Origin of the sequence: Buttiauxella ferragutiae (genome assembly GCF_022637515.1) — a bacterium.
In the GTDB taxonomy this organism is placed as follows: Bacteria; Pseudomonadota; Gammaproteobacteria; order Enterobacterales; family Enterobacteriaceae; genus Buttiauxella; species Buttiauxella ferragutiae.
The window spans coordinates 4,609,529-4,666,509 of record NZ_CP093332.1 but is presented as its reverse complement, the minus strand read 5'-3'; the positions used below and the strand labels follow the sequence as shown (position 1 = coordinate 4,666,509).

The window sequence follows — 56,981 nt, the reverse complement described above, 5'->3', positions numbered from 1 at the left end:
TGGGTGCGAACGGTATTATTGAAGGGGCAAAACCGGGCACTGTGGTTATCGATATGAGTTCTATCGCGCCACTGGCAAGCCGTGAAATCAGCGAAGCGCTGAAAGCCAAAGGTATCGACATGCTGGATGCACCGGTCAGCGGTGGCGAGCCAAAAGCTATCGAAGGTACGTTGTCTGTGATGGTTGGCGGCGACAAAGCGATTTTCGACAAGTATTACGACCTGCTGAAATCCATGGCCGGTTCCGTGGTGCATACCGGCGATATCGGTGCCGGCAACGTCACCAAACTGGCAAACCAGGTGATTGTAGCGCTGAACATTGCGGCGATGTCTGAAGCGCTGGTACTGGCGACCAAAGCAGGTGTTAACCCGGAGTTAGTCTTCCAGGCGATTCGTGGCGGTCTTGCGGGCAGCACCGTTCTGGAAGCGAAAGCGCCGATGGTGTTGGATCGTAATTTCAAGCCAGGTTTCCGCATCGATCTGCACATTAAAGATCTGGCAAATGCGCTGGATACCTCCCACGGCGTTGGTGCCCAATTGCCACTGACTGCGGCAGTGATGGAGATGATGCAGGCGCTGCGAGCCGATGGGCACGGTAACGATGACCATAGCGCCATCGCGTGTTACTACGAAAAACTGGCAAAAGTAGAAGTCGCCAGGTAATCAATCGTAGGGCGGGCAAGCCATGCGCCCCCGCCAATAATTGGTGGATGAATCCACCCTACAAAACTCGGCCCTTAAGTTTTTGGCATGGATACATTATGAAAATCGTAATCGCACCCGACTCTTATAAAGAAAGCCTCTCAGCTGTTGATGTGGCGAAGGCCATTGAAAAAGGATTCCGTGAGATATTTCCTGATGCAGAATATATATCGGTCCCGGTTGCAGATGGCGGGGAAGGTACGGTCGATGCCATGATCAGTGCGACACAAGGCAAAAAAATCACCACAACAGTGACCGGGCCGTTGGGCGAACCGGTGAGCGCATTTTGGGGAATGTCCGGCGACGGCAAGACGGCGTTTATCGAAATGGCTGAAGCCAGCGGACTTGCGCTAGTACCGCTCAAAAACCGTAACCCATTGATTACTACATCACATGGTACTGGCGAGCTGATTTTACGCGCTCTGGATAACGGTGCGCGCAACATTATTATCGGCATCGGCGGTAGCGCAACCAACGACGGTGGCGCGGGCATGGTGCAGGCGCTGGGCGCGAAACTGTGTGACGCAACGGGCAAAGAGATTAGCCACGGAGGTGGCAGTTTAATGAGCCTGAACACTATTGATATTTCAGGCCTCGACACCCGTTTGGCAGATTGCGTGATTAACGTGGCCTGCGATGTGACGAATCCTTTAATTGGCGATAACGGCGCTTCACGTGTCTTCGGGCCGCAAAAAGGGGCTGACGAAGCGATGATCGTTGAGCTGGATGCCAACCTTGCCCACTTCGCCAATGTGATTAAAAAAGATTTACATATTGATGTGAAAAATGCGCAAGGCGCGGGTGCCGCGGGTGGCATGGGCGCGGCTTTAATGGCGTTTCTTGGCGCAGAATTACGCAGTGGCGTTGAGATTGTGACCGAAGCTCTGCACCTTGAAGAACACATTCATGACTGCTCGCTGGTGGTGACCGGCGAAGGGCGTATGGATAGCCAGAGTATTCGTGGCAAAGTCCCGGTAGGTGTGGCAGCCGTGGCGAAAAAGTACCGTAAACCGGTGATTGGTATTGCAGGTTCACTGACCAGCGATGTGGCGATAGTCCATCAACATGGCATCGATGCAGTGTTCAGTGTGCTCAACAGTATTGTTACGCTGGAAGAAGCGTTGAAAAACGCATTCGACAATATTTATCGTGCGTCGCGCAATATTGCGGCAACGGTGGCGATAGGTATCAATACCACCCGTTAGCAGGGGTGACAGGGGCGGGTAAAACCTCTATACTTCGCGCCGAAGCTGACCAGACAGTCGCCGCTTCGTCGTCGTCCTTCTTCGGAAGGAGACAGGCGGAGGGGAGGAAAGTCCGGGCTCCATAGGGCAGGGTGCCAGGTAACGCCTGGGGGGGTAACCCACGACCAGTGCAACAGAGAGCAAACCGCCGATGGCCCACGCAAGTGGGATCAGGTAAGGGTGAAAGGGTGCGGTAAGAGCGCACCGCGCGTCTGGTAACAGTTCGCGGCACGGTAAACTCCACCCGGAGCAAGGCCAAATAGGGGTTCATAAGGTACGGCCCGTACTGAACCCGGGTAGGCTGCTTGAGCCAGTGAGCGATTGCTGGCCTAGATGAATGACTGTCCACGACAGAACCCGGCTTATCGGTCAGCTTCAACCATTCAGGAACGCCCCGCACAGTGTAAATTGTGCGGGGCGTTTTGCTATGTGTGTTTTACCACCCTCACCCTGGCCCTCTCCCTGAGGGAGAGGGGATGGATCGAGTTTTTCTCCCTCTCCTGAGGGAGAGGGATGGATCGAGTTTTTCTCCCTCTCCTGTGGGAGGGGGATGGATCGAGTTTTTCTCCCTCTCCCTGAGGGAGAGGGGATGGATCGAGTTTTTCTCCCTCTCCTGTGGGAGGGGGATGGATCGAGTTTTTCTCCCTCTCCTGAGGGAGGGGGATGGATCGAGTTTTTCTCCCTCTCCTGTGGGAGAGGGTTGGGGTGAGGGCAAACAATTGCCATAATACGAACCTCGCCATCACCGGATTCCACACCGCCATGATCAAATCCCTGTATATCGACAACTACCGTTCCGTGCGCAAGCTTTCCATTGATCTCGAACGGCTGAATGTGGTTTTTGGTCCTAATGGCTGCGGTAAATCCAACATTTATAAAGCAATCCATCTGATTCACGGGGCGGCGATGGGGCAGTTGTCGCATTGGTTATCGGATGAAGGCGGTATTCAGAAAGTGATGTGGGCGGGCGATCGCGCCAAAGGGTATGCCAGTGCGCCGCGCCGCATGACACTGGCGGTAGATACCGACGATTTTGAGTATGAAGTGCAGGTCGGCTTCCCTGATAAACTGCCGTATCCAACCATGTTTGATCTCGATCCTATTGTTAAAGAAGAACAAATTTGGCTGAGTGGTTTCCGCCGTCGCCCTTCATCTTCCATTATGCACCGGCGTAACCAGGCGGTTTTTCTCAATGATGTGAACGGTGAGAAGGTGACGCATGCCGCCACACTCTACGAAAACGAATCTTTGTTCGGCCAGTTAGGCGAGCCGCATCTTTATCCTGAAGTTTCCAGCGCACGGGAAATACTGCGCAACTGGCGTTTCTACCACGAATTCGATATTACCAAGGGGGCCGGATTGCGTTTGCCGCAGGTCGGTTATCGCTCGCCTGTTCTGGGCGGTGATGGTTTGAATTTGGCCGCGGCTTTCCAGACCATCGTTGAAATAGGTGATAGCGAATTACTGTTTGCGGTGCTGGATGAAGCGTTCCCTGAATGCACATTTTTCTGTGATAACAGGAACGGGCGTTTCCAGATGATGATGCACCGACAGGGGATTAATCGCCCGTTGGAGTCGGCTGAATTTTCTGACGGAACATTACGATTCTTGTGCCTGACCGTCGCGTTGCTTAGCCCCCGACCGCCACGTTTTATTGCCCTCAATGAACCGGAAAACAGCCTGCATCCACAGATGTTGCCCGCACTGGCACGTTTGATCGCACAAGCGAGTCGCTACACGCAGATTTGGTTAACCAGCCACTCGCCAGAACTGGCGACGCTTATCGAGAGGCATACGCCGTTTACGCTGTATCAATTGGCGATTGAGAACGGAGAAACGCGCGTTAACCGGCTTTCCTGATAATTTGCTGTAACCGTATGGCGAAATGGTAGATAAAAAATCTAAACCTTAACCATATGGATACAATAAACAGTGATTAATTCTGAATCGCCGTTGCAGTGTGAGGTGAGTCAAAATCTGGTGGCCATATTGTCACACCGCATTAACCTCACGAGTTGCGCCAGCTCACATTCGCGGTGGGTGGGTAATTTCCTTTAAAGCAAAACACTCAAAACAAATACTTTAAAAACAATTAGTTAGTTTTTTAACGATACCTTTCCAATAACTCTTTTCTACCAAATTAGCAAAATACTGCAGGAAATATGCAGATTTACCTCTAAACGGAGAAAAATTTACTCTTTTGTTTGGCTTCCTCTTGAGGAGTAGCAAATTTTTTCTCCGCTACCCGCGCTATCCTTTTCTCATTCTAAATACACGTCCAGAACACCGATCTCGTTTTTCGAGTATCTGGTCATCACTCTGTATTGAATATTCACGATTAAAACCTACAAATATAAGCGAGCACTTTATGGAAACGGGAAGCATTACTGCGGTTAATATTCCAGCATCCGGTCGAGCAGGAATGACAGAAAGTGAATGGCAGGCAGCGACAAAATTCGATAGTAAAGATGTCGGCTGGGTAATTATGAGTATCGGGATGGCGATTGGTGCCGGAATAGTCTTTTTACCAGTACAAGTCGGATTAATGGGGTTGTGGGTATTTCTGCTCTCCTCAATAGTAGGATATCCGGCAATGTATTTGTTCCAGCGTCTCTTTATTAATACCTTAGCGGAATCACCGGAATGTAAAGATTACCCTAGTGTGATTAGTGGTTATTTAGGTAAAAACTGGGGGATATTATTAGGCGCTCTCTATTTTGTTATGTTGGTTATTTGGTTGTTCGTTTATTCTACTGCCATTACTAATGATAGCGCCTCTTATTTACATACTTTTGGCGTGACCGAAGGGCTGTTATCAGATAATCCTTTTTATGGGTTGGGACTAATTTGTGTTCTGGTCGCCATTTCTTCACGAGGCGAGCAGCTTTTATTTAAAATCTCAAGCTTCATGGTGCTGGCAAAGCTTTTGGTTGTCGCGGCATTGGGTTTCTCAATGATTGGCATGTGGCACTTGCACAACACCGGGATGCTGCCGCCAATGGGGATGCTGATTAAGAATGCGATCATTACCCTGCCATTTACATTGACCTCTATTCTGTTTATTCAAACATTAAGCCCGATGGTGATTTCGTATCGCTCAACAGAAAAATCCCGGGAAGTGGCTCGTTTTAAAGCGTTGCGTGCCATGAATATTGCCTTCGGTATTCTTTTCGTGACGGTGTTCTTTTATGCAGTTTCTTTCACGTTGGCAATGGGGCACGACGAAGCTGTAAAAGCCTATGAGCAAAATATTTCGGCTCTCGCTATCGCTGCCCAATTCATTGATGGCGCTTCGGGCGCGTGGGTCACTGTCGTTAGCGTAATGCTCAATATCTTTGCAGTCATGACGGCATTCTTTGGTGTTTATCTTGGTTTCCGTGAAGCAACACAAGGTATCGTTATTAATATTTTACGTCGCAGAATGCCAGAAGAAAAAATAAACCAAAAATGGGTGCAGCGCGGAATTATGTTGTTCGCCATTTTATTGGCCTGGAGTGCGATCGTCCTTAACGCACCAGTATTAAGTTTTACCTCAATCTGTAGCCCAATATTTGGCATGGTTGGTTGTTTAATTCCTGCATGGCTGGTTTATAAAGTACCGGCACTGCACAAATATAAAGGTGCATCGCTGGTGATTATCATTATTACCGGGTTGCTGTTATGTGTTTCTCCATTCCTGGCGTTCTCCTGATTCGCAGGTGTTTGTATTGTAGTTCTCAGTATTAAGGTTAAAAAAATGACAAATACAGAAATGAACCCTGCGTGGGCAGAGTTAATCCGTGCGGTAAAACAAAATGTGAAGCCAGCAGTAGGGTGTACGGAACCCGTTTCACTGGCGCTGGCAAGTGCACTGGCTGCCTCGCATTTGGCCGGGAGAGTGATTCGAATTGAGGCCAAGGTTTCACCTAATCTGATGAAAAATGGCATGGGTGTTACCGTTCCTGGAACGGGAATGGTGGGTCTACCTATTGCCGCTGCAGTGGGCGCATTGGGGGGCGATCCGCTGGCGGGGTTAGAAGTTCTCAAAGGTGCGCCAGTAGAGGCGATTGCCGCCGGGAAGTTGCTGTTGGCAAGTGGCAAAGTGACGGTGACAATTCAGGAACTTTGTGAGGAAATCCTCTATACCCGCGTTACGGTCTATACCGCAGAAGAGTCAGCGACGGTGGTGATATCTGGCGAACATACCAGGGTAAGCCGTATCGAAAAGGACGGAGCGGTATTGTTCGATGCGCAAGGGGAGGCTAAACCCGTTGACAATGAGCAGGCGTACCATCTGGAGCGATTTAACCTCGAGCAGATTGTTGAGTTTGCCCAGAGCGTTCCGTTTGACGATATAGGTTTTATTCTTGATGCCGCGTTGCTCAACGGTGAACTGTCGCGCGAAGGATTGCGGGCGCAATATGGTTTGCATATTGGTTCGACATTAAGCCGCCATCGCGATCGCGGTTTAATGGCTAAGGATCTGTTAAGTGACATAATGATCCGTACTTCGGCGGCATCTGATGCGCGCATGGGGGGGGCTTGTCTGCCTGCAATGAGCAACTCAGGTTCTGGTAACCAGGGGATTACGGCGACGATGCCGGTTGTGGTGGTAGCCGAGCACCTTGGTTGCGATAGCGAGCGGCTGGCGCGTGCGTTGATACTGTCGCATCTGACCGCTATCTACATTCACCATCAGTTACCTACGTTGTCGGCATTGTGCGCAGCAACGACGGCCGCGATGGGTGCTGCGGCAGGGATAGCCTGGTTAATTGACGGAAGTTATCAGAGTATCTCGATGGCAATCAGCAATATGATTGGTGATGTTAGTGGGATGATTTGCGATGGCGCATCAAATAGCTGTGCGATGAAAGTGTCGACCAGTGCTGCTTCGGCATGGAAAGCGGTACTGATGGCGCTGGATAATACTTCGGTCACGGGGAATGAAGGTATCGTTGCTCATGATGTAGAGCAGTCGATAAGCAATCTGTGTGCACTGGCAAGCCAGGCAATGCAGCACACAGACCGTCAGATTATTACGATTATGGCTAACAAAGTTGCCTGATATCCCTAAGCTTCTTCTTCAGCCATCTCGGTCAGGCGGACGTCCGCTTCGATAACAATGGCTTCCAGCTCGTTCAACATTTCGTCGTAGCTGAGTTCGGGTTCAGCGGTTGCCGTGATAATGGCAACCGCTGCCACAGGTGACGGCGCTGCTTTTTTTGTACTCTTCCGGGTAGCCAGTTTTTTACTCACAAATAACTCCTGTTGGTCAGACTTTGGCACTGGTCAGACCGGTAAATCTATCAGCAATGCACGCAGTGGAGTATCTGCAACCAACGTTATGTTAGCTTCGTCACGGATAAAAGCGCCATCGCCGCAGGTAAGCCCTTCTTTTTGCTCGGCAGATGTAACTGCATGAACTGCACCGTGAATCGACTGCAAATAAGCTCGCGGGCCATGTAACTGGAAACTCAATTGCTGGCCTTTCTCCAGTTCAATTTGATGGACCCACACTTGCTGGCGCAATTGTAGGCTCTCTTTGCTGCCATCCGGCGACGCCAGCAATTGCTGCGGCTGGTCTGTCAGGCTGATTTTTTGCACCAATGGGTTTTCACGCTCCGGGCAGGCATCCAGCCACAACTGCATACGCGTCAGCGAGTTCTCTTTACTGAGGTTATGCTCGCTGTAACTCAGCCCAGGTTGGGTGGAAAGCAGCAACGCTTCACCTGCTTTCGCCTGAACATGGTTACCTTCGCTGTCGCGGTATTCCGCTTCGCCTTCGAGAATCAAATTGAGGATATCGACCTTCGGATAAGTTCGCGGCTGGAATGAAGCGCCAGGTGCCAGGACTTCCTGATTGAGTACGCGCAACGATGCATAGCCCAGCAATTTCGGGTCAAAATAGTGACCGAAAGAAAACGTATAGCGTGCCTGCAGCCATCCGTAGTCCGCTTTTCCGCATTGTTTGGCAGTTCTTGGCGTAATCATAATTTCATGGCCTCTTTTTACACTAGGCCCATGGTAAAACTCTGGACGTCGCATTGTTAGCTAGTTAATCTGCTCGGTATGTTCAAATTTCCTGAATGAGAACGAGATGGCTAAAGAGAGAGCATTGACGCTGGAAGCACTGCGGGTCATGGACGCAATTGACCGGCGCGGGAGTTTCGCCGCGGCTGCTGATGAGCTAGGGCGTGTGCCGTCAGCGCTGAGTTACACCATGCAGAAGCTTGAAGAAGAACTGGATGTGGTGCTGTTTGACCGTTCGGGCCATCGCACAAAATTTACCAATGTCGGGCGCATGTTGCTGGAGCGCGGGCGAGTTTTGCTCGAAGCGGCTGAAAAACTGACGACTGATGCTGAAGCACTAGCTCGTGGCTGGGAAACGCATCTCACCATCGTGACTGAAGCGCTGGTGCCAACGGCGAAGTTGTATCCGTTAGTCGAAAAACTTGCAGGTAAAGCAGACACCCAGTTATCGATCATTACGGAAGTTTTGGCGGGTTCATGGGAGCGTTTAGAGCAGGGGCGAGCGGATATTGTGATTGCGCCGGATATGCATTTCCGTTCTTCATCGGAGATTAACTCGCGCAAGTTGTACAAGGTGATGAGCGTTTATGTCGCCGCACCCGACCACCCGATTCACAATGAACCAGAGCCACTTTCAGAAGTGACACGCGTGAAGTATCGCGGTATTGCGGTGGCTGATACTGCGCGGGAACGCCCGGTGATCACGGTGCAATTACTGGATAAACAGCCGCGTTTGACGGTGAGTAGCATGGAAGATAAACGGCAGGCGTTGTTGGCCGGTTTGGGTGTGGCGACGATGCCTTATCCGCTGGTCGAACAGGATATTGCCGAAGGGCGTTTGCGCGTGGTGAGCCCTGAATACACCAACGAAATTGACATTATTATGGCGTGGCGACGCGATAGCATGGGCGAGGCGAAAGCCTGGTGCTTGCGTGAAATTCCAAAATTATTGAAGTAGTGGCTACGCCCTCACCCCGGCCCTCTCCCTCAGGAGAGGGGGAAAACCGGACAATGCCCTCTCCCTCAGGAGAGGAGGGAAACCGGACAATGCCCTCTCCCTCAGGAGAGGAGGGAAACCGGACAATTCCCTCTCCCTCAGGAGAGGAGGGAAACCGGACAATTCCCTCTCCCTCAGGAGAGGAGGGAAACCGGACAATTCCCTCTCCCTCAGGAGAGGGGGAAAGCGGACAATGCCCTCTCACTCAGGAGAGGGGGGAAAGCGGACAATGCCCTCTCCCTCAGGAGAGGGGGAAAACCGGACAATTCCCTCTCCCTCAGGGAGAGGGCTAGGGTGAGGGGCAAAGCATTATTCACTGACTAATCTGGCATCCATCGCTTTTGGATCTGAACCGTATTTATTCTCACCCGGCGTGCCATTCTGGCAGTTGAACGCCAGAATAATCAGCCAGCCGACAATCGGAATAAATATCAGCAGTAACCACCAGGCTGAACGATCGGTATCGTGCAAACGACGGAACTGTACAGCCCAGTAAGGCAGGAAAATCAGCAGGCCATAAATGGTAGCCAGCAGACCTTCTTCCTTCGCAATTCGCAGTCCTAACATCTTATCCAGAATGGTTAACACGACGGTCAGTACCAGGTTCACCAGAATGAACATCCAGAATTCTTTACGTCGCGCCCGTCCGCTGAAACCAATGTAATTTCTTAGTACTTTGAAATACCAATCCATTTTTTGCCTACCTTGAGTTCTAACGATCTAATTCAAGAATAGTCGCGAATGATTTTTGCGTAAATTATAGCTTGGGTGAATTTAATCAACCGTGGTTAAACCGTTCATCGCGACCATGTGGCTCATTTAAATCCTGCGCAGGGCCAATGGAAATAATGCCCGTTGGGTTAATCGTTTTATGGCTGCGGTAATAGTGATTGCGGATATGCGCGAAATCGACGGTCTCGGCAATGCCCGGCATTTGGTAGATATCCCGCAAGAATCCGTAGATATTCAGGTAATCACTAATGCGGTGTTTGTCGCATTTAAAGTGGGTGACGTACACAGGATCGAAACGTACCAGTGTCGTCCACAGGCGAATATCGGCTTCAGTCAGTTGGTCACCGGTTAAATAGCGGTGCTGGCCAAGGATTTGCTCGACGCGCGCCAGTGATTCAAACACTTTGCTGACCGCTTCATCATAAGCTTCCTGAGAAGTGGCAAAACCTGCTTTATACACGCCGTTATTAATGGTGTCGTAAATCCAGCTATTCAGTTCATCAATCTGGCTGCGTAACTGTGGCGGATAATAATCTCCGGCACGAGCCCCTTTGGCATCAAACGCGGTATTCAGCATGCGAATGATTTCAGCAGATTCGTTACTGACAATCGTCTGGGTTTTCTTATCCCATAAAACCGGAACGGTAACGCGGCCGGTGTAGTTTGGGTCAGCTTGCAGATAGAGTTGATAGAGATATTCGTGCTGGTATAGGCCATCACCGGTCGCATTCGGGAAGTCGTCATCGAACGTCCAGCCATCTTGCAACATCAGCGGGTTAACCACTGAAACCGAGATAAAAGATTCGAGGCCTTTCAAAGCTCGCATGATGAGGGTGCGATGCGCCCACGGACAAGCGAGGGAAACATAGAGATGGTAACGGTCTTTTTCAGCGGCAAAGCCACCTTTACCGTTCGCACCGGGTTCGCCATCAGCCGTCAGCCAATTGCGAAACACTGACTCTGAACGTTTGAAACTGCCACCGGTAGATTTGGTGTCATACCAGACATCGTGCCAGACGCCATCAATTAACTGTCCCATGCTGTTCTCCTGGTGAGCTTTAAAAACAAAAAAGCGAAGGGATTAACCTTCGCTCTTATTGATAATCAGTATAGAACCTTACCAGTTTTTCTTCAGCAGGCGGTCGATGCTGTATGCGCCTGGCCCGAAGATAGCCAGTAACAGATAACCACCGGCAATGGTGAAGTTCTTCATAAACATGATGGAGTTCGGGCCCTGGCTGAAATCAGCGTGGAACAGGAATGCCGTCAGAAGCGTAAATACCGCAGTGATAATCGCCGTGGTACGTGTGAAGAAGCCGAACAGGATGGCCAGACCGCCGCCAAACTCAAGCAGAATGGTCAAAGGCAGCAAGAACCCTGGGACGCCCATCGCTTCCATATATTGTTGAGTACCGGCATAACCGTTAATTTTGCCCCAACCTGCAACGATGAACAGAATTGGCATCAAGATACGAGCTAACAGTACACCAGCATCATCTAATTTTTTCATTTTACTCTCCAGAGAAATTCTATTGGGTGCTATCAGCCCAGGATTTTTTGTCTTTGCAATTTCCGGTGGTTACCGTTAACTGCGGTTGATGTGGAGGATAATAGACGGGGCATTAATGGATTGTTAGCAAGGAATACTGTCGATGTTTTTCAAATTACTTGAGTAAGCCTGCTAATAAAAACGCCGCTTATTTTAAGCGGCGTTAGGGATTACTGCGATTGCTGTTGCACCGTATTGCGAATCAGGCGCCAGGCGCTCCAGGCACCGAAACCGCGTCTGGCCCAGCGCATCAGGAAGCTCGGGTGGCGCACAGTCCAGATAGCCATCACGCTGCTGGCGATTAACGCATAACTGCGCAAGCTCAGTAAGGTGTTCCAGCCGCGATCATAGGCGCCTGTCGCTTCCAGCCAATCGCGCCTGCTGGCACTTAAATCCAGCCGTTGTTGTTGAATCTGGCTGAGTAAAAAGGCCTTGCGCTTATCAAGCTCACGGTTGCTCATGGTTAGTCATCTTCCAGCAAAGCACGGTCGTTTTCGAGTTCACGACGAGTATGGCGCAGCAGTGTGGACTGGCGAGATTTACGCAGCGTCCAGATAGCTCCGATCACCGCAAGCCCCAGCAGGACTGCGGTCGTCGCAATCATGGCATTCAGACGATACTGCGGTTCGACGGCCCAGAAAATCAGCACCACCAGGCTCATTAATCCGAATGCTGCAAATAGCATGGTTAACCCAAGCATTAACAGCAACTGAACCAGATGGGCTTTCTCTTCTTCCAGTTCAACCACGGCAAGACGCAGGCGCGTTTCCACCATCCCAACGATGATGGTGACGATGCGCTGACCAATGCCGAGGACGCTTTTGCCCGGCCCTTGAGTGTGATGGGATTCAGGCATAATTAACGGCGAGTCAGCAGGACACCGAGCACGACGCCAATCGCCGCCCCAATACCCACGCCGGTCCATGGATTTTCACGAACATAATCGTCAGCTTTTGCCGCCGCTTCTCGCGTTTGTTTGGCAATCACGTCGCCGGTATCACCCAGACGGACACGGCTTTCTTTCAGCGCTTTTTCGGCTTTGCCACGCAGTCTTTCAAGTTCGGATTTTGACTTGTCCGTCGATGCACTCAGCACTTCTTCAAGGGTATCAGCCAGGGATTTCAGCTCTGCGCGCAAGTGTTCTGATGTAGTATCTTTTGACATAGTTCTCTCCAGATTTTCTAAGAATGACGGGTTTATTAAAGAGTCTTAGTAATCACGGGCCTGCAGGGCTTTCAGCTCATGTTCTGCTTCAGACAGCTTCTGCTCCCGCTTGGTAATTTTTTCCGCATCGCCTTTTTCGCGAGCTTCTTTGAGGTCAGCTTTTCGTTCGGTAATTTCGGCTTTTTGCTCGTTGATTTTCTTCTGATGGGCCGCGCGTAAACTGCTGTCAGTACAATTGGCGCGGACTTCTTTCAACGCTTTATTAAGCCCATCGACACGACTTTTGTTCTGATGTTTTTCCGCATAGCCAATTTCACGTTGAATATCCTGCTCTTTCTCACTGCACAGCGAGTTGGCATGTGCCGCAGAAGTTAAAGATAACAAGGCAATAGCCAATACGGTACGAGTGTTCATGTTAAACCTTCCATTGTGATGTACGTTTAGCCGTAAGGTTAAACACACAAAGAATCCAGAAATTATTCGAAAATGATGATTTGTAGCGATTTAAGTAAACAAGCATAGTCAGAAACTGAGTATAAACCCAATCCGTGGTAACAATTTAGGATTTCTGGAAAGGGTTAACCGATGCGGATATTTTCGTTGAGCATGCGTGTCAGCCAACTGCTGGCGCTGTCTTCTTCTTCTTGTTGAGCGATGACATAACCATGCGGCAGTGTCCTGTACAACACGACTTTTGCGGCTTCGCTTTGCGCACTTGAATCAAATTTGATCAACAAGGAGTTGTTTTCAGGGGTAATGCTTTTGAAACGGATACCGTTAGCATCAAGATGATGCCAGACAAAAAAGCCGTCAGGCATGCTGATACCTTGTTGATTAGAGCGAATTTCCAGCGTTGATTCGGTGCGCTGCATTCCAGACCATATCAATATGGACGCTGCCGCAACAACACCGATCAATATCGTGGCCCGCAGGCCACGAAAAACGTGTGTTTTCATCGTCATCCCTCTTAACTGCGGTTACCGTATTTCTTACGCCAAAGCACAATCAACGAACCGATCAGGCCGCATACCAGTAACACCACTGGTAACAGCATCAGGCAGGACATCAACGCATCTTCATATTTCAGGAATACTGGTGTTTTGCCAAGCAGATAACCCAGCGAGGTCAAAATCAGAACCCACAATAACCCGCTCATCCAGTTGAAGAACTGGAAGCGCGCATTATTCAGACCGGATAAACCGGCAATAGTTGGCAGCAGGGTGCGAACAAAAGCGATAAAACGGCCAATCAGCAACGCAGACAAACCATGTTTGTGGAATAAGCTATGCGCGCGTTGATGGTAGTGTGCAGGAAGGTGCGAAAGCCAATTCTGCACGATGCGCGTATTCCCAAGCCAGCGCCCTTGAATATAACTGAGCCAACAGCCGAGACTTGCGGCGGTGGTTAATAAAAGCAAGGTTTCAGGAAAACCCATAGCCCCTTTGGCAATCAATACACCGACCAAAACTAACAAGCTATCACCGGGCAGGAAAGCTGCTGGTAACAGACCATTTTCAAGGAATAAAATCATGAATAACACGAAGTAAAGCATGCCAATCATTCCTGGATTGGCTAGCGTTTCAAAATCCTGGTTCCATAAAGCGTTCAACAATTGCGTGAAAAGTTCCATTCAGTGTTCCTGGCACATCGATTAAGACCGCTGATCAAAGTCAGATGGTAGAGCACGGCTTTGTTATGTGTGTTGTGTTGTTGCCGATTGTCATTCACTGCTCTTTGCCGGTTCGTATTACATTTCCCTATGAAAGCGAACAGGTAGTGAAAGCAAAGCTGATTCTTACAGTGAAATTGCATCTAATTGTAACAAAGCTCTGTGCAAGGCGTCACAGTATTTGTGCTTTGTTGAGGGACGATTTTGATTGCTAGTCGAGGGGCTGGCGAGGGTATTTACAAACGCTGACACTATTGTTGGTTTGCTTACCCTCGCGAGAGGAAAATAACTACTTTTGACCGTTTGCTGCGGTATCGAGATGAATTACCGGATTATCCGCAAACAAATAGCGATCAGCATTGAACTCGAAATCATCACTGGTTGCATCAAACAGCATTTGTTTAGTGTTTTCCAGGTGTTGCCACATCGCCACTTTAGCCGCATGTGGGTCTTTACGAATCAGTGCCTTAAGAATTTGGTCGTGATCGTCGCACCAGTTGTCAGCAGTACGCTTATCAATATGCTCGTGAAGTTTTTTCCAGTATGGGTTGTGGATGCGTTGGCTCCACATTTTTTCCACGATGGCTGCAAGGGCTGTATTTTGTGATGCCAGAGCCACCTGAGTGTGGAAATGAAGATCCCACTCTGAATCCTGGAAATTGTGCTCATTACGCGCCATTTCCTGAATTTCCATCAACTTGACGATATCTTGCTTAGTGACCTGTGTCGCCGCAAATTCAGCGATATTGCTCTCAATCAACTGACGAGCTTGCAGCAGCTCAAAGGGACCAAAACTAGCGAATTCAAACTGTTCATCAGGAAGATTGGTGTATTTCGCCTGATTGGCGATGACATGGATGCCGGAGCCTTTGCGTACTTCGACGTATCCTTCCACTTCCAGCATGATTATTGCTTCACGAACCACAGTGCGGCTCACGTTCTTCTCTTCAGCAATAAAGCGCTCCGCCGGGAGTTTTTCCCCAACCAAATAAACACCGTTTTCGATGCGTTGTTTAAGTTCAGCGGCCAGTTGCTGATAAAGACGACGTGGTTCCATAATATCCATCTGTAGCTCCGGGAAAGGTCCTGCGGTTAACCTTATTTGTTATACCACTTTTCAAAGATAGGCTCCATATTCTGGATACACAAAAGCCGCCATTAAGGCGGCTTTAAGTGCAAACTGAGACACCGATTATGCTAACGCTTGTTTCGGTTTTTGCTGGTCATTCAACTCACTGATGGGTTTGTTTTGCAGCACGGTCCAGATAACGATAGCACCGAGGATGTCGAACACCGCCAGAGCTGCAAACAGTGGGCTGAAGCCAAGGGTATCGGCCAACGCACCAACCACCAGAGCAAACATGGTGCTCGCAGTCCATGCCGCCATACCGGTCAGGCCATTCGCGGTTGCCACTTCATTACGACCAAATACGTCAGAAGAGAGCGTAATCAGTGCGCCAGACAGTGACTGGTGAGCAAAGCCGCCAACACACAGCAGGGCGATTGCCACATATGGGCTGGTGAACAGGCCGATGGTGCCTGGAGCAATCATCAGAATCGCGCCCATGGTCACAACCATTTTACGGGAAACAATCAAGTTCACGCCGAATACGCGCTGGAAAATAGGAGGAAGGTAGCCGCCAACGATACAGCCCAGGTCAGCAAACAGCATTGGCATCCAGGCAAACATCGCAATGTGTTTCAGGTCAAAGCCATACACTTTGAACATGAACAATGGGATCCAGGCGTTGAAAGTCCCCCACGCGGGTTCTGCCAGGAAACGTGGCAGTGCGATACCCCAGAACTGGCGGTTCTGCACGATTTTCCAGGCGCTCATTTTCTTGCTGTTGCCGGTCTGGTGATGAGCTTCCTGGCCGCCAATGATGTATTCACGTTCTTCTTCAGAAAGTCGTTTCTGATCGCGTGGGTGTTTGTAGAAAATCAACCAGGCCATTGCCCAGGCAAAGCTCAGCACACCAGAGATGATGAATGCCATCTGCCAGCTGTGCATGACAATCGCCCAAACGACTAATGGTGGAGCAATCATGCCGCCGATAGAAGAACCGACGTTGAAGTAACCTACTGCTATAGAACGCTCTTTAGCCGGGAACCATTCGCTACTGGCTTTCAGGCCCGCAGGGATCATGGCGGCTTCTGCAGCACCCACGGCACCACGAGCAATTGCCAGGCCACCCCAGCTTCCCGCTAGTGCTGTTGCACCACAGAAAATTGCCCATGCGACCGCGAAGAAGGCGTAGCCTACTTTAGTCCCCAGGACATCAAGCACGTAGCCCGCAACGGGCTGCATAATGGTATAGCAAGCTGAGTAGGCGGCTATAATGTAGGAATATTGCTGAGTCGAAATATGCAGCTCTTCCATCAATGTTGGAGCGGCCGCTGCAATAGTATTACGTGTTAGATAACCCAGTATGGTGCCCATAGTTACCAGGGCAATCATGTACCAGCGTAAGCCTTTAATCTTTCCCATTGGAATTTCATCCCGTCTTCATAATCAACCGTGTGTCATGCGGTTGCACGTCCGGCATTGCTGCCAGAACGAGTGTTCGATTAGAGGGGTTCATATCCGGGGGTATCACCCGGTACGACCCGTACCTTGCCTTAAAATAAACAAACTGTGGCAATTCCGGTTTCCGTACCGCAATGCGCTGTTCGTGATACCAGCGTCTGATGTATTTCCATTACTGATGTATTGCAACGGCAGGAAAGATAACTTGTCATACAGCTTCAAAAGTTGAGTGATATCACAAAAGTGTCGATCTGCTCACTCCAGGGGAGAAGGGGCTTGCAGACCAGAACTGGCGCGGGATACGGGTTCTTTTTAAACACAATATTAACAATAAAAGTGTGGTTTTTGTGACGAATACCACAAAAATCCACTCGGTCTCTGGAAATTGGTGTGATAACTTTATTTGCATTATGCGCAAGCATCGAACTGCTATGAACAGAGGAACCCTACAATGGCCCAGTTTATGACTGAAGATTTTCTCCTGGATACAGAATTTGCCCGCCGCTTGTACCATGAATTTGCAGCCGATCAGCCTATTTTCGACTATCACTGCCACTTACAACCACAGCAGGTTGCTGAAGATTACCGTTTCAAAAACCTGTATGACATCTGGTTAAAAGGTGATCACTACAAGTGGCGTGGCATGCGTGCTAACGGTGTGGAAGAGCGTCTGTGTACTGGCGATGCGACTGACCGCGAGAAGTTCGATGCCTGGGCCGCTACGGTTCCGCACACTATCGGTAACCCGCTGTACCACTGGACCCACCTTGAACTGCGCCGTCCGTTCGGTATCACTGGCAAACTGTTGTCCCCAACCACTGCTGATGAAATCTGGAACGAATGTAACGAGCTGCTGGCCCAGGATAGCTTCTCTGCTCGCGGCATCATGAAGCAGATGAACGTGAAAATGGTCGGCACCACTGATGACCCAATTGACGATTTGCGTTTCCACCGCCAAATCGCGCTTGACGCGTTTGAAACCAAAGTGCTGCCAAGCTGGCGCCCGGACAAAGCGTTCAACATTGAACAAGCTACTTTTGTTGAATACATGGGCAAACTTGCCGAAGTGTCTGATACCGACATCCGCCGTTTCAGCGACCTGCAAGCCGCACTGAGCAAGCGTCTGGATCACTTCGCCGAGCATGGCTGTAAAGTATCTGACCATGCATTAGATGTGGTGCTGTTTGCTGAAGCAGACGAAGCGACTCTGGATGGCATTCTGGCGCGTCGTCTTTCCGGTGCGACGCCAACTGAACACGAAACTGCACAGTTCAAAACTGCGGTTCTGGTTTGGCTGGCAGCTGAATACACCCGCCGCGGCTGGGTTCAGCAGTACCACATCGGTGCGCTGCGTAACAACAACCTGCGCCAGTTCAAACTGCTGGGGCCTGATGTGGGCTTTGACTCCATCAACGACCGCCCAATGGCTGAAGAACTTTCTCGCCTGCTCAGCAAGCAAAACGAAAACAATGAACTGCCAAAAACGATTCTGTATTGCCTGAACCCACGCGATAACGAAGTGTTGGGCACCATGATCGGCAACTTCCAGGGCGAAGGTATGCCAGGAAAAATGCAGTTTGGTTCCGGTTGGTGGTTCAACGACCAGAAAGATGGCATGGAGCGTCAAATGACGCAGCTGGCGCAACTGGGTCTGTTAAGCCGCTTTGTGGGCATGCTGACTGACAGCCGCAGCTTCCTGTCATACACCCGCCACGAATACTTCCGTCGCATTCTGTGCCAGATGATTGGCCGTTGGGTGGAAGCGGGCGAAGCGCCAGCAGACATCAAACTGCTGGGCAGCATGGTAGAAAACATCTGCTTTAACAACGCCCGAGACTACTTTGGCATTGAACTGAACTAATCAGGCTTTGAGGTTGATATGCAATACATCAAGATCCATACGCAAGATAACGTCGCCGTTGCGTTAGTGGACCTGGCTGAAGGTGAAGTCGTTACCGTCGAAGGGGCAGAGGTGACTCTGCGCCAGCCGGTACTGCGCGGCCACAAATTTGCGCTTGGCACCATCGCGCAAGGTGAGAATGTTGTTAAGTACGGTTTGCCGATTGGCCACGCGTTGGCCACCATTGAAGCCGGTGAGCACATTCACTCACACAATGCGCGTACTAATCTGAGCGACCTGGATGAGTATCGCTATCAACCTGATTTCCAGTCTCTTGCAAGCCAGGCAGCGGACCGTGAAGTCAACGTTTATCGCCGTGAGAACGGCTCAGTCGGTGTGCGTAATGAGTTATGGATTTTGCCCACTGTCGGTTGTGTCAACGGCATTGCACGCCAAATCCAGAACCGTTTCCTGAAGCAGAATAACGACGCCGAAGATATCGACGGCGTGTTCCTGTTCAGCCATCCGTTTGGTTGCTCTCAGTTGGGTGAAGACCACATCAACACCCGCACCATGCTGCAAAATATGGTGCATCATCCGAATGCAGGTGCGGTACTGGTGATTGGCCTCGGTTGTGAAAACAACCAGGTGAGTGCCTTCCGCGAAACGCTGGGCGAATACGATGCGTCGCGCGTGAAGTTTATGGTTTGCCAGCAGCAAGACGACGAAGTAGAAGCCGGGCTTGAGCAACTGCAAGAGCTGTATGAAGTGATGCGTCACGACAAGCGCGAACCAGGTAAAATCAGCGAACTGAAATTCGGCCTTGAATGCGGTGGTTCAGATGGTTTGTCCGGTATTACGGCAAACCCAATGCTGGGCCGTTTCTCCGACTATATGGTGGCGAACGGTGGCACGACTGTGCTGACGGAAGTGCCGGAAATGTTTGGCGCTGAACGCATTCTGATGAGCCATTGCCGCGACGAAGCGACGTTTGAAAAAACCGTCACCATGGTGAACGACTTCAAACAATACTTCATCGAACACAACCAGCCGATCTACGAAAACCCATCACCAGGGAACAAAGCTGGCGGTATCACCACGCTCGAAGAAAAATCCCTCGGCTGCACGCAAAAAGCCGGTGAGAGCGAAGTGGTTGATGTGCTGCGTTATGGCGAGCGCCTGAAAACGCCAGGTCTGAACCTGTTAAGCGCACCAGGTAACGATGCGGTTGCAACCAGCGCACTGGCTGGAGCAGGTTGCCACATGGTGTTATTCAGCACCGGGCGCGGCACGCCATACGGTGGTTTTGTGCCAACTGTTAAAATCGCAACTAACAGTGAACTGGCGACCAAAAAGCCGCACTGGATTGATTTTGACGCAGGCAAACTGCTGCACGGCAGCGATATGAACACCTTACTGAGCGAGTTTATCGACACCATTGTTGATATTGCCAACGGTAAAAAGACCTGTAATGAACGTAATGATTTCCGCGAATTAGCCATCTTTAAAAGCGGCGTTACGTTGTAAAAAGCCCCTTAGGTGATAACATGAAACGGCATTTTGATTTTCGAAATGCCGTTTTTTTTCGCCTAATTTTACTCACAAGGATTAGTCATGACCGCGTATTGGGTTGCCCAGGGCGTCGGCGTTCTCGCCTTTTTGGTCGGCATTACCACCTTCATCAATCGCGATGAACGGCGTTTCAAACTGCAACTGGCGGCATACAGCGCCATCATCGGCATTCACTTCTTTTTGATGGGCGCAAGCCCGGCAGGCATGAGTGCCGAACTTAACGCGTTCCGCACGGTTATCTCTTTGCGTACGCGTAGCTTGTGGGTAATGGGGATTTTCATTGCACTAACCCTGGGGTTAGGCCTGGCGAAATTTGATCATGCAATGGAATTGCTGCCGATTGCCGGAACTGTTGCCAGTACCTGGGCGTTGTTCCGCTGCAAAGGGTTGACGATACGCTGTGTGATGTGGTGTTCAACGGCTTGCTGGGTGACGCATAACTTCTGGCTGGGATCGATTGGCGGGACATTAATCGAAGGGAGTTTTTTGGTGATGAACGGCCTGAACATCGTTCGTTTCTGGCGTATGCAAAGGCGAGGAATTGATCCGTTTAAGGTCGAAAAAGAAGTGCAGCAACAAGAGGGATAATCGGACTCTTTTGTAGGTCGGTTAAGCGCAGCGCCACCCGACAAATCTCAGTTATGTTACTCCCTGCCTCGTAAGACAGGGAGCGTTAAACATTAACTGCGTAACGGGTTTTTATCCGCCAGGCGTGCATCTTCTGCCTGGCAAGCCGCCGCTGTAAACAACACATCTGTTGAGGAGTTGAGTGCGGTTTCGCAAGAATCCTGCAACACGCCGATGATAAAGCCGACAGCGACTACCTGCATGGCAATCTCATTCGGGATACCAAACATGCCGCAGGCCAGTGGGATCAGCAGCAAAGAACCGCCCGCCACACCAGAAGCCCCGCAAGCACACAGCGAAGCGACCACACTCAGCAGCAGCGCAGTAGGTAAATCTACCGGCACGCCCAGAGTATTCACCGCCGCCAGCGTCAGCACGGTAATAGTGATTGCCGCACCCGCCATATTGATGGTTGCACCCAACGGGATAGAGACAGAATAGGTATCGCGGTCCAGATTCAGCTTCTCGCACAGCGCCATATTCACGGGAATGTTGGCCGCAGAACTACGGGTAAAGAAGGCGGTAACGCCACTTTCACGCAGGCAAGCAAACACCAGTGGGTACGGGTTGCGACGAATCTTGATGAACACCAGCAGTGGGTTGATGACCAGCGCCACACCGAACATGCAGCCAACCAGTACCAACAGCAGTTGCGCATAGCTCCACAGTGTTTCAAAGCCAGTGGTTGCCAGTGTTGATGCGACCAGGCCAAAAATACCGACTGGGGCAAAGCGAATCACCACTCTAACGATGAACGTCACTGCGTCGGAAACATCGTTAATCAGATTTTTGGTGCTTTCATTGCCGTGGCGCAGAGCAAAGCCCAGACCCACAGCCCACACCAGAATCCCGATGTAGTTGGCGTTCAGCAGCGCATGAATTGGGTTTGCAACCATACTCATCAGCAGACCGCGCATGACTTCGACAATGCCTGATGGCGGGGTGATGTCCGTTGCGCCAGTCACCAGATGTAGCGTGGAAGGGAACGCGAAACTGATCACCACAGCGGTCAATGCAGCGGTGAAGGTACCCAGAAGATAAAGCACCAGAATCGGACGGATACTGGTTTTCTGACCATGTTTGTGGTTAGCAATGGATGCCATAACCAACATCAGAACCAGTACCGGAGCGACGGCTTTCAACGCTCCAACGAATAATGTACCGAGCAACCCAACGGCAATTGCCGCAGGTTTTGAAATAGCTGCCAGCGCGATACCGAGCACCAGTCCAACCAAAATCTGTTTTACCAGACTGCCCTTTGCCAGGCGATTTAGAATACCTGGGGATTGTGTTGCCATGAATAACCTTCCTGTTTAGTGTGTCGTCCCATCCTGGCCTGCACTCTAAGGTGCTTTTCGACCGGATGTATAGATTGGTGTTTGCCTGGTTGAGTATAAGGAAATGTCTCAGGGTAGTAAGTAGTAAACACTGATTATTTCGGTATAAGCTAGTTTTTATAACTAAATTTTAACAAATGTGTGACATTAGCGGCACTTCGCACAGCTGATATAGTAAAAAGAAAAACCCCGCCAAAGACGGGGTCAGAGACGTTTTTCGAAGGTCGGATAAACGTAGTGCCATCCGACGAAATATTACTTCGCGAGTCTCTTCTGATCGTTACGGTAGTTAACAATAGCGTTAATGATCAATGTTAACGCCAGAATGCCACCCACCACGCCCAGCGAAATCGCGATTGGGATATGGTAGAAATCGACAATCATCATCTTCACCCCGATAAATATCAGGATAATCGCCAATCCATACTTCAGCATGGTGAAGCGCTCAGCTACGCCCGCCAGCAAGAAGTACATTGCACGCAAACCGAGGATGGCAAACAGGTTTGAAGTCAGCACGATGAACGGGTCGGTTGTTACCGCAAAAATAGCCGGAATACTGTCTACTGCGAAAATCACATCGCTCAATTCAACCAGAATCAGCACCAGCAGCAACGGAGTGGCGAACAGCACCCCATTTTGGCGGGTGAAGAACCTTTCGCCCTCGATTTTATCCGTCATGCGCAGGTGGCCGCGAATCCAGCGTACCAGCGGTTTATCGCCAATACCGCCTTCATCTTCTTTCGACAGCGCCATCTTGAAACCGGTGAACAGCAAGAAGGCGCCGAACACATACAGCAGCCACTCAAACTGAGAAATTAGCCAACTGCCGGCGAAAATCATAATGGTACGCAGCACAATTGCGCCCAGCACGCCATAGACCAGCACGCGGCGCTGCAAGGCTGCAGGCACGGCGAAATAGCTAAACAGCATTAGCCAGACAAACACGTTATCCACTGCGAGTGATTTTTCAATCAGATAACCGGTGAGGAAGGCGAGAGCCTGAGCATCCGCTACTTCACGGCCCGATGTGCCGGTGAGATACCACCAGAATGCCGCATTAAACAGCAGCGAAAGCGTAACCCAAACCAGGGACCATACGGCCGCCTGCTTCATGGTCATGGTGTGTGAGCCTTTACGACCCTGAAGCAGCAGATCGATGGCCAACATGATAACGACCACGACAGCAAAACTGCCCCACAGTAATGGAGTGCCGACACTATTCATAAAAGGGTTTCCTTCAAACAAAACAAAAACGGCCAACGTCGGAAGACGCCAGCCGCTAATGCTTGCAACAGGGATCTCGCCTTCCGGCAAGGTCTCACTTACAACATCTATACGTTACATATATATGTTGCCCGGTAACCGGGTGTTTTATTTTTAAACACCGTAATGACGATTAACCGACGAAGAAGTTACTCCCCTTTGCGGGCAGAAAAATATTACTTCCCATACATTTCGTCAACATTTCCCTCTTTGTTTTACACAGCTTTACGCCGATGCATCACGCAGGTGAATGTACTGGGAGATCATCTGCCGGAAATTTCACGCCAGTCTGCGCGCGAATCTCGGTGCTCAGCAACGCGGTGGAGCGTGACGTCACTAAACCAGGATGATTAACTTCATTCTCGGTGACCAAACGAGCAAAAACTTCGGCTTCATAAAGCATAGTATTGATATGCTGTGGGAGCGTTAGATCCTGCGGTTTGCCACCACGAGGGATAAAGGTGATGCGCTGGCATTCAGAGATTTTCTCGATAACCAAAGAGCCGGCTTCGCCCTGAATCTCACTTGGGATAGTGGAATCGCTCACTTTGGAGTGCAACAGATTCACGTCAAAATCGCCGTAATTCATCTGCACCGAACCGTGCGCATCGACACCGCTTTCCAGCAGGCTGGCGGTAGCATGAACCGAATACGGCTCGCCCCACAACGCCACTGCTGACGCCAGCGTGTAAAAACCGATATCCATAATCGAGCCGTTGGAAAACGCTGGATTAAAGGTGTTTGGGTTCTCGCCATCGAGATAACGCTGATAGCGCGAGGAATACTGGCAATAGTTGAGCAGCACTTTGCGGATCTTGCCCACTTTCGGCAATGCCTGTTGCAGCGCGATAAAGTTCGGCAGACTGGCAGTTTTGAACGCTTCGAACAGCACCACCTGGTTTTCACGCGCGCAGGCAATCGCCGCTTCCACTTCACGCAAATTAGACGCCAGCGGCTTCTCGCAAATCACATGTTTTTTATGGCTGAGAAACAGCAGAGTTTGCGGGGAATGCAGAGAGTTCGGGCTGGCGATATAAACTGCATCAATGGCGTCGCTCTTCGCCATCGCATCGAGATCGGTAAAGAGATGTTCCACCGGATAGTCACTGGCGAAGGTTTGCGCCTGTTCCAGCGAGCGGGAGTAGACCGCGGTGAGTTTATATTTGCCACTTTCGTGGGCAGCATCGACGAACTGACGGGTGATCCAGTTAGTTCCAATAACAGCGAGGCGTATCATAAACGGGTGCTATCTCCGAAGGGGATTATCTTTGAAAGACTATCATGATGTGTGGGGAAAACCAGTGCTGGGCTAGCGTTTTCTGAGAAGTGCATTCAGCCAAATCTCGTCACGCTCGGGGCGTTTATCTGCCGTCGTCCACATCGTCTCAATTTCTATTTCCTGAATGGATTCCAGTAATTTATTGAGACTGGTTTCATTCATATCCGTAAACCGACGCCCATCTTTCTCTCGCTCACTTTCGCCATACTTAAACGAGACATACCAGGTGCCGCCGGATTTCAGCGCATCAGTTAGTTTGTGCATCACAACCGGTAATTCTTGATTGGGAACGTGGAGCAGAGAAGCGCAACACCAGATGCCGTCGTACTTTTTCTTTGCACTGATATCGGCAAATGTCATTTGTTGAACGGACAAACCGCTATGTTGCGTTGCCAACGCCACCATTTCCGAAGAGGCGTCAAACGCATCAACGATATAACCCATTTCATGGAACGCTTTAGCATCACGCCCGGAACCGCAGCCTGCATCCAGCACCGTCGCACCTGGTTGTAAATGGCGGGTAAAGGAATCGTACAGCGAAGACATATCAACATTCACGGTGCCGTCGAAAAAGGTTTGGGCATTGTATTGGTAATAATTAAGCGTCATCAGAATGTGGCCTCGCCTTCTGCTTTCGGTTCCCACGTGTGGAACAGTCTGTTGTTTTTGACTTTATGCCATTGGCTTTCAAGAAAATCTATCCGCCGTTCTGGCTGCGTTCCAGTCTGATTCACAATAGTTTCATGGAGTGGCAGTTTGCTTTGAATAAAATACTCATTGCGAGCATGAAGCCGCTGCAACAGTTTGCGGCTCGGCAAATGCGAGGATTTACCCTCAACGCCACGGTTGCAGCATTTACACGCCAGCACCAAATTCCACACGCCATTGATATTGTTGACCTCTTCACGCGCAGACCAGGGAATGAAGTGATCAACGTCAGCCAGTTCGGCGTCGCCGGGTATCAGGCTGATGGGTTTAAAACAGTAGAAACAACGGCCTTTCTGGTAACCATTCAAACTGTCCCGGCAACTGGTGATATCTACTCGCCTTTCATTAATACGGCTGAAGAGAAGCTGATTATGTTCATCGAACTCTACCGCAACCAGATTTCGGGAAACGCCCATCGCCCAGGCCTGCTCAACCAGATTCCATCGCGCGTTCGTTTCAAAGGCAAGATTCTGATATTGCTGCCGTTCGCTTAGCTGATAAAAGTTATCGGTAAGCCGAATCCCTTTATGCGTTTTTCGCTCATCAAGGAAAAAGCGTTTCTCGATCTCGCCTTGATTAACGTTATGGAAGGCATCAATCACATTGTTAAACCCGAGCCGCACCGTGGTTTCCGTCAATTTATCCTGCGATATCTCACCATTGTTAAACTGCACACAGGCTTCCAGATACTGACTGCCTCGGGATGTGATTTGCTTTGGAGCATGTAAAAGATGCTCGCAAAGATGGCGGCTAAACGGAACGGCAAGATCTTCAAGCGTGACCAGATCACTACCTGATTTGTCCACATCATACAAAGCGTGCGCGAGGGCAAATTTGTAAGATGCGACGTTTCTTCCAAAAAGGATCACACCGCGCCAATAATTCTCAAGCGTTGGGTCAGCCTGATAAAAATCCATTCACGTTTTCCCGGTTACGGTTTGGTCATGCAGAAGGGGAGTTGGGTTACTGAAACCTGTAACGCGATCACATAACAAATGAAAGGTGATGTAAACCGAGGAAGGATAGATTTAGTGAATTTGTGAGCTGTAAAGGCTGTGCCGAGCAGTAGAAAGGGTAATGAATTGAAGATGCGCTGATTTTTTCAGCACTTAGCACGTAAACGATAGAATGGGGCTTGCAAGGTTAAGCACGACAGGTATAATCCCCAACGTTTTCCGCATACCTCTTCGTGCCGAAGTGGCGAAATCGGTAGACGCAGTTGATTCAAAATCAACCGTTGAAAGACGTGCCGGTTCGAGTCCGGCCTTCGGCACCATTCACTTTTGTTTCTTATAAAACAATGAGTTAGTGTGAAAAATCTATCTCATTTGCATGTAAGAAATGTCAATTCCTCATCAAGTACTAAAGCCACTGTGGTTTGTTAATGGCTTTTGGTATGTTATCACGCAGTGGCAAGTAGTTACCAGGCTCAACCTTGTACAGCTTTTTCCTTTGAAGCCAGAAGACGCGCCACCGTCTCAAAATCCTATACCAAAAAACTTTCAGCAAGCGCATTTAAGCCCGATGTTCTCCTATGTTACACGTCGTGATGACGTTGCAGAGAATAAACAGGTCTATGGTGGTTCGTACCTGCACACGAAATGCAGGCTCTGCCAGCGTCTCAGCCACGCTCCCTTATGGGTACACGGTTATCCTGATAAATGCTTGCTGTCTGACATAACCCTGATGCTGTCGCCCAAAGGCTCCGCTTGTTGTCTTACCACCAACGGGGCTTATTGGTTGTTATTGTCCAAAATCGACGTGAAGAGTATTTTTACAGGTACTCATTTAATGATGTTCGTGAGGTTATGAATGGCGATCAATCTTCGGATTTACCAGTGTTTGGCATTGTCTATGCTTGGGGCTATTGCTTTCGGAGTCGAGGCAGAAACTCAATCTCTCAAATGCGTCTACCCTAAATACAGTGATAATAAGGGGATTCATGTAGCAAAAAATCCTATGGTCTTCTTGTTCATCATTGACACAAAGACGGACAAAGCATACATGAGTGGAAATGTTGGCTCTGGAGAAGTGACAGTTATACCAAATGGGGTAAATGGAAACGCCTTCATAGAAACCACTCCTGTTGGTAATATTACAGTTACAACCGTAATGACTAATGGTGAATCGGTGCATACCAGGAGTATGGTTTATCCCGATGGAATTTTAGCTTCTCAATACTACGGGACTTGCGTAGCCAACTGATCACTTCTGAACAGGGTTTAAAAGGAAATGGCGTAGCGCCCCATAAAGTAAGACTCCCAGCAGATGTACTGTCTTGAACAAAAAATAACCGCAACTATCCTTTCTTTTACAACACAGCAAATAACAAAAAGAAGGGGTGATTATGTTCGAGGATCTGAAAGAAAGCTGGTTCATCAGCAAAGTTGAAACTGTGATTCAAACAGAAATAAACTGTCTCCCACTTATGTTTAAGAACCATACAGAAGGTTTAGCTCACGCGATTGTGCTGAAACAGTATCAAGTTCGTTCTTTTGTTTTCTCAAAAATGGATGGCTCACGTCTTAATCCAAAAATTGCAGCGGTTGAATCGGTACTAACGTTCATTAGCTTGTATGGCGGGCAAGGGCAGATTCTGGTTAATGGTGGTGACTGTTTAGGCGCTTTGAAAATCATTAGTGTTCAGTTATTGAAGCAATTAGAGGTGGAATCAACGACTGCTTATGAAAATGGTTACGTTGAAATGTTCATTGCACCTTTGTTACGAAGAGCATTACCTGAGCTTGGGACATAGAGAAAAGGGGGCATTGCGCCCCCTCGTATCATCCTCTCAAAGCCTGTAGCCACATCATCAAAAGGTGTAGCTGGCTTCCTGTCATGGCTGGCACTTTAACCCGTCTTCCGGCTTCTACATTGCACAGCGCGAGCGCTAACGCCATAATGCTGCTGTTCGGCATTTCCTGATCTCCGTTGGGATTGTTGGATACGGCGGGGGCTGTCTTCCGGCAAGTTGCCAGCCTTCGCCACTTCTTTTCTTAGGTTTGGTGGTAACAGGTGGCGCTGTAGTGTCGTTCCTGCAAGTTTCACTGTCTGCGTATACACACGCATGGTGGCTCCGTTCCATTGAAAGCTAATGATCGGCTCTTCCTCCTTCTTCACTCTTCTGAATCATCAGTGTCGAATGTCTTTGCATACGGGCATTTCCCCTTAGTTACGTAGGTGAACAGGTAGATGCTGTTCTGATACGTGCATAGCGTTTTCCCGTTCTCCGTCTGCTCCTCCTGTGGGTTGGTCATCGTAATTTGTCCGGCATTCGCCAGGGTTGGTAATAACGCCAGCGTCAGCACAATTAAGCCTTTCATATTGATCACCATTCTAAAGAAAACTCCTCTGTTAAATCGTCCTGCACGTCCTGACCGTACCCGATGTAATACATGGTTGAGCGCGGATCTGTCTGCCCCAGGAAATGGGCGATTGTCTCTATAGCCACCCCATTTTCGAATAAAATTCGGCCACGGCTTTTACGTGGTGTATGGCATCCCACGTTAGAGAATCCTGCTCTACGTCCCATCTTCCCAAATTCAGTGAATACCGTGTTACGGGTTACGGCGTTGCCTTTGCTACGGAGATCGCCCTTGCTAAAGATGAAATCCGTCTCCACTGGCATATCGGCTTGCTCTGCCTTGCGTTGTGCCACCACTGACAGCATCGCGGCTGTCACCTTTGGCCTTACTACGTTTCCCGTTTTCTCCTGCTTCACCTTGAGGTGAGATTGCCCTTCTACATCTTCGTACCGGAGTTTGAGCACGTCAGAGATACGCAAGCCTGATTCATACATAAACACCCACAGGCAATAAAACAGGTTGGTGGTGGTGTTGCGCTGTAGCTCTGCCGCCACTGCCTTAATTTCATCTGCACTCTTTAGCGCCTGGCTAATGCCTTTCATCTTTACCCTCCTTATGTTCGTTTCGTTGAAATCATCATTGATCATAAATTGATCATTTTCAATAGGTTGTACGATACGTGAGTTTAAGAAGAGCACAAAATGATCAAAAGGTGTGCGCGGTTGCCTGAGTCGCTTAACGACCTTCGAGGCACTTCCCCAATTCCAGGCGCGGATTTTGGCAAATATCAGTAAGTGATTGAAAAATAAATGAAAATAAATGAAAATAAATTTGATCTCATAATTCATGAAACGGTGGTTATGTCAAGAAATTTATTTTCGATGGCGGGGTGTTACCCCTGTTCGCACGGTGAAGTGATGGAAAAGTGTACTGAATGATTTAAATCAACAAGTTACAGAATACACTTTTCTAATGTGTATCGAAGCGGGGCGAAATTGCACGATAGATGATAATAATTCTCATCCGTAGCGATGTGATCTGAGTTGTTGAGAATCATTATCAATAAGGCGGTTTTGGCATGGAAAATTCAATTGTTACATTGTAACAAAAAGTCGTTAAGCAGGACGGGCATACATCTACAGTGATGGTTGTCACGATGATCAGCTACGAGCCGCACTGCGTAAGGTTCCACAAAGTTAAGTGATTCTGAAATGAAAGTTTAAAGTTTAACTTAGGTTACATTATCCCCTGATCTTTATATGCTAATTACCAGCGGATTAGATGCCTGTTTGATAGGGATAACCTCTGGTTAACCTCAGATTAATCTTAGGCTATGTTGCATGGACGATTCGGAGCAAGCAGGGCGACGATTTACCGTTTGGTGAAGTGACATTTTATCACACTCAGAATGATAGGCTCAGGCACTATACCGGATGGGGTAGGTCTCTGTGACATAGGGGGTAGGTCAGGCTGACCTGGGGGGTAGGTCTCTGTGACATAGGGGGTAGGTCAGGCTGACACACAATAAGACTAAGTTATAAGAGTAAGTTAAGACTATCTTTTAAAGATCTTATATCAATATGATTTATGCGCTGACTCAGGTCAGGCTATGCCGCGCATATAATTTATGTATGATTGTTCTTGCTGTTTTTCCTTATCGGTACTCAAGGGGAAATCTCACCTACGCCATCCTTGACGGGCTGACGGTTCGACCCCCGTACCGCTCATGAAAAAAAGCAAAGCGTCTCTCTGTACCTTCTGGATTCGTGCAAACTTCGTTTCTGACGTGAGTCAGGCACGAATGATTATTTGCCATCGGCAAGAGATCATTTTCGCCGTTGGCGAATACCTTTGCGCTGTGCGCGGTATGTAACCATGTAACAACCATCTAACGATGATTGACCACATGCTAACTCTACCTAACGACAATTAACCCTCCTACGTCCTACCGTCCGTAGTCGTGCTCATTCTCGAAGGTAGAGCGGCTAAGGCTCACTTTCACCGTTGCTACGGTTCAGTTCACCAAGCCAACCAACCAATCACCTATTAACCCTCTAATAACTACCGTCATTCTCGTGCAATGGTTTCTTGGGGTTGGGGGAAAGTGCCAGAGGGCGGCAGTGATGCAAGCATAGTGCCTCAGACGCGCTGTGAGCGATTTTAAGAGGGGAGGGGATAAACCGGTAGCCTTAATGCGTCAGAACGTCGCACAGAGCTTCTCAGGAGGTTTTTAGTTGTGTGTATGGCTGTCTTCTCTGGTGGCAAGTTCTACCATAAAAACATCTTGACTTCAATGCTTATAATTTGATATAAATAACGTAATCGCTTGACATTTCATAACGAATTGAAAAAGATCAATAAATGTCTTGACAAATGGTGAGTTTTACTGTACTATGAAAAGTATAGTGATAATCATTGCTATCTAACCCACATCGACCAACATTCCATCATGCAAAATTGCAGCCTCCACCAGGTATTTGGTGCGGGGGATTTCTTGCGTCTGGAGAAAACTGAAACAGGAGAAAATAACATGCGTTACTTCAACGTTGACCAAATCTACGCAGATTTGATTACAGGCCGAACAACACGAGGCCTTATCTACAGTTCCCTCGTCTGTGCGCGAAAGCGTGAACAACCGGAGAGAGTGGAAATGTTCGAGGAAGCGATCCGACGCTTTGACGAATGGCGAGCAACACCAAACTTCACACCAGTGACCAGCTAACCCAGGAGAACCAGAATGATTGAGAAGAAAATCAAACTACCGCCATCAACCAGTTTGATGATACCGGATGAAACATTCCAGATTCTATTCAGAGAAGCAAAGCGTAGAAAAATGAGCGTCAGCGCACTACTTCTTGAAGAATGCCAAACTCTGGCGGTCAAATACTCGAAAGCTGGCGCGTAACTACAACTATCCAGCATTAACCACAATCCCACGAATGAGAAGCGGAGAAAACCACATGATGAGCATTCGTAATTTACTGAGCATACATAGGAGCAAACAACAATGGCAAAAACACTCGCCCAGATTCAGGCTAAACATGAACACAAGAGTAAAGATAAAGACGGAAAAATTGTAACTTCACAAAAATTTATAAAGAACTTCACTTTCTTCGAAGACATTGAATACCTTTACTCAACACTCTGTCCCGAAGGGATAAAGATAGACGGCTGGCACGTCGCTCTGTATTGTCGATTTTTGAGTTATCAAGCGAATGGTAATAATTGCTACGAGAGCCACGACACATTAGCAAGAAAATGCAAGGCATCCTCTTCGACGGTGCAAAGACGGATTAAAGAATTGAAAAAATTAGGTCTGGTGAAAACAGACAAACACCCAAATCCCAATATTTCATCGCTGCTTTACACTGCATTACCACTCACCGATGCTCACATCATCCCACCAGATCAGCTATCAGCAGCGCCAGAATCTGATGTAGTACGGCAACAGCCGGAGCCAATGCCAGCCCCTGAGCCAGCTACCGCAGAGGAACTGAATGCTCCTGATTTGGATGCCATACCGTTTGCCTGCGATGAGCCAGAAGAGCAACCAACTCCAACGATCCCCACTCAGCAGGATAAGCCTGAGCTTCCCTGGGGCGGTACGGTTCCGGGGAAAACGAATGGACAGCCACAAGATGCTGCAATGGAATGGGCTTTAACTAAAACGAAGGGCGATGAAGAAGAAGCATACCGACTTATTTCCAGAGTGGCTTCTGAATACCTTGGAAAAGAGGTGGTTTTTGAACCGCAAGCGGAAGACGATTTCGACGACATAGAATTTTAACAGGAGGAACATTGATTCAATACATTTCAACAAACGGCGGTACTCATCGCCTACAAATTAACGATGCAGGAAAGGCAGTATACAGATCACTCGAATGGTTCTGGAAAGGAAGGAAAACACAAATAAGCTATGGAGAGTTAACTGATAAATCTGGGTGTAGTTTGAATGGGATTAAATTTTGGTTACGCGCCCTCTCAAATATCGGTGTAATTGAGATAGATGATGAAAGCAGTTATTTATCATTCACGCTGAAATATATCGAACGTGACAATGTAGAGTTCTTCTACAGCAATTTCTAAAACTAAATCGGGAAACTTTTATGATAACTGCATTATGGTGGTTAGTGATTCTGTACGGATTATTTGTTACGACACGACACGGAAGTTTCTCTAAACGAGGGTTTAATGGGAAGAAAAGAAAAAAGCAATCTGATTAGAATTGAAAAAGCAACAAGAGCACATCAACGCAAATTCACCACTACATTACAAGACATGGCGAGGCAATCTGAGCCTGGCGAATGGTATACAGAAATAATAGAACACCCTCCAACGGTTCCAACCGGATCAGAGTATGAACTATTGCAGGATGTTTTAGCCTCTTCTGATAACGTCTTCTATAAACCACGCCGCCGCCGTGAATACCAGGTTGATTCATCCAATCTCAAAAAGTGGCAGCTATACGCAGAAAATTATATTGATTGGGTGGGGTATTTCCAGACCAACGGTCTATCACAACACATACAGGCGCTGGATATTTTATTTCAAGATGACAACAAGGATGTAAACGAATAATGAATACATACAACACCATTCAATCTCTACTCTTTAGCTTCGAAGATAATTATCATCTTCCATCATTGGCCTTAGTGAATAATGCACAGCTAAAAGGTACACATCCCGCGCTGCTCGAGGCCATCAAACAAACTGAACAGGCCATTACAGCACTTGAACATCTGCAAACGGTTGTAACGCGTCTGGTGGAGCGTGACGGTAGTACAATTACACAGGAAGATGCCTGGCGGGTTAGTGACGATCTGGCTGAGCTTTTATATTCACTTCTATACCTCATCGCTGAACTGGGGCAGCTTTCGATAGAAATTGCGGAAGAATACATGGTGTGTGGTGAGTGAATAAAAACTAGCTAATAGTGAATGATTACGCATAAAGTGCTTGACTATGTAACTAAAATGGTATATACTAATAAATAGGGAATCCACAAACGTATCGAATCACGTTCCTCTCCCTTGTATGTCAATACGCACTCCCTGAGAATACCGTTATCCCATAGCGGTATTTTCTCCCTTAAAAATGTTCTCTCTGAAAGCGTTGGTTTTCTTCTTTGTATTGTTTAGTTCCGAAGGAATGCGCGGGATGTAATATCTCGGTGTGTTGGTATTGCATCGCAATCACCGCGCATCTCCGACTTTTTCAGAAAGAGCATTTGCTCTTTACACCTTATAACCTCCGTTAGGGATTATAAGCAGTCAGACTGAATAAAGCTGATACCGTAGCAGGTGAGGTTTTTACGTTCAGGCTGGCAAATCTTCTATTAATAACACCGAAAGTGTCAGAGATAGATAATGAAACCTCATTTACTCCAGGGCTGCAATATGCTTTTAAATGAGGAGCTATGACGGGGGATCCTGCTTCTGTTACTCGTAATGGTTGCCCCCTCATTTATCTAAGAAGCCATTCTTTAACATCATAATCCTCCAAAATGAAAATGACGTTAAATAATGCCTCTCTAACAAGGTATTCCTCCAGGGGCTTAATCGCCCCTTTTTAATAGTCTGCGTGTAACACTTTCGTTATTAATGGAAGAGTTAATGGCAGACACAACGCGAAGGAAACGACAATGTTTCTACTTAATAATAAATCGCGTGTACTCAAATATAAAAATGATGTTCTTACCATCAATCCTGAAATGATTGAAAAGGTGGCTCATTATGCAGGTTGTTCAATTGCCGAGGTGATCAAAACAATGGAAACGTATTTCCCTGATGAATCACAACAACAAAAACCAACCATTGATGATTTGATAACACGTAAAGCAAAGGAATCAACCAAACAATGATTATTGACCTGGATACGCTGTTTCCACAGCGCCTATCACTAACTGATATTGTCAGTTATGCCACAGACACTTTTGCCTCTGTGGAAAGCAAAACATTTGCCTCTCTTCCTGCTGATGTTGAATGCGGGGACGTGCTTGATAGCACAGGCGCTCTCTACACCTCCGGCGCTGATGCCTTTGTGGTGGTGAGTGAATTTGTCACTGCTGGCTCTAATAAAGCCGTCAACGTCCTACGCTCTCCGGCGCGTGGCTCTCTCGTCTGTATCAAATCGGACAACCTCACCGCTGCTGATGGTGCACATGATGCCGCTGTAGCTGCTCTGGCTGCTCAAGGCTTCCAGGTGCGTGAGTTCTTCACCAGTTAATCAAGGAAGGAAAATAATAACATGGCTATTTTAGGTCAAAACTACGTGGATCTTTCTCCACTCTTCAATCTCAACCCTACACGTAACTATCTGCTCGCCTCTTTGGGCTTGTTCGATGGTACAGGGGTATCTTCTCATAAAGTGGCGGTGAGCCGCCTTGTTGAAGACAACAGATCTCTGTTCAATCAGCCTACCGCAAGGTTCTCAAGCGAACATAACGTAACAGCACGTCAGACAGGTAAGGAATACCTGATCGAACTTCCGTATTTCCTGCGTGAAGACCAGATCACTCCGGCAGATATCCAGGGCAAGCGTAAACCAGGGACGGATGTACAAGAGACTCTAACCGATCTGTTTGCTGATTATACCCAGCGCCATAGCGTGGCATTTATGCGTACACGTGAGAGCTACCTTGCTCGCTCCTTGTTCTCCGGTACGGTGAACACTCCGAAAACTGATGATGTGCTGATCGACTTTGGCGACCTTTTCGGCGTAGCGCCAATGAATACCACTCTCGATCTGACCGCTACAGATAGCAGCGCCTTACGTGCCATTGACGATATGGTGACGCAAATCACCGAAGCGGCTCAGGGAATGGCGTCACAGGTAGAGCGGATCATCATATTTGCGAAAGGTGGCTTCTATAGCGATCTGCGTTTCAGTCCTGCAATGGAAGCGGCTTTTCGCTATGTCAGTCCACTGGATGAGGGGAATGTAGTGTTCCAACGTCGTGACCTGCTGCCAGGTGTAAGCACTTTCAGCATTCCAGGCTCAAATGTCGATGTGATCAAAGTGACTGATCCACTGTTACTTGCACAGATGGGTGATGCTGATGCTATCGCTATCCCACAGTTTGCGGCTGGCTCGAACGTATACCAGAACATCTACGGTGCTCCATCAAGCAACTTTGAACTTCTGGATGCTACCCCAGCAGAAACCTATAGCTGGAGCTACGAGAGCGAACGTGGCGACGTTGTGAATGTGATTTCTGAGAACAGTTCTCTGCCTGTGAATAACGGGTTGGGCTTCTCTGTTCACATCAAAGCCTCAGAATAATGAGCGATGGACGGTAGCTCTTCCCGTCTGGAAATAACAGAAGAGCTTTAATCAGGGGCGTAGGGAACTGGAACACGCAAAGCAAATGCGCCAGCCCTTGCCCCTTTTTTATTTCCAGAATGAGGAAAGATTATGCAAGTGATACTAAAAAGCGCTGGTGTGCATCTACAAGTGAATGCAGATACAGCAGAAGAATTATTAAATCTGGCGGGGGTTTGTCGTGTGCTTGAAATCGATCACGGTCATCTTCGTCAGTTATTACACCGTGGACGCAGTGTGTCTGATGCACTCAACTACCTGGTGAGCAAGAAAGGAAGTGAGTAATGCTTGAAATAAATACAAGTAAGATCGTCAACACTGTAACTTTCACCGTTGATAAAGCGAGTATTGCAGAGGCTAAGGCCGCAGCGGATAACCTGCAACGCCATTTTTCTAAGATTAAAGATCCTAAGATTCGTTTTCAGGCTCAAAAGAAAAACAGACAGAAAGCCCGTAAACAAGCCGATGATGCGAAGTTTAATAGCTCTCCTAAGAATACGGCTGAAATGAAAGCGCAGCGTACAGCAGAGAAGCAGAAAGCGAGAGATGAAAAAGCACGCTTAAAGGATCAGGCGCAGCTACAGAAACGACAGGAAACAGCCGAGCTAAAATTTCGCCATGCAGGGCTACAAGTTTCAGGAATTAAAGGTAAATACGGGCTTGATCCTAAGTCTCAGTATGAAGCGTTACGTTTCATACGTCAGCAAACAGAGGAATTTGCCAAAGGCAATCTGACCAGCGCCCGTATGAACGCCTCTATTCGTGAGCGTGTAACCCTGTTACGCAGAGAAGCCGCACAGCAAGCGAAGGTGACACAGGCACAACGTACCCAGTATGCAGCAGCAGCCACTAAGCTAAAGGCTCAGAAGGGCGGGAGTGCTCCTATCGTCGGTGGTGGAGTGTTAGGAAGCCTTGCGTTAACGGCTGGCTCCCTCGGAGTGGGGCAGCGAATTGTTGACAAAGGGAATGAGAATCTGGACTTAGTTAGAAAATCGGAACTTGTTAAGACTAATCCTAACGTAGTTAAAACGATGGTGGCATGGGGGCAGCAACACGGAGTTGATAGCGCCAATGTCGATAAGGTGACGGACAACTTCAAAGATGTGCGTGAACGTATCGCTATGACCTTGAACGATAGCCAGTTTAAAAACGGCGAATGGAAAGGCGGTGATGGCGGTATCACTTCAATTATGAACAAGTTCGGATGGGGTAAAGAGCAGATTAAATCCTTCCAGGATCGTCCTGCCGATCTACTTCAAGCAGTTACCAATGAAGGACAGCGCCGTGGTATGTCACAGGCTCAGATTGGTACGCTGATTGAGAGTTTAGGTGATGACCTGATGCACTACACCGATATGTTCCTGAATAACGGTGCAGAGTTCAACAAGACGCTAAAAACCCTCGTTGATAGTGGTCAGACACTGAACGACGAGCAGATACGCCAAACATACGCTTATGGCGACCTGTCTGTGGCAATGGGTAATCTGATGAATGGCGTTGATAACAGTATGTTCACTGGTTTTATGAAAGGCTTCGCTGATGGCGGTGATGACCTCGTTAAAAACACCAAAGTGATCACTGAATCAGCCGGATTACTTGGAGAAGGCTTAGGGGATCTGGCTAAACAAGTGACGGGCTTTGTTGGGGAGATTTCCGGCGTAGTGAGCGATATCAACAATGGCTTACGCTCTCGCTTTCCTGAGTGGTTTACTGATAAAGACAAGCCAGCGCCACAGGCTATGTATGAGGGTGTCACTGGAACAGCAAATGATGCTGCTGCATGGGTACGTGAGAAAACAGGATTTGATCCACAGAGTGTTGGACCTGGTATAAATGATTGGTTGTTTGGGCCTGGGATGGCTGGCGGTGCATATGACAATTACAACATGAATGGTGATTCTCTCCGTGATTCTGCTTCAATGTCCTTGGCTGCTACACCCCCACAATACAACCTGGCACCAACATTTAATCTGCAAGTGAATCCACAGGTTGGGCTAACACTGGAAAGTGATGTATCTCGCTTGTCTGATTACATTGATTACAATGCTAAAGCATCACAAGCAAGTTTCACCCAGGCGCTAACGCTTTCGGTGAGTAGTGGGCAATCGTCTACAGGTGGATGATAAAAAGGGGCTTTCGCCCCTTTTTTGTTGCTTACAACTTTTTGGTATCGAGTCCGGCGGCTTTAAGGCGCTCCGTGAGATTTCGCATTTTGCTGAATTCCGTCCCAAAGCTGGCTTTAAGTCCTACACATTCGCAGAATTCTTTGGCAGTGACGTTTTTTAGTTCGTCGGCGTATTTGATCATCTGGAGATGCATTTCCACCGTTTGGCCTTTGCGCGGTGCTTTGCTAATAGCTTGCTTAATGCTCTCGTAGATCTGTGCTTCGGTCATTGGAGTACCTTGTTTATCTAAATTAGATAAAAAATATAAATTAGCTAATTTAGATAGTCAATAGATTTTCTATCTCTGGATAACGTAGCAACTCGATGTATTGCTTAAGTTCTACAGGAGAGGCGGCATTCTTGCTGTACGTCTTGAAAGATTCAGTAGCCCCCCGCTCATGACCGAGCAGAAGAGCAATTCGGTCTTCTGGTACAGGTTTTAACTTTTTACCTATGCCGCCCCTGTCCAGAATTTGGGCCACTTGATGGCGTAGGCTGTGAAAAACTTTCAACTCTGATCCCACTTCTCCTAAAGCCTTACGTTTAGCCCTTGTAAAACGCTGTGAATGCCACGTTGAGCGCTTCCCGTCTGCACGGTCAATCATTGACGCACGATAGAATAAAAAGCCGTTGTAGGGCTTCTCAAGAAGCGACAACACCAACGGAGTGATCAGGCTGTGGCAAGGTATAATACGCGATGCTGATTTTGTCTTACCCTCCGTCACTTCGAAGCACAAAACCCCCTCGATCTCCTTGATGTTGGCTGCACGTAGTGAACAGATTTCATTAAGACGCATACCGCTATACATGCCGATCAGCGTTACATTCTGCATCTCTTCATCATCAGCCATCACCGCGAACACCTTCGCCAATTCGCCAGGCTCAAACACTTCATAACTAACCTTGCTTCCCTTTGCCTCGATACCGTGGCCACGCCAGGGGTTTTCCTGTGGCGCATCGTGGTAGCGGTTCCGAGCTAAATCCCATATTTGAGCCAATGCGCTGATGTAGTTTTGTATCGTCTGGGGAGCTTTTTCCGTCTTGAGCTTATCAAGCCATCCTGTAACAGTGGTTCGGTTAATGTCACGAAGCTGAACATCGCGCTTTTTCAGATGTTCTAAGAGCACTTCTACGGCCTTATTGGTCTTTGATAGTGTGGTGAGCTTGCGCTTCTCGCTGAACTGGAGAATGTACTGATCCCGCATCCTCAACAGGGAAGGGCAACTCATCACAGGGGCGCTTAAAGGTTCCGGCGCTTCGTGTGCATACGTCCCGATCCGGCGTAGCTCATTCAGTATTTGCTCAACCTTCGAGCCTTTATCACGCTCTGGCTTTAGCTGGCTACGTATCTTGATCCATTCCAGGGCCACTGCATCACGAAAGAGACGGGCTTCGCGCACATCGCGTGTGCCTGTGCTCTTCACATAGTTGTGCCGCCCTCCGAACAGATGGCGCATGTACTTTGGTATGGCGATCCTCACCAGATAGTTTCCGCAAGGATCTAAAACTAAGTAGCGATCTCTCTTGTAAATCATGCAAACCCCGGCTATTTTGTCAGGGCTTTTGCACTTGATTTTGAATAGTGTGAAATGTCGAAGTCTTTACCTGTTTTTGCAGTTGATTCAAAGCATTACAGGAGCTTGCCAGACAAGCGAACGACCGTTGAAAGACGTGCCGGTTCGAGTCCGGCCTTCGGCACCATATGTATGTAAATAGACCTCAACTGAGGTCTTTTTTTATGCCTAAAATCCAGTATTTACCCACCTTTCTCGCTATATTAACTCTCTCAAGGTCAACCGACTTCAACGTACATCTACCAACACATGTTGGTACAGATGATGGTATTTCCGGTTCGATAATGCTTGTACCAACAGGGAGGGGATAAGCATGGCTCTAACAGATATCAAAGTCAGAACAGCCAAGCCAACGGATAAGCAATACAAGCTTACCGATGGCAACGGTATGCATCTTCTCGTCCACCCAAATGGTTCAAGATACTGGCGTCTGCAGTACCGCTTTGGCGGGAAGCAAAAGATGCTAGCTTTAGGGGTATATCCTGACGTGTCTCTTGCCGATGCCAGAGCTCGTCGCGATGAAGCTCGTAAGCTTTTGGCAAACAGCATCGATCCGGGAGACAAAAAGAAAAATGATAAGGTTGAGCTGGAAGAAGCGCGCACTTTCGAAGAGCTCGCTGTTGAATGGCATGCGACCAATAAAAAATGGTCTAAAGATCACAGCAATCGTGTTTTGAAAAGCCTACAAGACAATCTATTTCCGGCGATTGGTAAGCGCAATATTGCCGAACTCAAAACCCGTGATTTATTAGCACCCATTAAAGTGGTAGAGGCATCGGGACATCTCGAAGTGGCATCACGCCTTCAACAACGCACAACGGCAATTATGCGTTACGCAGTACAAAGTGGCTTGATTGACTACAACCCAGCACAGGAAATGGCAGGGGCTGTCGCATCCGCTAATCGACAGCATCGTCCGGCACTTGAGTTAAAACGTACTTCTGAGCTACTTCATCGAATTGATAGTTATACTGGAAGACCGTTAACTCGTCTGGCAGTCGAACTTACACTGCTAATTTTCATTCGTTCAAGCGAGTTACGTTTTGCTCGTTGGTCAGAGATCGACTTTGAAACGTCTATGTGGACGATCCCTCCAGAGCGAGAACCTATCGAGGGTGTTAAGCATTCTCAGCGCGGTTCAAAAATGCATACACCTCATCTTGTTCCACTTTCCCGACAAGCACTAGAGATCATAAAGCAGATACAGAAATTTAGCGGCGACCACGAGTTGATATTTATTGGTGATCACAATCCACGAAAACCGATGAGTGAAAATACGGTGAACAAAGCGCTGCGTGTTATGGGTTATGACACTAAGGTTGAAGTCTGCGGCCATGGCTTCAGGACGATGGCATGTAGCTCGCTGATTGAATCAGGGTTGTGGTCGAGGGATGCGGTTGAGCGGCAAATGAGCCATATGGAGCGTAACTCTGTGCGTGCGGCTTACATTCATAAAGCCGAACATCTTGATGAGCGCAGACTGATGCTGCAGTGGTGGGCGGATTTTTTGGATGCGAATACAATGGCTACCATAAGCCCATTTGACTATGCAAAGATTAATAACCCTTCTCGATAATAATAGCTAACTATCTGAATATTATTTACTAATTAAATACTTATAACTGAGAAGCCTCCGCCCTAATGGGGGGGGAGGCTTTTGTCTTTACTCAATCAAGAAGGAAATCGTTATGTAAAACTTTATTTTTTTGTCCGATATGTGAACGGAAGTGTTAAATATCCAATATATACTTTTTGTACAATGGTCATCTTTTCAATCAAATAACCCCAAGCTTTGCATACAGTTCTTTTTTCTCTTTCATGTTGGTATCCAACGGTGCTACTCGCAATGCCGCTTTCAAATAAGCCGCAGCACCAGAGTAATCACGCATTTGCTCGCAAACTAAAACGAGTTGGCTTAACACATGGAACTTCATTGGAGTTGTTTGGTTCACTTTCTCCAAGAGTGCTCTTGCTTCAGGATATTTCGCTTCAAGGCCAAGGATAGAAGATTCTAAATACATGGTCGCCGAGTTTTCTGCTTCAGCTTGCTTTCGTTGTAACAACCAGCATTTTGCTTGACTGATATTGCGCAACTGTAGGTTTGTCTTAACTATCAGCTCGAATAAATCCGCTGGTTGAGTCAATTTACCCTCGAGCAAGATCGCTTTATTGTCTTCTACAACTTTTTCAAAGTCGAACAAGCGATTGGCGCGGTACAAGGCAATAAGTTGCTGATGTAGAGCCTGCAGATCTTTACTGCGGCTATACTCCTGTGACGCTAACTGAGCAGCCTTTTGGTAAGACTGATCGGACATTGCTTCAAGTACCGCACTTGACCAGTCTTGATCAGGTTTAGTCTGAAAAACGGGAGCAATAGCACCAACTTTTAGTTGCTTAGTGGTAGCTGCATCAAATGCATGAATTAAGTCGGAAATAGTTGAAAAGCGATCCTCTGCTCGTTTTTGTAAGCAGGTAAGAACCACTTGCTCTAGGTCGGTATGAATAGAGCTATTAATCTCTGTCGGAAGCTTGAAAGGTGCGTGGCGCTGAACTTGTGCTGGCGTATCATGGGGAAGCTTTCCTGTCAGCAGCTGGTAAAGCAATACACCTAAACTATAGATATCGCCCAACAGTAGCTCTTCAAGACTGCCTCTACGGCTATCAACGTTGGAGAACTCTGGGGCTGAGTACAACACAGTCCCGCCATTTTCTCGGGTACGAACGTAAATTTCTTCTGGTAAAGCTGAGCTACCAAAATCTGTTAACTTCACCAGATCACGTTCACCAACCAAAATATTATGCGGCTTAATATCACCATGGGATATTGGTACCGGGAGTTTGGCCAAATAATGCACAGCACAGAGCACTTGACGATATATTTTGAACAACCGTTCATATGTCTGGCCAAAATTACGCTGCCTGTCATCGAGCTTTTGCGCCAGGGTTTGGCTGGGGAAATACTCCATTTCAATATAGAACCATTCATTATCTATACGGCCCATATCAAAAATTTGCACAATATTCTCGTGCGGCTCGACGTCTAAAAGTTCTTTACCTTCGGCAAGCTGGCGGTCTTCCCGAGTAATATCCTTAGGGATTTTTACTGCGACAATTTTTCCATCTTGCAGGCGCTCCGCCCGCCATACCCAGCCATGACTGCCATCACCAAGGCATTCAAGTAACAGGTATTTGTCACCAAGGCGTTTATTCGTCCCTGGCAAAAAATGTGCTGATTTTATATTCACATCAACACCTCATAGTGAATTCTGTCCAAAGCAATCATGCTCAGATTTTTGATAAATAAAAAGCGACTAAACACCACCTCAACATCAGGAGCAGCGCTTACTTGGGTACCAGTGGACGAAGTAAAACCCATGCGGCAAATGTCTTTCAGTTTTTGGGTATCAGGTGCACCTACTAAGCCTTGACTCCAGGCACTGAGGGCCAGGGTTTTGGGGGAATGATTCCAGCGCTGTGCTGCTTCCAGCAAGTTTTTTAATTTTTCTTCTAGCTTTTGCTGTCCTTTCGCAGAACCATCAAAGCGTTCAAATTCAATTAAACACAGAGGCGATGCTGAAGCTTTATGAAACCAACCCGAGTCTGAGCGAATATCAGCGCCAAATGTGCCTGGTGCTGGGCATTCCACCACCGCCATAAATGACTGCTCATGCCCAAATGTATTCCAAACACTGCAGCCTAAGCTGTGGACCAATACATCTTGGTCCAGTAGCTTACCGCTTGCTAATAGTGGAAAAGTTTCATTTACCCAAGCAACTTCAGGCATAGGCAGCTTAGCCATTGAAAGAGCCCCAAACGCGCAAGACTTCCGGTGATTCTCCACCGTGAATTAATGCCTTACTACCGACTTTAACAAGCAGTGGAGCGGGGATTGAACGACCACATACTAGAGCCTCTCCAGTTGATAAACTCGGAAGTTCCTCCAGGTCGGCTTTACTCACCATATCTGATGCTTTAGCTATAAAGCGTTGATCATCTGGGTTCTTTAAGCGCATTGTAATCAGCGTGTTGCACTGAGAAGTCACATCCGAGTCCAATTTCGATGGACGCTGGCTCACAATGCCAAATCCAACACCAAATTTACGACCTTCACCGGCAATCTTTTTAATAATGCGGTGACTGACTGCATTGCCACCGGCCGGAGCAAAATTATGGCCTTCTTCGTAAATGATAAAGCATGGGCGCAGCGGGTCCGTCTTGCTAGATGCTGCTTTTAATATTTCACTAGATAACAGTGCACAAACGACTTGCTTAGCGGTATCACTCAAACCTTGTAAGTCAACAACGACTAAACGCCCCTGTTGATTGCTCGGGCGCCCCACCATTTTGTAAATATCAGTTGGTTCAGCCATCGTTGCACTGTAAAAACTTTTGGCTTCATTAAGCACGCGTGAAAGCTTCATCGAGGCGACGGCGGCACTACGGCCCGATAACGCCTTTGCCTCAGCTTCGGAAAGGTCGTCCCACTCTTTTAACTCTTCAATGCCATCACCTAATAAGAAGCGCAGGCGGTTAATATCTCGTGGCTCTGTCTTATCAGCAGAGCGCCAATAACGAATTGCAACATCGAGTACTCGTTGCTGCGGTTCCGTTAAGCCAGGTAATATTTCAGCAATATCGTCCATTTCGAAATGGTCGAACTGAAGCGCTAATGGTGTGTTCTTGCTGGCGTATTTATGTTTAAAAGACTCGTGTTGCGGTGAGTAAACCTGAATACCCGCACCGACGGCTTGCAGCTTTTCAAAGGTCTGTTTAATCAGTGGCAGTGCTTCTTGATCACGCTTATCGTCAGTTGCATCTAAGAAGCTTGAGAATTGCAGATTACCACCAGCGAGGGCTTTACCGTATTCACCATGTGGGTCAAATACCACCACCGTGCCGTTATTAACCGCGACTAAACGTTCTATAATGCGGCCAACAGTATAAGACTTACCTGACCCCGTCATCGCCAGAACAGCCAGGTGCTCAGTGACCAATTTGTTGACGTCAATAAAAACCGGAACCGTATTCTCGCCTTTGTCGTAGCCTACTAAGTTGCCCAAGTGCAAACTGGAGTGTTCATTAAATTCGTAAAAATCACTTAAAAACTGAAAATCGACGGTTTCAACAGCGGTACCAGGGTTAAGTGGGCGACGTGGAATTTTGATCTGACGAGTCACAGGATCGCGGTAACCAACCAATTCGACCTGAGCAAACATATTCTCACCGGTTACATTCGCACCGGGCAAAAGCTCAAGCTCAGTCAGACCATCGCCAAAGCCGGCGTTATAGAGCATATTGGTACGACTGATCTTGGTCACTCGCCCCAGTACGGCGACTTGCCCCTCATCTTTGCGTTCCTGGTGCATAATGCGTACAAACTCACCACGGCGAACTGAAAACGAGTCTTGCACAACCATAGTTAACTGGCTGGCATCACCGGTGTTACCGACTAATTTACCTAAAACTTTATAAGCCATTATTCAATCCCTCATCCAGGCCTGCCAACCATCCTGTCTCAATATCATTATTCTTCAGTGCCTGGTGTAAACCATGGCGATAAAACGTAGCAAATTTCGGTAAAATACCAAGCTGTTGATAGCCAAGTAATTGTGGCAACGGCATTGCATGACCTTTGTTTTGCATATCCAGCACCATCAGGCGAGAGGCAACTAAATCGAAATCAGCACTTTTCCATTCTGGTTCGTCACCCGCTAACTGCACCATTTTTATCTGCCCGACTCGGGCACTACGGAAGTGAAAACCAATTAACCCTTGCTTAGCTTCAATGTTGGGTTCAATGCGGTTTTCTTGTTCAGACAAACGAAATGCGATGGTGCGCGAATAGTTGCCTAAAATGCCATTGATAAAACGCAAATCCCCCACGCCCACCAAACTTTCATCCAGCCCTGCCAGATTTTGCATCAACTCTTTAGAAAACCCATCAGATGCTAAAATTTGTTTGCGGCCTTGTTCAGTACGTAAATCTTGTTTGGCGATACTTACAATTGCACTAAAGCGCTCAGCCAAAATGCTTGCAAGCACTACACCATTTTGATTCCAGGGGAAAAGTTTAGAGCGATGGTTTTGCCAAAAAGCTTCTATCACTTGCCTGGTTTTTTCGTACTCTTGTTTATGACGGACATTGCGCTCGAGCGGAGCCATATCCCGTGCTAAAAACAACGGCGTATCCAGCAAAATTAAATCGCCAGGCTCATAACTTAAAAGTTTTTTTTCAACTAACTGATACGCCTGACGAATTTCAATTAAATCAAGTCGTTTACGCTGTGCTTCAAAATCAATATCGTCCAGTTCTGATACCGAGTCGCTACCCACCGTGCTGACTTTATTATCATCTATGAGTAAATCTGTGAGCACTGCTGCACTGGCATAAATAAAACCACCCAATACTTTGTCTAAGCACGATTTAGTCGCAACACCAGCTACGCGTAAATTAACGATTGTGGGCTTCGGGACCGCTTTCACTAAGCCAGCATCACGGAACAGCGGCGCCACTTGCTCAATATCACGGACCTGTTTAAGCAAGCGTCCCGCACTTCCCGGTAAGCGAAGCTGGCTATCGATGGCGAGAGATTGCGCTAAATTCATCGTTTTGTTCTCATTCATGCTTATAGCGCTCCTGTGTGTAACTGCTCGCTAAGTAATGGAGCATAAGCCCAATATTGCGAGGCTTGTAGGCATGTTTTACCGGTTGCTGTTATGCCCGCTTCGTCGATAAAATCGTGCTGCCGCAACATCTCACCCCGCTTGACAATATCAAGGCTGTTGACATCAAACATCAGCTTAACCGCATTATGCTCAGACAGCGCTTGTAAGCTCATGCCACTTCCAGCGTAGAGTAGTAGCAATACAACCAGATCGTGCTTATCGGGTGTGTAGTCAGTTGATGGTGCTTTATGTTCGATGATTTGTTCGGCAATGCCTGCGTGGTCCACAAACCAATTCAACCAGCACACTAAAAGCTCACTATGATCGAGTAAATTCAGCGACCACAGAGGTAACGTGGTAAAGGCTAATAGCCCACTGTTGCTGTGTTTTCGTATATAGCGGGTATGCACCACATCGCCGGCCTGGTGTTGGTGGCGATCTGCACTGCCAGTAAAGCCAGCAATAGCCTGGTCTGTTTCACTGGTTAGCAAAGCGCTTAGCCCCGGTTCCTGCATCCTCAAAGTCGCTGGTACTAATTGCCAATCCAGTGGGGAGGGCAATTGCGCTAATAAGGTAAATTGTTCAGCTTTCGGGTTTATTACCAAAGCGGCACAGCCTGCCTGCATAGCCCAGTGATACAGGCACTGCAAAGTATTAGTGTCAGTCAACTCTTCTGCTTGTACTAACAACAAACCGCTGGCTGGCGGCGAGCTAATCCAATCCGTCGTTAAGGGGGTTGCCCCTGCAACAGTTTGCAAAAAACGGCCTTTACGATTACTGGCCAGTGCCGCAGATAAATAAAGACTCATCGCGTCACCTCTATAAACCAGTGGCAAAGGTAAGGCGCATTTTTACAATGCCTTTGTCTACAAGTCCTTTCTGTTGCTCAGGTGTTAACGCGGGTTCTTGGTTTTGGCTCAAAGCTTGATAAATCGGTTGCCAATCCGCCAGTGTTAAGCCTGTATCCTTTAATATTTGCTCACCCTGATTTTGCCAATTGGCCAGGGTGCTATCACACACCAATTGAAGTTCACTGACACTCAAATTGCTCACATCCCCAAGAGTCAACGCTGCTGGTTCCGCTTGCTTTTGAGAAGCCAATAGCGGTTTTAATAACGGCAACCAGCTGTTTACTTGCTCGATGGAGCTGCGTCTTACTTGGTTTAGACGCTCTTCAATTTTAAGTAGCTGGCCTTGAATCGGTGTAATTTGACCGCGTGCCGGTTTTAAAAGCTCTTCTGGTAAATCCCGTAACGATGAAAACTGCCCATTGCGCAAACTGTTTTGCATACTTTGACGCTTACTCTCTGCATCGCTGGGGAGATCGGCAATAGCGTCTTCAATGAGCTGTAACTTCATTATCAGTTTTGGTAGCTCTGCAATGTCATCAGCGTACTCATACTCAGCCGTGGCGCTACTAAGCCATTGTTGCAACTGTTGGGCGCGTTGGTTTTGCTCTGCGAGGTTATTAATCAGCTTCCCAAATCGCTCTTTGCAGTTGCGGTAGCCAGACAAAATATGTCCCTGGGTCTCGGCTATCGGCAGCTGTTGTTCACTGTGCAGGTTTAAACCCACTTCTTGCGCTAAGGCTGAAAGCTTGTCTTGTGCTTTACCTAAATCGAGTTTACGCAGGTAATGCAGTAAGGTATCGCTGTCTGCTTGCTGCTCTTTTTGGCCAGTGGCACTGCTGGTATCGTCTTTTAACGCGCCGTCTAAAATATGGCCTATGGTGCGCAGGGTGTTGGTGTACAGACGTTTCGGGAAATGCGTAAGCGGGGCACACTCTGTTTCAACATCTATGATTAAATCAGCGAGTCGGCTATTGATGCGCTCAGCACTGTGCTCGACAAATTCGGCAAATAAGCAGGCCTGTTCAATCCGTTGATAAAGCGAGGCCGTTTTATCTTCTAAGCTGAGAATATGGGCGTCTTTTAGCATGGGCTTAGTGCTATTAAGCGGTTTGACCTTTGCCACCAACGCCAACACTTCAGCACGCTTGTGGATAAGCCCCGCCAGTACTTGTGTGTCGCTGGCCTCGGCAATATCAGCCAGTTGTTCTTCTTGTTGTTTGAGCTCGTTAAATAGTGATTGTGCTTTTTCCAGCTGCTCTTTAGCTTCCACGGTGACAAAACCCAGCTTATTTGTCCCCAGTGGCGCGAACATTTCATTAATGCGTGCATAACCATACACGCGTCTTATGACTTCCACATTGGCTGCGTAGCTGCCCATACCGTTACCACTGAACCAGTTTTGTGCTTCGGTAATGGCATTTTCTAAGCGGGAGCGCGGGTAGTGCTCCCAAATTGCCTGTTTTTCTGTTGGATTGGTTAAAGTGAGTAAGTTCAGCTCGCCACACCACCACATCCAGTCGTTAAACACGCCTTTGGCGGTAATGCTAGTTTCAGCCACATAGGCGAAATAAAACTGCTGCTTAAAGCCTCCGAATTCCCACTTGTGCTTTTTATTAGGGTGAGCAATACGGGCTAAAAATAATGGGATCTGCGCCTGGCTTCGCTGCACATTATTAAGTTCAGTAAATAGCCCGGCATGTTCATCGGCCGTGTAGCCTTTGGCAATATAGCTGCCCGGCACTTTAAGTTTATCCAACAAGCTGCTCAGCTCATTCACTGGCACGCCGTGTTGCTGCTGTAAATCGAGAATGCCGTTTAACTCAGGGTGAGCAATGGCAAGCTGGTACCAGCCTTTAAACAACAGGTCGCGGTCATTCAGTGATAACTTACCATCTACCTTTAACGGCCAGGCAATTAAACCGCGCTGCTGCAAACGCTGGCGCCACTTGTGAATGGCATCCGTAGCAAAGGTAGTCAGGGCATGCAGCTTGTTTTTGAATTTTGCGGTAAAGCTGTCGGCAGTTAAATTCACACTGTGCAACTGGCATGCTGCCAGACTTAAGCCAATACGCTCTAACTGGTCTGCTTCGCTTGGGTTGACATAATGCAGCAGTATCGCATCACGCAATTCATTTCTTTCATCCAGTCGGCTGTATTGCTCCATGAGATGTGCAGAAGCGGTTAACGCTAATACCGGCGTGCGACCATTTTGGTGGCTGTGGTTTGCCGAAAAGGTGTGAAGACTGTTCAGCTCTATTAGGTTACTGACCCAAGCAAACAAGGCTTTGCCGTCTGGGTGAAGCTTAAAACTATCTAGGGTAAATAAACCACTTTGGCGGCCACGGGGCTCGGTTAAAATGGCCAGAGGTGCATCGTCGCTGCCCGTTTTATTACTCAGCAAGTTTTCATCATAGCGCCAGTTGTTATCCAGTAATCTCACAAAGCCCGTTACACGGGCTAATGCCTTGATGAGCGGCTTCTGGCTACTTTGTTTGCTAAGTTCACTCATAGCCTGTTCATGACCATCGCCCATGGCGGGATCTTTAAAAATCAGCGAATTTTGCTGGGCACTGCGATAGCGCAAATCCAGGCGCAGTAACATCGCTACACTGGGGCCAATATGTGTTGCTTCGCTGGCGTCCAGCTCGGTAGTTTCGCCCACTAACTTGTGCCATAAGGCATCGGCAGCAAATTCAATCGCTGGGTGGTCATACAGCAAGCTGAGTAAGTATTTAAACTCACCTTTTGACAATGGCAGTAATATCGCGCCTTTATCGCCGCTTGCGGTTTGTTCTTTAATCGAAAAAGTACGCAGGTTATCCAGCAAGGTATCTAAGCTCAGCGCCTGATCTACGGCCGGGTAGTACCATTCATCTTTATCGCGGCGGAATTTGGCTTGCTCCAGGGCTTGTCGGCACTGTAGGCGGTCAATGCTCAGTTTGCGGTAATGAGCGGCTATGGGTTCCAGATCTTCGTTTTTCAGCGCCAGCAATTCAGTGGCATGGCTCACTTCAGTTAAGCGCACGGGTAATTGGCCGTAGAGCAAACTACGGCATTCGGCCAATAGTGCCTGGTCGCGGGTTTGAATGCCTTCTATCGCGCCTTTATCCAGCACATGCCTGGCCACGCGGCCAGAACCTGCCAGCACAGCTTCAAATAAATCGCCCACATCCTTGATACTGCGGCCTGCTTGTTGGTATTGACTCAGCACCGCATCCACATTAGCCATGACCACGTTAAACCAACCGAAGTTGGCACCACTCATGGCGTACGCAGCTTCCACTAAACCAGCAGGGTAATTAAAACCCAGCTTGCCGTCTTTTAAGAGGCTTGCCACATAGTCTGATACATCGGCAAAGGCGTTATGCTCAAGTTCCACTAATTCAAAGCGGCGTGCGACCGATTGAATTTCGCGCAATTGCTGGCCAAGCAGTGGTGAGCACAGCGCCACATAGCGCAACCATGGAAGTTTACGACGCGGGTCTTCCTCTTTAATTGCTTTACCTATCAGGCGAATGGCCTGGCCATCGAGGCGTTTATCTTGTTCGTCTTCCAGGCCAAAGGTGGCGGCTTCGGCCACGGTTTCCAGCTCGTCCAGCACCACCAACATATACTGCACGCCAAAGCTCTTTAATACTTGATAGGCGGCTTGCACCAAACTTACTACCAGCGTTTGGTCAGTATAGAGGTCTTCTTCGCTGTGGTTGGCGTTCAGCTGTAAGGCATCTGCTAACAGTTGAGATTTAAAGCCAAATGGCATTAAGCGTTCATAGGCTTGTTTGGCAATTTCACTTTGAATCGATCCATCAAAGGTTTGGGTGGCCAGTGGTAATAGCGCCTGGTATAAACCAAAAGCAAACCAGTTATCCGAGTTTTGATAATCTGATGCCACTTGCGAATAGCGAATGTAGAGCGCGAGGTATTTATCTTGCGTATCGCGATTAAACAGCTGCTTATCGTGCAGTTGGCCTTGTTCGTCGCGGACAAACCAGCCCCTGGAACAGTCGTTAATTTGCGCGACCAATTCATGGCCTAAACGTGATTTACCCCGGCCCCATTCGGCTTCGACGGCAAACACATGGGCAAAGCGATCATCGTCGTGATCCACCGTATGCAAAAAGGTTTGAAAGCGTTTAAAAAAACGGCTCTGGCCCACTAACGGGTCGCGAGGTGGGTAATCTGATACGCCCGTCGCCGCCCAGCGATGTTGTTTTGCCAGGCTATCAACCATCTGTTCGTTTAATTCAAAACTCATAACGAAGATCCTTGAAGGTTTATTCTATTGGTGGCGCGTTTTTTATTGGCATAGCAGTTTTGCGCCAGTTGCTTAATGGCCCGTTGTAAAGTTTGGCTTTTGTAGCTAAAAAGCGGTGCTAACGGCAGGCTGTAACAGTCATCGCTGAAGCTTGTGTGAATTCGGTATTGGCCGGATTCGCCACGGCCGACTTCGGTAAATTGCCAGATTTTTTGTGTCAGCAATTCGGCAATGAATGAGCTTAGGACGCGGTTTAGGTGGTTGATGCTTTCTGTGTTCGCATCGAGTGCCGGGTAGAGGGTGATATTGAGCTCACCGAGCAGAAGCACAAGAAACTCAGCCAAACTGCCCAGGCTCACTTCATCACCTTCAATGCCCTGTACCGCCATATTTATTTGGCCGGGTGCAAAGGCATTTTGCCCGGCAGGTAAGTTGAGCAACAAACCGCCACGTTGCTCAGCAGCCCAGGCGTCTTGCACAAAGGTAATCAGACTGAGTAAAAATAACCAGGGCTGTTGGGCGAATAGCTCGATAAGCGGCACTTTGTCATGACCTGAGTGGGACACCAATAACCAATCGGCATTGGGTTTCAGGTCATGTTCATTAAGCAAGGTAATAGGGAGTGCTAGCAAACGTCCGCAACACCAGTTATTTGCCAGTTGTTTTGCGGTGATATCCACCGTTTGAATAGGTGCTGAAGGTTCATTTTGTTCGCTTAGCGTCAGCAAGGTATGACAGGCGCGCAAAATACGACATAAAGCGGGAATGGCAGCGTTGTCGTTTAGGCTATGGCCGAGTAAATCGCGTTCGGTTTGCGCCAAAGGGCCAGCAATGATTTGTGGCGTGGTGTCTGAGTTTTCCAACTGGGCTAAGACCCATTCACTGGCATTGCCCAGTTGCTGAATGAGTTTAACCAATACCATTGGGTCATTCATCGCGCCTGCTTCCTGGCAGCGAGCGGCGGCTAAATTTATCCAATGTTGGCGAACGTCTGGGTTTAAGCCTAACAACGCTAATTGCCATTCACCTGACTGGCTTAAATCGTTAAAGGCATCAAGCAATGGCGCAGTGAGGCTATAGGCGCTAACGATATCAGTTTCAGCGTCGTTCTTTTTCGGCTGTATTATTGGTTGTAACAGTGGCCTAAGGGCAGGCACAGCCGCCAGTAACAACGCGGCTTTGTTGGCGATTAAACCACCTTGTTGCCACAGCAGCTGGCAGAGGTTAAGTGCCGCTTCGCTATATAACTTGTCGTTATTTTGCCTGGTGGTACTGCTGTCTATGCCCCTTGTCACCATCTTTATTCTTCAGCCTCAGCTTGTGCCGCATCTTCCAGCAAACTGTATAACTCATCCACATCGCTAAATAGCGGTGTGGCGCCTTCAATGGCATAACCCTCAGCACTTAGTTTGCTTAAAATCGCCTGGTCTAAGCTGTTGTCGCCATCTTCCAGGGCTTGTTGGGCCTGGATTAATTGTTGCTCGGTCAGTTGGCCTTCGATTAGGGATTCGACGAGATTTTTTGCTGAAACCGTAAGGCTTTTAGAAGCCCTTATAGCGAGCTCATAACTATTTAGTAATGCTAGATACTGTGTTTTTTCATTTAGTACATACTCAGGAATATTCAGAGCTAGCAACTCTTCTTGCCCTATTTGTGGTTGCACAGCACCATAGCTAATTTTATGCAGTAACACTTTGCCAGCTGATGAATTTAGGAATACAGCAACAGCTGCTGCGGTTTCCTCATCTTCGAATTCTAATCGGATTAGATGACTACTAATTGTGCAGCCTTTATCTAAGGCATGTACTTTAACGGCTGTTCCGATTGAGCCAGTGCGTACAACTAATACGCAAGTTTCATGAATTACCGCTTTTTGGGGAACATCAATGCTTTTACTGATTTTAGGTGCAGATTGCGCGTCCAGCCGACCTGATGAAACCTCTGAAACAGTAATATAAGCTAGGCCATTTTCTATAAATGAGCGTTCTTCAAAACCATTTGCAACTGACTTAATTAAAGCCGCCAGCGGCGTACCTGTTTTGCGTGTGAAACGATGAACTGCAATTGCTTTGTTCCCATAATACTTAGGATCTAGCCGGTTAGATAAATCAATCAATTGCGGTCTAGTGATTTTCTTTTCAGGCGTTCGGCAAGCTGATAAATAATCATCGCTAGAAGTCAGTAAGTCCTCAATAGAAAGCGCCAGTCGCTTCGCCCAAGCGCGCAACAGCTCGGCTTGGCGAACTTTATCCCCGATGTATTTTTGGGCCTCAGGGCATGGTACCGATATCTTAATATTTCTAATGTCTTCCAGGTTTATGCCTGCTTGAACGGACCCCGTGACATAACGTTCAAATTGTAAAGTGCCAATCCTGCATGTGATAAATGCCCAAATATATCTAGCATCTGCGATTGTTGGATCGATCTTAATTCTCGCTGTGTGCCTACCTATGTTGCAATTTTCTGTGTCTTGAGGGCAAATTGCTGCTTTTCCTGCATACCCCCCCATAGCGACAAGTAAATCATCGGGTTGTATATGAGAACCTTTGAACGCATTATGTTGTTCTAAAGAAACTCTTTTGAGTTGGTCAAATTGAATGCCTGGCTCATCAAAAGAAGCAATTGTTACCATTTTGGGACTGCTTTCATTTTCAACAAACTGAGGCATATCAATACCACGTCGTATAGGTGTACTGCGCTCCCGCATCTCTTCTAAAGTAAGGCTAGTACTACTTTTCTCAATTAGCTCCGCGTTTTCCACATATACGTTGCCGTAATATTCAGCATCTAAACGACTAACATCTAAACTGGTACAATCAACACGATTAAATTCCGCCATCATTCACCACGCTTATAAGCAGAAACAATCTTATCCAGATCGTTTGCAACACCGGCGTTATAATCTTCGATGTTGTTTTTCACCACGTAGCCCAAGGTTTCAGCCACTGCCATAAAAACGTCGGTTTGTGGCTCGGGCAAAAATTGTTCTGGCTGGTTGGGGTTAGCATGGCGTTTTTGTAAATACAAAATCGAGGTTTTGGCGCCTGTGCCGGAGAGCTTAAAGCAGTCACTTGGCAGAGAAATCACTGCTTTGACGATGGCTTTACCGCCAACAAACTCGCCGGTTTTTTCGTCTTTTTTGCCCATAATGTACTCACGGACATAACGGTCACCGGAATTACATAAAATACCATCGGGCAGCACTATTAACAGGCGGCCACCGGGTTTAAGCAGTTGCAGGCAGCGGTCGATAAAAAGTACGGCCGGATCAATGGTGGCACCTACTGGTTGCCAGTTGCCCTTGCTGTCGGGTTTGCTGCCCAGCGCGAGCCCACCGGTTGTAGGCTGCAGGCTGTAAAACGGCTTTTTATCAGTACCGCCCGTTTTGCGTAAATCGGTACGATAGCCTGCCCATTTAGGCTCGCCGTTGTCATCCAGCTCTAAATCGCCGATATCTTGCCATTTCATTTTTACGTGGTCGTACCAGGCGTTGTAGCTATCAACGACTTTTTCAGCTGGGCGAAAACCACCGAGCACTTGCTCCATATTGGCTTCGTAATTGGCTTTTGAGTTTTGACCATTTTTGCCTTTATCAAATTTAGGCGTACCGAACGGCGGGTTGGTGCAAATCAGATCAAAGCTATTGGGCTTCAGAGCGTTAGTGGTGAGCGAGTTATCGGTATAGAAAATCTGTGCTTTGGGGGCGCCTTGCAATGCCATATTCACGCGAGCCAGCATGACCATACGCGGTGCGGCATCGGCACCGGTAAAAGCACTTTTACGCAGTAGCTGTTTTAATGCCTTTTTTTTATCGTCGGCCAGCACCAGTTTAAAGTCGATCCATTTATCAATCTGGCTTAACGCCACCGAGCCAAAACCAAAGGAGCCACAGGTTGGGTCGCAGAAACGAAAATCGCCATTGGCTAAACGCGGCCGCATCTCATCGTCATCGTCGATGTCGTGCATGGCAATTTCCAGCATGGCCTGTTTTACTGGGTTTGGCGTCAAATAAACACCAAGGCCACCTTTGGATTCAAAGTTAGCGCGTAGGAAGACATCAAACACCCTGCCTAGTAAATCACCCGACACATCACCTAAAGTGCCGTGTTTTTTAGCGGTTTTACCATCGTTGGTTTTGACTGGCCCTAAGTTTTGGATAGCTTCGAGCAAGTCTTGATAGTTTTTCGCCACCGACAGGCGCAAGTGTGTCTCTTTACCAAAGATGGCATTACGTGAGCCATCATCCGAAATCACTACATAGTCTTCGTGGCTTTTAAATTCCTCAAAGGCGGCTTTGATTTGTTCAACGGCTTTATCGCCATGTTTGGCCACATATTGCCAATCATAGACGTCACGAAAACGCAGGGTATTACCCGCATCGTCTTTAAAGGTAAGGTCTTCATCGTGATGGACTCGGAAGCTTTCTAAAAACAGTAACTTAGCCACTTCTTCGATGATGTCGTTCTTGTCGTTTACCTTGTCTTTGGTGACGCGATAAACATTTTCATGAAACGCATCAAAACGCTGCATTAAGCGGGTATAGACACGCATCGACCAGCGGAAGGTTTGGTCGCGTTCCATGCGGTCAAAACTACGCAATTCTTCCAGACTTGGCAGGGTATCGACACCATGGGTACCGTCGGAGCCATCTGCACCAAACAAGGCTAAAATGCGTTGGTTAATACCATCGTCCACTACGGCAAATACCGGCCAGTCACCTTCAATATCACTTAAGAACTGATAGGCTAAATCATCAAACTTTGCGGTATCGGCCGCGTATTCCCAATGGCCTTCCTCCAGCGCAAGTATCATTACAGGTGGCGTTAAGTTGCCCTCGACCAAGCCTTGAAGGAGTCCTGCTTTGGCGAATTCGTGTTCGGATAGCTCAACCAATGGTTGAGTAAACTCGGTATGCTGTTTGACTAGTTTATTGAACAGTACTTCTAGCTGCTGTTGCGGGTCTTGTTTTTTTGCTTTTGCTTCTTTTGCCATGATGTTTTCTAAATTCCTTTAATACAGCCAATGGTTACTACAAGTGCCGGCTAATTTATCAATACCAGCAAGGGGCCTTTAATCTCTATCTGCGCGTGCTTTTGCGCCAGTTTGCGTATCTGCTGTTCACTGGTCGTAATACCAGCAGGGAGCTTTTTCAGTACTTGTGCCAGGGGCATGCGCCCACCAGCTTGTTGTAACAATGATACTAAATGTGCCGCAACATCAGGTGTAACCTGGTACGTTGCCGTTGTGGACTCTTTTAGATGATTACTTTGAGGCAATGAGGCAAGCCATAGCGAAACTTGAGACTGGCTAAAGCCAAGTGTTTGCCAGAGAGTTTGGTTTTCATTAAATACAACGGCAGCGCTTCTGGGAGCTGCTGTTTGCTGAGTCATTAGTTGTTCCAGGCTTTGTCGCTGGTATTCATGGGTCATCTCATGCCTCCAATATAGGATACTGAAGCAGCCATCCGATCTGGGTTGGGTCTCATTGTACAGGACACATCACTCGCCCACATCATCCTCTCCCCGCGCTTTGCCATTATCCGATATGGCACAACCCACAATCTTAAGGTGTCAGAGAAAGCAAAGTGCTGCTGTATCGGCTGGCTAAAGTCATCATGCGCAGGGTAG

General features: G+C 48.0%; 58 protein-coding genes, 1 tRNA gene and 1 other RNA gene (2 of these 60 running past the window's edge). 26 read left to right on the top strand and 34 right to left on the bottom strand.

Annotated elements, in window-relative coordinates; genetic code table 11:
- The 6 genes from garR to MNO13_RS21495 form a co-directional block, all read left to right on the top strand.
- Positions 1-662, top strand: partial view of a 2-hydroxy-3-oxopropionate reductase gene (gene garR, locus MNO13_RS21520; protein ID WP_064540445.1) — the 3' portion only. Its footprint begins 229 nt before the window's first position; the window shows 662 of its 891 coding nt (coding positions 230-891); the start codon falls outside the window, past its left edge; its stop codon occupies positions 660-662.
- Between the two features lie 98 nt (positions 663-760).
- Positions 761-1,906, top strand: coding sequence for a glycerate 2-kinase (gene garK / locus MNO13_RS21515; RefSeq protein WP_241939291.1), 1,146 nt, complete (start codon positions 761-763; stop codon positions 1,904-1,906).
- 41 nt (positions 1,907-1,947) lie between these two features.
- An RNA gene (rnpB, locus tag MNO13_RS21510) (RNase P RNA component class A) lies at positions 1,948-2,326 on the top strand.
- A 381-nt stretch (positions 2,327-2,707) separates the two neighbouring features.
- Entirely contained in the window at positions 2,708-3,805 is a 1,098-nt protein-coding gene (locus tag MNO13_RS21505; RefSeq protein WP_237932142.1) for an AAA family ATPase, read from the top strand.
- Positions 3,806-4,313: 508 nt separating this feature from the next.
- The gene (locus MNO13_RS21500) at positions 4,314-5,636 is read left to right on the top strand and encodes an SLC5/6 family protein (RefSeq protein WP_121814420.1); all 1,323 of its coding nucleotides are present in this window, start codon (positions 4,314-4,316) and stop codon (positions 5,634-5,636) included.
- A gap of 45 nt (positions 5,637-5,681) precedes the next feature.
- Complete coding sequence (locus MNO13_RS21495; protein WP_133522825.1) at positions 5,682-6,989, top strand: L-cysteine desulfidase family protein; 1,308 nt, start codon at positions 5,682-5,684, stop codon at positions 6,987-6,989.
- Between the two features lie 5 nt (positions 6,990-6,994).
- Here the strand turns inward: MNO13_RS21495 and MNO13_RS21490 are convergent, their stop codons facing one another.
- Both MNO13_RS21490 and MNO13_RS21485 read right to left on the bottom strand, forming a co-directional pair.
- Positions 6,995-7,180, bottom strand: coding sequence for a hypothetical protein (locus MNO13_RS21490; protein ID WP_064540432.1), 186 nt, complete (start codon positions 7,178-7,180; stop codon positions 6,995-6,997).
- Positions 7,181-7,213: 33 nt separating this feature from the next.
- Positions 7,214-7,915 (bottom strand): pirin family protein, encoded by a 702-nt coding sequence (locus MNO13_RS21485; protein ID WP_064540644.1) that lies wholly within the window; start codon positions 7,913-7,915, stop codon positions 7,214-7,216.
- Between the two features lie 106 nt (positions 7,916-8,021).
- On the opposite strand from MNO13_RS21485, the gene MNO13_RS21480 reads away from it, so the two are divergent.
- A complete protein-coding gene (locus MNO13_RS21480; RefSeq protein ID WP_064540429.1) occupies positions 8,022-8,912 on the top strand; it encodes a LysR family transcriptional regulator in 891 nt (296 codons plus the stop codon).
- 348 nt (positions 8,913-9,260) lie between these two features.
- Here the strand turns inward: MNO13_RS21480 and MNO13_RS21475 are convergent, their stop codons facing one another.
- The 11 genes from MNO13_RS21475 to MNO13_RS21425 all read right to left on the bottom strand — a co-directional run bounded on the left by MNO13_RS21475 (position 9,261) and on the right by MNO13_RS21425 (position 16,553).
- Positions 9,261-9,644 (bottom strand): DUF805 domain-containing protein, encoded by a 384-nt coding sequence (locus MNO13_RS21475; protein WP_064540426.1) that lies wholly within the window; start codon positions 9,642-9,644, stop codon positions 9,261-9,263.
- Between the two features lie 85 nt (positions 9,645-9,729).
- Positions 9,730-10,722, bottom strand: coding sequence for a glutathione S-transferase family protein (locus tag MNO13_RS21470; protein WP_064540423.1), 993 nt, complete (start codon positions 10,720-10,722; stop codon positions 9,730-9,732).
- A 78-nt stretch (positions 10,723-10,800) separates the two neighbouring features.
- A complete protein-coding gene (locus tag MNO13_RS21465) occupies positions 10,801-11,193 on the bottom strand; it encodes a DoxX family protein (RefSeq protein ID WP_064540420.1) in 393 nt (130 codons plus the stop codon).
- Positions 11,194-11,402: 209 nt separating this feature from the next.
- The gene (locus MNO13_RS21460) at positions 11,403-11,693 is read right to left on the bottom strand and encodes a YqjK-like family protein (RefSeq protein ID WP_064540417.1); all 291 of its coding nucleotides are present in this window, start codon (positions 11,691-11,693) and stop codon (positions 11,403-11,405) included.
- Between the two features lie 2 nt (positions 11,694-11,695).
- Positions 11,696-12,088: a phage holin family protein gene (locus MNO13_RS21455; RefSeq protein WP_064540414.1), complete on the bottom strand. Its 393-nt coding sequence runs from the start codon at positions 12,086-12,088 to the stop codon at positions 11,696-11,698.
- Positions 12,089-12,090: 2 nt separating this feature from the next.
- Entirely contained in the window at positions 12,091-12,396 is a 306-nt protein-coding gene (locus tag MNO13_RS21450; protein WP_064540411.1) for an ElaB/YgaM/YqjD family protein, read from the bottom strand.
- Positions 12,397-12,441: 45 nt separating this feature from the next.
- Positions 12,442-12,810 (bottom strand): DUF1090 domain-containing protein, encoded by a 369-nt coding sequence (locus tag MNO13_RS21445; protein WP_241939290.1) that lies wholly within the window; start codon positions 12,808-12,810, stop codon positions 12,442-12,444.
- A 164-nt stretch (positions 12,811-12,974) separates the two neighbouring features.
- The gene (gene mzrA, locus MNO13_RS21440; RefSeq protein WP_064540405.1) at positions 12,975-13,352 is read right to left on the bottom strand and encodes an EnvZ/OmpR regulon moderator MzrA; all 378 of its coding nucleotides are present in this window, start codon (positions 13,350-13,352) and stop codon (positions 12,975-12,977) included.
- 11 nt (positions 13,353-13,363) lie between these two features.
- Entirely contained in the window at positions 13,364-14,026 is a 663-nt protein-coding gene (gene yqjA, locus MNO13_RS21435) for a DedA family general envelope maintenance protein YqjA (RefSeq protein ID WP_064540402.1), read from the bottom strand.
- Between the two features lie 328 nt (positions 14,027-14,354).
- Positions 14,355-15,131, bottom strand: coding sequence for a transcriptional regulator ExuR (gene exuR, locus MNO13_RS21430; RefSeq protein WP_064540399.1), 777 nt, complete (start codon positions 15,129-15,131; stop codon positions 14,355-14,357).
- Between the two features lie 126 nt (positions 15,132-15,257).
- A complete protein-coding gene (locus MNO13_RS21425; RefSeq protein WP_064540396.1) occupies positions 15,258-16,553 on the bottom strand; it encodes an MFS transporter in 1,296 nt (431 codons plus the stop codon).
- Between the two features lie 490 nt (positions 16,554-17,043).
- Here MNO13_RS21425 and uxaC point away from each other — a divergent pair, with 490 nt between their 5' ends.
- The 3 genes from uxaC (at position 17,044) to MNO13_RS21410 (ending at position 20,592) form a co-directional block, all read left to right on the top strand.
- Positions 17,044-18,453 (top strand): glucuronate isomerase, encoded by a 1,410-nt coding sequence (gene uxaC, locus MNO13_RS21420; RefSeq protein ID WP_241939289.1) that lies wholly within the window; start codon positions 17,044-17,046, stop codon positions 18,451-18,453.
- Positions 18,454-18,471: 18 nt separating this feature from the next.
- Complete coding sequence (locus tag MNO13_RS21415) at positions 18,472-19,959, top strand: UxaA family hydrolase (protein WP_064540388.1); 1,488 nt, start codon at positions 18,472-18,474, stop codon at positions 19,957-19,959.
- Positions 19,960-20,046: 87 nt separating this feature from the next.
- Positions 20,047-20,592 carry a YgjV family protein gene (locus tag MNO13_RS21410; protein WP_064540386.1) on the top strand — a complete coding sequence of 182 codons (546 nt, stop codon included), beginning with the start codon at positions 20,047-20,049 and terminating at the stop codon, positions 20,590-20,592.
- 92 nt (positions 20,593-20,684) lie between these two features.
- Here the strand turns inward: MNO13_RS21410 and sstT are convergent, their stop codons facing one another.
- The 5 genes from sstT to MNO13_RS21385 form a co-directional block, all read right to left on the bottom strand.
- A complete protein-coding gene (gene sstT, locus MNO13_RS21405) occupies positions 20,685-21,929 on the bottom strand; it encodes a serine/threonine transporter SstT (protein ID WP_241939288.1) in 1,245 nt (414 codons plus the stop codon).
- Between the two features lie 294 nt (positions 21,930-22,223).
- Positions 22,224-23,192: a TerC family protein gene (locus MNO13_RS21400; protein WP_064540382.1), complete on the bottom strand. Its 969-nt coding sequence runs from the start codon at positions 23,190-23,192 to the stop codon at positions 22,224-22,226.
- A gap of 277 nt (positions 23,193-23,469) precedes the next feature.
- On the bottom strand, positions 23,470-24,468 hold the full coding sequence (locus tag MNO13_RS21395) for a Gfo/Idh/MocA family protein (RefSeq protein ID WP_121814418.1): 999 nt from the start codon (positions 24,466-24,468) through the stop codon (positions 23,470-23,472).
- Between the two features lie 72 nt (positions 24,469-24,540).
- The gene (locus tag MNO13_RS21390; protein ID WP_237931922.1) at positions 24,541-25,119 is read right to left on the bottom strand and encodes a class I SAM-dependent methyltransferase; all 579 of its coding nucleotides are present in this window, start codon (positions 25,117-25,119) and stop codon (positions 24,541-24,543) included.
- Positions 25,119-26,135, bottom strand: coding sequence for an HNH endonuclease (locus MNO13_RS21385; RefSeq protein WP_237931920.1), 1,017 nt, complete (start codon positions 26,133-26,135; stop codon positions 25,119-25,121). Before MNO13_RS21385 ends, MNO13_RS21390 begins: the two co-directional genes overlap by 1 nt.
- Positions 26,136-26,409: 274 nt before the next feature.
- Here MNO13_RS21385 and MNO13_RS21380 point away from each other — a divergent pair.
- From MNO13_RS21380 to MNO13_RS21370, 3 genes are all read left to right on the top strand, one after another.
- Positions 26,410-26,494, top strand: a tRNA-Leu gene (locus MNO13_RS21380).
- Positions 26,495-27,030: 536 nt separating this feature from the next.
- Positions 27,031-27,423 carry a hypothetical protein gene (locus tag MNO13_RS21375; RefSeq protein ID WP_241939287.1) on the top strand — a complete coding sequence of 131 codons (393 nt, stop codon included), beginning with the start codon at positions 27,031-27,033 and terminating at the stop codon, positions 27,421-27,423.
- Between the two features lie 142 nt (positions 27,424-27,565).
- The gene (locus MNO13_RS21370; protein WP_241939286.1) at positions 27,566-27,973 is read left to right on the top strand and encodes a hypothetical protein; all 408 of its coding nucleotides are present in this window, start codon (positions 27,566-27,568) and stop codon (positions 27,971-27,973) included.
- 95 nt (positions 27,974-28,068) lie between these two features.
- On the opposite strand, the gene MNO13_RS21365 is transcribed toward MNO13_RS21370, so the two are convergent.
- The 3 genes from MNO13_RS21365 to MNO13_RS21355 are packed head-to-tail and all read right to left on the bottom strand — an operon-like array spanning position 28,069 to position 29,125.
- Complete coding sequence (locus MNO13_RS21365) at positions 28,069-28,287, bottom strand: hypothetical protein (RefSeq protein ID WP_241939285.1); 219 nt, start codon at positions 28,285-28,287, stop codon at positions 28,069-28,071.
- Positions 28,288-28,334: 47 nt separating this feature from the next.
- Positions 28,335-28,553, bottom strand: a complete 219-nt coding sequence (locus tag MNO13_RS21360; RefSeq protein ID WP_422387204.1) for a hypothetical protein — start codon at positions 28,551-28,553, stop codon at positions 28,335-28,337.
- Positions 28,547-29,125: a tyrosine-type recombinase/integrase gene (locus tag MNO13_RS21355; RefSeq protein WP_241940094.1), complete on the bottom strand. Its 579-nt coding sequence runs from the start codon at positions 29,123-29,125 to the stop codon at positions 28,547-28,549. Before MNO13_RS21355 ends, MNO13_RS21360 begins: the two co-directional genes overlap by 7 nt.
- A 1,124-nt stretch (positions 29,126-30,249) precedes the next feature.
- On the opposite strand from MNO13_RS21355, the gene MNO13_RS21350 reads away from it, so the two are divergent.
- From MNO13_RS21350 to MNO13_RS21295, 12 genes are all read left to right on the top strand, one after another.
- On the top strand, positions 30,250-30,396 hold the full coding sequence (locus tag MNO13_RS21350) for a hypothetical protein (RefSeq protein WP_241939283.1): 147 nt from the start codon (positions 30,250-30,252) through the stop codon (positions 30,394-30,396).
- Between the two features lie 576 nt (positions 30,397-30,972).
- On the top strand, positions 30,973-31,245 hold the full coding sequence (locus tag MNO13_RS21345; protein ID WP_241939282.1) for a hypothetical protein: 273 nt from the start codon (positions 30,973-30,975) through the stop codon (positions 31,243-31,245).
- Positions 31,246-31,260: 15 nt separating this feature from the next.
- Positions 31,261-31,428: a hypothetical protein gene (locus MNO13_RS21340; RefSeq protein ID WP_241939281.1), complete on the top strand. Its 168-nt coding sequence runs from the start codon at positions 31,261-31,263 to the stop codon at positions 31,426-31,428.
- A gap of 102 nt (positions 31,429-31,530) precedes the next feature.
- On the top strand, positions 31,531-32,310 hold the full coding sequence (locus MNO13_RS21335) for a helix-turn-helix domain-containing protein (RefSeq protein WP_241939280.1): 780 nt from the start codon (positions 31,531-31,533) through the stop codon (positions 32,308-32,310).
- Positions 32,311-32,321: 11 nt separating this feature from the next.
- On the top strand, positions 32,322-32,609 hold the full coding sequence (locus MNO13_RS21330; RefSeq protein WP_241939279.1) for a hypothetical protein: 288 nt from the start codon (positions 32,322-32,324) through the stop codon (positions 32,607-32,609).
- Positions 32,610-32,714: 105 nt separating this feature from the next.
- Positions 32,715-33,101 carry a hypothetical protein gene (locus tag MNO13_RS21325; protein ID WP_241939278.1) on the top strand — a complete coding sequence of 129 codons (387 nt, stop codon included), beginning with the start codon at positions 32,715-32,717 and terminating at the stop codon, positions 33,099-33,101.
- A complete protein-coding gene (locus MNO13_RS21320; protein WP_241939277.1) occupies positions 33,101-33,439 on the top strand; it encodes a hypothetical protein in 339 nt (112 codons plus the stop codon). The genes MNO13_RS21325 and MNO13_RS21320 overlap by 1 nt, the downstream gene beginning before the upstream one ends.
- A gap of 725 nt (positions 33,440-34,164) precedes the next feature.
- Positions 34,165-34,383 (top strand): hypothetical protein, encoded by a 219-nt coding sequence (locus tag MNO13_RS21315; protein WP_241939276.1) that lies wholly within the window; start codon positions 34,165-34,167, stop codon positions 34,381-34,383.
- The gene (locus MNO13_RS21310; protein WP_241939275.1) at positions 34,380-34,748 is read left to right on the top strand and encodes a hypothetical protein; all 369 of its coding nucleotides are present in this window, start codon (positions 34,380-34,382) and stop codon (positions 34,746-34,748) included. Before MNO13_RS21315 ends, MNO13_RS21310 begins: the two co-directional genes overlap by 4 nt.
- A 21-nt stretch (positions 34,749-34,769) precedes the next feature.
- Positions 34,770-35,804: a major capsid protein gene (locus tag MNO13_RS21305; protein WP_241939274.1), complete on the top strand. Its 1,035-nt coding sequence runs from the start codon at positions 34,770-34,772 to the stop codon at positions 35,802-35,804.
- A gap of 132 nt (positions 35,805-35,936) precedes the next feature.
- Positions 35,937-36,128 carry a hypothetical protein gene (locus MNO13_RS21300; RefSeq protein ID WP_234625666.1) on the top strand — a complete coding sequence of 64 codons (192 nt, stop codon included), beginning with the start codon at positions 35,937-35,939 and terminating at the stop codon, positions 36,126-36,128.
- Complete coding sequence (locus MNO13_RS21295) at positions 36,128-37,966, top strand: cell envelope integrity TolA family protein (RefSeq protein WP_241939273.1); 1,839 nt, start codon at positions 36,128-36,130, stop codon at positions 37,964-37,966. Before MNO13_RS21300 ends, MNO13_RS21295 begins: the two co-directional genes overlap by 1 nt.
- 31 nt (positions 37,967-37,997) lie before the next feature.
- On the opposite strand, the gene MNO13_RS21290 is transcribed toward MNO13_RS21295, so the two are convergent.
- The gene (locus tag MNO13_RS21290) at positions 37,998-38,237 is read right to left on the bottom strand and encodes an HTH-like domain-containing protein (protein ID WP_241939272.1); all 240 of its coding nucleotides are present in this window, start codon (positions 38,235-38,237) and stop codon (positions 37,998-38,000) included.
- A 49-nt stretch (positions 38,238-38,286) separates the two neighbouring features.
- On the bottom strand, positions 38,287-39,543 hold the full coding sequence (locus tag MNO13_RS21285; RefSeq protein WP_241939271.1) for a tyrosine-type recombinase/integrase: 1,257 nt from the start codon (positions 39,541-39,543) through the stop codon (positions 38,287-38,289).
- Positions 39,544-39,895: 352 nt separating this feature from the next.
- On the opposite strand from MNO13_RS21285, the gene MNO13_RS21280 reads away from it, so the two are divergent.
- Positions 39,896-41,158, top strand: a complete 1,263-nt coding sequence (locus MNO13_RS21280) for a tyrosine-type recombinase/integrase (RefSeq protein WP_241939270.1) — start codon at positions 39,896-39,898, stop codon at positions 41,156-41,158.
- A 199-nt stretch (positions 41,159-41,357) separates the two neighbouring features.
- Here the strand turns inward: MNO13_RS21280 and MNO13_RS21275 are convergent, their stop codons facing one another.
- The 11 genes in view from MNO13_RS21275 to MNO13_RS21225 are tightly spaced (at most 50 nt apart) and all read right to left on the bottom strand, a layout consistent with a single transcriptional unit that may run on beyond the window.
- Positions 41,358-42,827: a serine/threonine-protein kinase gene (locus MNO13_RS21275; RefSeq protein WP_241939269.1), complete on the bottom strand. Its 1,470-nt coding sequence runs from the start codon at positions 42,825-42,827 to the stop codon at positions 41,358-41,360.
- Positions 42,824-43,381 (bottom strand): hypothetical protein, encoded by a 558-nt coding sequence (locus MNO13_RS21270; RefSeq protein WP_241939268.1) that lies wholly within the window; start codon positions 43,379-43,381, stop codon positions 42,824-42,826. Before MNO13_RS21270 ends, MNO13_RS21275 begins: the two co-directional genes overlap by 4 nt.
- Complete coding sequence (locus tag MNO13_RS21265; RefSeq protein ID WP_241939267.1) at positions 43,374-45,059, bottom strand: ATP-binding protein; 1,686 nt, start codon at positions 45,057-45,059, stop codon at positions 43,374-43,376. Before MNO13_RS21265 ends, MNO13_RS21270 begins: the two co-directional genes overlap by 8 nt.
- Positions 45,049-46,206, bottom strand: a complete 1,158-nt coding sequence (locus MNO13_RS21260) for a hypothetical protein (RefSeq protein WP_241939266.1) — start codon at positions 46,204-46,206, stop codon at positions 45,049-45,051. The genes MNO13_RS21265 and MNO13_RS21260 overlap by 11 nt, the downstream gene beginning before the upstream one ends.
- Positions 46,207-46,208: 2 nt before the next feature.
- Complete coding sequence (locus tag MNO13_RS21255; RefSeq protein ID WP_241939265.1) at positions 46,209-47,057, bottom strand: hypothetical protein; 849 nt, start codon at positions 47,055-47,057, stop codon at positions 46,209-46,211.
- A 10-nt stretch (positions 47,058-47,067) separates the two neighbouring features.
- Positions 47,068-51,354 carry a hypothetical protein gene (locus MNO13_RS21250; RefSeq protein ID WP_241939264.1) on the bottom strand — a complete coding sequence of 1,429 codons (4,287 nt, stop codon included), beginning with the start codon at positions 51,352-51,354 and terminating at the stop codon, positions 47,068-47,070.
- Positions 51,351-52,652: a hypothetical protein gene (locus MNO13_RS21245; RefSeq protein WP_241939263.1), complete on the bottom strand. Its 1,302-nt coding sequence runs from the start codon at positions 52,650-52,652 to the stop codon at positions 51,351-51,353. The genes MNO13_RS21250 and MNO13_RS21245 overlap by 4 nt, the downstream gene beginning before the upstream one ends.
- 2 nt (positions 52,653-52,654) lie before the next feature.
- Positions 52,655-54,196, bottom strand: a complete 1,542-nt coding sequence (locus tag MNO13_RS21240; RefSeq protein ID WP_241939262.1) for a restriction endonuclease subunit S — start codon at positions 54,194-54,196, stop codon at positions 52,655-52,657.
- Positions 54,193-56,346, bottom strand: a complete 2,154-nt coding sequence (locus tag MNO13_RS21235) for an HsdM family class I SAM-dependent methyltransferase (protein WP_241939261.1) — start codon at positions 56,344-56,346, stop codon at positions 54,193-54,195. The genes MNO13_RS21240 and MNO13_RS21235 overlap by 4 nt, the downstream gene beginning before the upstream one ends.
- 50 nt (positions 56,347-56,396) lie before the next feature.
- Positions 56,397-56,783, bottom strand: coding sequence for a hypothetical protein (locus tag MNO13_RS21230; protein WP_338423818.1), 387 nt, complete (start codon positions 56,781-56,783; stop codon positions 56,397-56,399).
- Positions 56,780-56,981, bottom strand: partial view of an McrC family protein gene (locus MNO13_RS21225; protein ID WP_241939259.1) — the 3' portion only. Its footprint extends 1,142 nt past the window's final position; 202 of the gene's 1,344 nt are visible here — the last part of the coding sequence; the start codon falls outside the window, past its right edge; the stop codon is at positions 56,780-56,782. The genes MNO13_RS21230 and MNO13_RS21225 overlap by 4 nt, the downstream gene beginning before the upstream one ends.

What these genes read in the sequence shown, in the direction of transcription:
- MNO13_RS21400 (WP_064540382.1), bottom strand. Translation starts at nt 23,192, where the DNA reads ATGAATAGTGTCGGCACTCCATTACTGTGGGGCAGTTTTGCTGTCGTG.
- MNO13_RS21250 (WP_241939264.1), bottom strand. Translation starts at nt 51,354, where the DNA reads ATGAGTTTTGAATTAAACGAACAGATGGTTGATAGCCTGGCAAAACAA.
- MNO13_RS21500 (WP_121814420.1), top strand. Translation starts at nt 4,314, where the DNA reads ATGGAAACGGGAAGCATTACTGCGGTTAATATTCCAGCATCCGGTCGA.
- MNO13_RS21325 (WP_241939278.1), top strand. Translation starts at nt 32,715, where the DNA reads ATGGGAAGAAAAGAAAAAAGCAATCTGATTAGAATTGAAAAAGCAACA.
- MNO13_RS21305 (WP_241939274.1), top strand. Translation starts at nt 34,770, where the DNA reads ATGGCTATTTTAGGTCAAAACTACGTGGATCTTTCTCCACTCTTCAAT.
- uxaC (WP_241939289.1), top strand. Translation starts at nt 17,044, where the DNA reads ATGGCCCAGTTTATGACTGAAGATTTTCTCCTGGATACAGAATTTGCC.
- MNO13_RS21455 (WP_064540414.1), bottom strand. Translation starts at nt 12,088, where the DNA reads ATGCCTGAATCCCATCACACTCAAGGGCCGGGCAAAAGCGTCCTCGGC.
- MNO13_RS21450 (WP_064540411.1), bottom strand. Translation starts at nt 12,396, where the DNA reads ATGTCAAAAGATACTACATCAGAACACTTGCGCGCAGAGCTGAAATCC.
- exuR (WP_064540399.1), bottom strand. Translation starts at nt 15,131, where the DNA reads ATGGATATTATGGAACCACGTCGTCTTTATCAGCAACTGGCCGCTGAA.
- MNO13_RS21485 (WP_064540644.1), bottom strand. Translation starts at nt 7,915, where the DNA reads ATGATTACGCCAAGAACTGCCAAACAATGCGGAAAAGCGGACTACGGA.
- MNO13_RS21355 (WP_241940094.1), bottom strand. Translation starts at nt 29,125, where the DNA reads ATGAAAGGCATTAGCCAGGCGCTAAAGAGTGCAGATGAAATTAAGGCA.
- MNO13_RS21295 (WP_241939273.1), top strand. Translation starts at nt 36,128, where the DNA reads ATGCTTGAAATAAATACAAGTAAGATCGTCAACACTGTAACTTTCACC.
- MNO13_RS21340 (WP_241939281.1), top strand. Translation starts at nt 31,261, where the DNA reads ATGATTGAGAAGAAAATCAAACTACCGCCATCAACCAGTTTGATGATA.
- MNO13_RS21480 (WP_064540429.1), top strand. Translation starts at nt 8,022, where the DNA reads ATGGCTAAAGAGAGAGCATTGACGCTGGAAGCACTGCGGGTCATGGAC.
- MNO13_RS21315 (WP_241939276.1), top strand. Translation starts at nt 34,165, where the DNA reads ATGTTTCTACTTAATAATAAATCGCGTGTACTCAAATATAAAAATGAT.
- garK (WP_241939291.1), top strand. Translation starts at nt 761, where the DNA reads ATGAAAATCGTAATCGCACCCGACTCTTATAAAGAAAGCCTCTCAGCT.
- MNO13_RS21425 (WP_064540396.1), bottom strand. Translation starts at nt 16,553, where the DNA reads ATGGGAAAGATTAAAGGCTTACGCTGGTACATGATTGCCCTGGTAACT.
- MNO13_RS21290 (WP_241939272.1), bottom strand. Translation starts at nt 38,237, where the DNA reads ATGACCGAAGCACAGATCTACGAGAGCATTAAGCAAGCTATTAGCAAA.
- MNO13_RS21465 (WP_064540420.1), bottom strand. Translation starts at nt 11,193, where the DNA reads ATGAAAAAATTAGATGATGCTGGTGTACTGTTAGCTCGTATCTTGATG.
- MNO13_RS21345 (WP_241939282.1), top strand. Translation starts at nt 30,973, where the DNA reads ATGCAAAATTGCAGCCTCCACCAGGTATTTGGTGCGGGGGATTTCTTG.
- MNO13_RS21320 (WP_241939277.1), top strand. Translation starts at nt 33,101, where the DNA reads ATGAATACATACAACACCATTCAATCTCTACTCTTTAGCTTCGAAGAT.
- MNO13_RS21285 (WP_241939271.1), bottom strand. Translation starts at nt 39,543, where the DNA reads ATGATTTACAAGAGAGATCGCTACTTAGTTTTAGATCCTTGCGGAAAC.
- sstT (WP_241939288.1), bottom strand. Translation starts at nt 21,929, where the DNA reads ATGGCAACACAATCCCCAGGTATTCTAAATCGCCTGGCAAAGGGCAGT.
- MNO13_RS21245 (WP_241939263.1), bottom strand. Translation starts at nt 52,652, where the DNA reads ATGGTGACAAGGGGCATAGACAGCAGTACCACCAGGCAAAATAACGAC.
- MNO13_RS21350 (WP_241939283.1), top strand. Translation starts at nt 30,250, where the DNA reads ATGAAAAAAAGCAAAGCGTCTCTCTGTACCTTCTGGATTCGTGCAAAC.
- MNO13_RS21410 (WP_064540386.1), top strand. Translation starts at nt 20,047, where the DNA reads ATGACCGCGTATTGGGTTGCCCAGGGCGTCGGCGTTCTCGCCTTTTTG.
- MNO13_RS21385 (WP_237931920.1), bottom strand. Translation starts at nt 26,135, where the DNA reads ATGGATTTTTATCAGGCTGACCCAACGCTTGAGAATTATTGGCGCGGT.
- MNO13_RS21505 (WP_237932142.1), top strand. Translation starts at nt 2,708, where the DNA reads ATGATCAAATCCCTGTATATCGACAACTACCGTTCCGTGCGCAAGCTT.
- MNO13_RS21375 (WP_241939287.1), top strand. Translation starts at nt 27,031, where the DNA reads ATGGCGATCAATCTTCGGATTTACCAGTGTTTGGCATTGTCTATGCTT.
- MNO13_RS21470 (WP_064540423.1), bottom strand. Translation starts at nt 10,722, where the DNA reads ATGGGACAGTTAATTGATGGCGTCTGGCACGATGTCTGGTATGACACC.
- MNO13_RS21255 (WP_241939265.1), bottom strand. Translation starts at nt 47,057, where the DNA reads ATGAGTCTTTATTTATCTGCGGCACTGGCCAGTAATCGTAAAGGCCGT.
- MNO13_RS21475 (WP_064540426.1), bottom strand. Translation starts at nt 9,644, where the DNA reads ATGGATTGGTATTTCAAAGTACTAAGAAATTACATTGGTTTCAGCGGA.
- MNO13_RS21445 (WP_241939290.1), bottom strand. Translation starts at nt 12,810, where the DNA reads ATGAACACTCGTACCGTATTGGCTATTGCCTTGTTATCTTTAACTTCT.
- MNO13_RS21270 (WP_241939268.1), bottom strand. Translation starts at nt 43,381, where the DNA reads ATGGCTAAGCTGCCTATGCCTGAAGTTGCTTGGGTAAATGAAACTTTT.
- yqjA (WP_064540402.1), bottom strand. Translation starts at nt 14,026, where the DNA reads ATGGAACTTTTCACGCAATTGTTGAACGCTTTATGGAACCAGGATTTT.
- mzrA (WP_064540405.1), bottom strand. Translation starts at nt 13,352, where the DNA reads ATGAAAACACACGTTTTTCGTGGCCTGCGGGCCACGATATTGATCGGT.
- MNO13_RS21235 (WP_241939261.1), bottom strand. Translation starts at nt 56,346, where the DNA reads ATGGCAAAAGAAGCAAAAGCAAAAAAACAAGACCCGCAACAGCAGCTA.
- MNO13_RS21260 (WP_241939266.1), bottom strand. Translation starts at nt 46,206, where the DNA reads ATGAATGAGAACAAAACGATGAATTTAGCGCAATCTCTCGCCATCGAT.
- MNO13_RS21390 (WP_237931922.1), bottom strand. Translation starts at nt 25,119, where the DNA reads ATGACGCTTAATTATTACCAATACAATGCCCAAACCTTTTTCGACGGC.
- MNO13_RS21370 (WP_241939286.1), top strand. Translation starts at nt 27,566, where the DNA reads ATGTTCGAGGATCTGAAAGAAAGCTGGTTCATCAGCAAAGTTGAAACT.
- MNO13_RS21365 (WP_241939285.1), bottom strand. Translation starts at nt 28,287, where the DNA reads ATGCGTGTGTATACGCAGACAGTGAAACTTGCAGGAACGACACTACAG.
- MNO13_RS21335 (WP_241939280.1), top strand. Translation starts at nt 31,531, where the DNA reads ATGGCAAAAACACTCGCCCAGATTCAGGCTAAACATGAACACAAGAGT.
- MNO13_RS21460 (WP_064540417.1), bottom strand. Translation starts at nt 11,693, where the DNA reads ATGAGCAACCGTGAGCTTGATAAGCGCAAGGCCTTTTTACTCAGCCAG.
- MNO13_RS21360 (WP_422387204.1), bottom strand. Translation starts at nt 28,553, where the DNA reads ATGGTGATCAATATGAAAGGCTTAATTGTGCTGACGCTGGCGTTATTA.
- MNO13_RS21240 (WP_241939262.1), bottom strand. Translation starts at nt 54,196, where the DNA reads ATGATGGCGGAATTTAATCGTGTTGATTGTACCAGTTTAGATGTTAGT.
- MNO13_RS21230 (WP_338423818.1), bottom strand. Translation starts at nt 56,783, where the DNA reads ATGACCCATGAATACCAGCGACAAAGCCTGGAACAACTAATGACTCAG.
- MNO13_RS21395 (WP_121814418.1), bottom strand. Translation starts at nt 24,468, where the DNA reads ATGATACGCCTCGCTGTTATTGGAACTAACTGGATCACCCGTCAGTTC.
- MNO13_RS21495 (WP_133522825.1), top strand. Translation starts at nt 5,682, where the DNA reads ATGACAAATACAGAAATGAACCCTGCGTGGGCAGAGTTAATCCGTGCG.
- MNO13_RS21415 (WP_064540388.1), top strand. Translation starts at nt 18,472, where the DNA reads ATGCAATACATCAAGATCCATACGCAAGATAACGTCGCCGTTGCGTTA.
- MNO13_RS21265 (WP_241939267.1), bottom strand. Translation starts at nt 45,059, where the DNA reads ATGGCTTATAAAGTTTTAGGTAAATTAGTCGGTAACACCGGTGATGCC.
- MNO13_RS21310 (WP_241939275.1), top strand. Translation starts at nt 34,380, where the DNA reads ATGATTATTGACCTGGATACGCTGTTTCCACAGCGCCTATCACTAACT.
- MNO13_RS21300 (WP_234625666.1), top strand. Translation starts at nt 35,937, where the DNA reads ATGCAAGTGATACTAAAAAGCGCTGGTGTGCATCTACAAGTGAATGCA.
- MNO13_RS21280 (WP_241939270.1), top strand. Translation starts at nt 39,896, where the DNA reads ATGGCTCTAACAGATATCAAAGTCAGAACAGCCAAGCCAACGGATAAG.